Source organism: Bartonella sp. AU55XJBT (assembly GCF_028618525.1).
In genome coordinates, this window is sequence record NZ_JAQITC010000012.1 from 1 (window position 1) to 57,671 (window position 57,671).

At 38.8% G+C, this 57,671-nt stretch carries 39 protein-coding genes and 1 pseudogene (1 of these 40 running past the window's edge); 28 read left to right on the forward strand and 12 right to left on the reverse strand.

The window, feature by feature from the left end; genetic code table 11:
- From PVV70_RS07165 to PVV70_RS07185, 5 genes are all read left to right on the forward strand, one after another.
- The coding region (locus PVV70_RS07165) for an autotransporter outer membrane beta-barrel domain-containing protein (RefSeq protein ID WP_273758583.1) at nucleotides 1-2,481 on the forward strand (2,481 nt) is incomplete at its 5' end.
- Nucleotides 2,482-3,250: 769 nt separating this feature from the next.
- Entirely contained in the window at nucleotides 3,251-8,533 is a 5,283-nt protein-coding gene (locus PVV70_RS07170) for an autotransporter outer membrane beta-barrel domain-containing protein (RefSeq protein ID WP_273758584.1), read from the forward strand.
- Between the two features lie 2,133 nt (nucleotides 8,534-10,666).
- Entirely contained in the window at nucleotides 10,667-13,144 is a 2,478-nt protein-coding gene (locus tag PVV70_RS07175) for an autotransporter outer membrane beta-barrel domain-containing protein (protein ID WP_273758585.1), read from the forward strand.
- Between the two features lie 674 nt (nucleotides 13,145-13,818).
- The gene (locus tag PVV70_RS07180) at nucleotides 13,819-16,152 is read left to right on the forward strand and encodes an autotransporter outer membrane beta-barrel domain-containing protein (RefSeq protein WP_273758586.1); all 2,334 of its coding nucleotides are present in this window, start codon (nucleotides 13,819-13,821) and stop codon (nucleotides 16,150-16,152) included.
- 146 nt (nucleotides 16,153-16,298) lie between these two features.
- On the forward strand, nucleotides 16,299-18,161 hold the full coding sequence (locus PVV70_RS07185; protein WP_273758587.1) for an autotransporter outer membrane beta-barrel domain-containing protein: 1,863 nt from the start codon (nucleotides 16,299-16,301) through the stop codon (nucleotides 18,159-18,161).
- Nucleotides 18,162-18,387: 226 nt separating this feature from the next.
- Here PVV70_RS07185 and PVV70_RS09740 read toward each other — a convergent pair whose 3' ends face one another.
- Nucleotides 18,388-18,804, reverse strand: a complete 417-nt coding sequence (locus tag PVV70_RS09740; RefSeq protein WP_273758638.1) for a hypothetical protein — start codon at nucleotides 18,802-18,804, stop codon at nucleotides 18,388-18,390.
- Between the two features lie 184 nt (nucleotides 18,805-18,988).
- On the opposite strand from PVV70_RS09740, the gene PVV70_RS07195 reads away from it, so the two are divergent.
- A complete protein-coding gene (locus PVV70_RS07195) occupies nucleotides 18,989-21,736 on the forward strand; it encodes an autotransporter outer membrane beta-barrel domain-containing protein (RefSeq protein ID WP_404977263.1) in 2,748 nt (915 codons plus the stop codon).
- Nucleotides 21,737-22,783: 1,047 nt separating this feature from the next.
- Nucleotides 22,784-23,143, forward strand: coding sequence for a helix-turn-helix domain-containing protein (locus PVV70_RS07200; RefSeq protein WP_273758588.1), 360 nt, complete (start codon nucleotides 22,784-22,786; stop codon nucleotides 23,141-23,143).
- Between the two features lie 406 nt (nucleotides 23,144-23,549).
- Here PVV70_RS07200 and PVV70_RS07205 read toward each other — a convergent pair whose 3' ends face one another.
- The 8 genes from PVV70_RS07205 to PVV70_RS07240 form a co-directional block, all read right to left on the reverse strand.
- A complete protein-coding gene (locus PVV70_RS07205) occupies nucleotides 23,550-23,723 on the reverse strand; it encodes a hypothetical protein (RefSeq protein ID WP_273758589.1) in 174 nt (57 codons plus the stop codon).
- Nucleotides 23,724-24,619: 896 nt separating this feature from the next.
- Nucleotides 24,620-25,024 (reverse strand): flagellar protein FlgN, encoded by a 405-nt coding sequence (locus PVV70_RS07210; protein ID WP_273758590.1) that lies wholly within the window; start codon nucleotides 25,022-25,024, stop codon nucleotides 24,620-24,622.
- Nucleotides 25,025-27,892: 2,868 nt separating this feature from the next.
- Nucleotides 27,893-28,111, reverse strand: coding sequence for an EexN family lipoprotein (locus PVV70_RS07215; RefSeq protein ID WP_273758591.1), 219 nt, complete (start codon nucleotides 28,109-28,111; stop codon nucleotides 27,893-27,895).
- A gap of 32 nt (nucleotides 28,112-28,143) precedes the next feature.
- On the reverse strand, nucleotides 28,144-28,356 hold the full coding sequence (locus PVV70_RS07220; RefSeq protein ID WP_273758592.1) for an EexN family lipoprotein: 213 nt from the start codon (nucleotides 28,354-28,356) through the stop codon (nucleotides 28,144-28,146).
- Nucleotides 28,357-28,545: 189 nt separating this feature from the next.
- Complete coding sequence (locus PVV70_RS07225; RefSeq protein ID WP_273758593.1) at nucleotides 28,546-28,833, reverse strand: EexN family lipoprotein; 288 nt, start codon at nucleotides 28,831-28,833, stop codon at nucleotides 28,546-28,548.
- Nucleotides 28,834-29,912: 1,079 nt separating this feature from the next.
- Complete coding sequence (locus PVV70_RS07230; RefSeq protein ID WP_273758594.1) at nucleotides 29,913-30,140, reverse strand: plasmid partition protein ParG; 228 nt, start codon at nucleotides 30,138-30,140, stop codon at nucleotides 29,913-29,915.
- Nucleotides 30,137-30,766, reverse strand: coding sequence for a ParA family partition ATPase (gene parA / locus PVV70_RS07235; RefSeq protein ID WP_273758595.1), 630 nt, complete (start codon nucleotides 30,764-30,766; stop codon nucleotides 30,137-30,139). Before parA ends, PVV70_RS07230 begins: the two co-directional genes overlap by 4 nt.
- Nucleotides 30,767-30,988: 222 nt before the next feature.
- Entirely contained in the window at nucleotides 30,989-31,129 is a 141-nt protein-coding gene (locus PVV70_RS07240) for a hypothetical protein (protein ID WP_273758596.1), read from the reverse strand.
- Nucleotides 31,130-31,482: 353 nt separating this feature from the next.
- Between PVV70_RS07240 and PVV70_RS07245 the strand changes: the two genes are divergently transcribed.
- Nucleotides 31,483-31,818: a TIGR01244 family sulfur transferase gene (locus tag PVV70_RS07245; protein WP_273758597.1), complete on the forward strand. Its 336-nt coding sequence runs from the start codon at nucleotides 31,483-31,485 to the stop codon at nucleotides 31,816-31,818.
- A gap of 524 nt (nucleotides 31,819-32,342) precedes the next feature.
- On the opposite strand, the gene PVV70_RS07250 is transcribed toward PVV70_RS07245, so the two are convergent.
- A complete protein-coding gene (locus PVV70_RS07250; RefSeq protein WP_273758598.1) occupies nucleotides 32,343-33,344 on the reverse strand; it encodes a bifunctional riboflavin kinase/FAD synthetase in 1,002 nt (333 codons plus the stop codon).
- Nucleotides 33,344-34,189, reverse strand: coding sequence for a TIGR01459 family HAD-type hydrolase (locus PVV70_RS07255; protein WP_273758599.1), 846 nt, complete (start codon nucleotides 34,187-34,189; stop codon nucleotides 33,344-33,346). Before PVV70_RS07255 ends, PVV70_RS07250 begins: the two co-directional genes overlap by 1 nt.
- A gap of 1,020 nt (nucleotides 34,190-35,209) precedes the next feature.
- Between PVV70_RS07255 and PVV70_RS07260 the strand changes: the two are divergent.
- Nucleotides 35,210-35,576: pseudogene (locus tag PVV70_RS07260) on the forward strand (helix-turn-helix domain-containing protein).
- Between the two features lie 634 nt (nucleotides 35,577-36,210).
- Here the strand turns inward: PVV70_RS07260 and PVV70_RS07265 are convergent.
- Nucleotides 36,211-36,936: a hypothetical protein gene (locus PVV70_RS07265; RefSeq protein WP_273758601.1), complete on the reverse strand. Its 726-nt coding sequence runs from the start codon at nucleotides 36,934-36,936 to the stop codon at nucleotides 36,211-36,213.
- 392 nt (nucleotides 36,937-37,328) lie between these two features.
- Between PVV70_RS07265 and PVV70_RS07270 the strand changes: the two genes are divergently transcribed.
- The 19 genes from PVV70_RS07270 to PVV70_RS07360 form a co-directional block, all read left to right on the forward strand.
- Nucleotides 37,329-37,649, forward strand: coding sequence for a TrbC/VirB2 family protein (locus PVV70_RS07270; RefSeq protein WP_273758602.1), 321 nt, complete (start codon nucleotides 37,329-37,331; stop codon nucleotides 37,647-37,649).
- Nucleotides 37,650-37,958, forward strand: coding sequence for a type IV secretion system protein VirB3 (locus PVV70_RS07275; RefSeq protein WP_273758603.1), 309 nt, complete (start codon nucleotides 37,650-37,652; stop codon nucleotides 37,956-37,958).
- Between the two features lie 22 nt (nucleotides 37,959-37,980).
- Nucleotides 37,981-40,335, forward strand: coding sequence for a VirB4 family type IV secretion/conjugal transfer ATPase (locus PVV70_RS07280; protein ID WP_273758636.1), 2,355 nt, complete (start codon nucleotides 37,981-37,983; stop codon nucleotides 40,333-40,335).
- Nucleotides 40,332-40,865 (forward strand): type IV secretion system protein VirB5, encoded by a 534-nt coding sequence (locus tag PVV70_RS07285; protein ID WP_273758604.1) that lies wholly within the window; start codon nucleotides 40,332-40,334, stop codon nucleotides 40,863-40,865. Before PVV70_RS07280 ends, PVV70_RS07285 begins: the two co-directional genes overlap by 4 nt.
- Entirely contained in the window at nucleotides 40,852-41,856 is a 1,005-nt protein-coding gene (locus PVV70_RS07290; RefSeq protein ID WP_273758605.1) for a type IV secretion system protein, read from the forward strand. Before PVV70_RS07285 ends, PVV70_RS07290 begins: the two co-directional genes overlap by 14 nt.
- A gap of 199 nt (nucleotides 41,857-42,055) precedes the next feature.
- A complete protein-coding gene (locus PVV70_RS07295; protein WP_273758606.1) occupies nucleotides 42,056-42,370 on the forward strand; it encodes a type IV secretion system protein VirB7 in 315 nt (104 codons plus the stop codon).
- On the forward strand, nucleotides 42,360-43,028 hold the full coding sequence (locus PVV70_RS07300; protein ID WP_273758607.1) for a virB8 family protein: 669 nt from the start codon (nucleotides 42,360-42,362) through the stop codon (nucleotides 43,026-43,028). The genes PVV70_RS07295 and PVV70_RS07300 overlap by 11 nt, the downstream gene beginning before the upstream one ends.
- On the forward strand, nucleotides 43,025-43,891 hold the full coding sequence (gene virB9 / locus PVV70_RS07305) for a P-type conjugative transfer protein VirB9 (RefSeq protein ID WP_273758608.1): 867 nt from the start codon (nucleotides 43,025-43,027) through the stop codon (nucleotides 43,889-43,891). Before PVV70_RS07300 ends, virB9 begins: the two co-directional genes overlap by 4 nt.
- Nucleotides 43,884-45,062, forward strand: coding sequence for a type IV secretion system protein VirB10 (gene virB10 / locus PVV70_RS07310; RefSeq protein WP_273758609.1), 1,179 nt, complete (start codon nucleotides 43,884-43,886; stop codon nucleotides 45,060-45,062). Before virB9 ends, virB10 begins: the two co-directional genes overlap by 8 nt.
- A complete protein-coding gene (gene virB11, locus PVV70_RS07315; protein ID WP_273758610.1) occupies nucleotides 45,059-46,129 on the forward strand; it encodes a P-type DNA transfer ATPase VirB11 in 1,071 nt (356 codons plus the stop codon). Before virB10 ends, virB11 begins: the two co-directional genes overlap by 4 nt.
- 73 nt (nucleotides 46,130-46,202) lie before the next feature.
- Entirely contained in the window at nucleotides 46,203-46,418 is a 216-nt protein-coding gene (locus PVV70_RS07320; RefSeq protein ID WP_273758611.1) for an antitoxin VbhA family protein, read from the forward strand.
- 10 nt (nucleotides 46,419-46,428) lie between these two features.
- Nucleotides 46,429-48,063, forward strand: a complete 1,635-nt coding sequence (locus PVV70_RS07325) for a BID domain-containing T4SS effector (protein WP_273758612.1) — start codon at nucleotides 46,429-46,431, stop codon at nucleotides 48,061-48,063.
- A 151-nt stretch (nucleotides 48,064-48,214) separates the two neighbouring features.
- Complete coding sequence (gene traG / locus PVV70_RS07330; protein ID WP_273758613.1) at nucleotides 48,215-50,131, forward strand: Ti-type conjugative transfer system protein TraG; 1,917 nt, start codon at nucleotides 48,215-48,217, stop codon at nucleotides 50,129-50,131.
- 531 nt (nucleotides 50,132-50,662) lie between these two features.
- A complete protein-coding gene (locus tag PVV70_RS07335) occupies nucleotides 50,663-50,929 on the forward strand; it encodes a hypothetical protein (RefSeq protein WP_273758614.1) in 267 nt (88 codons plus the stop codon).
- Nucleotides 50,904-52,502, forward strand: coding sequence for a BID domain-containing T4SS effector (locus PVV70_RS07340; protein WP_273758615.1), 1,599 nt, complete (start codon nucleotides 50,904-50,906; stop codon nucleotides 52,500-52,502). Before PVV70_RS07335 ends, PVV70_RS07340 begins: the two co-directional genes overlap by 26 nt.
- A gap of 337 nt (nucleotides 52,503-52,839) precedes the next feature.
- Nucleotides 52,840-54,033, forward strand: coding sequence for a BID domain-containing T4SS effector (locus PVV70_RS07345; protein WP_273758616.1), 1,194 nt, complete (start codon nucleotides 52,840-52,842; stop codon nucleotides 54,031-54,033).
- A gap of 344 nt (nucleotides 54,034-54,377) precedes the next feature.
- Nucleotides 54,378-55,193, forward strand: coding sequence for a BID domain-containing T4SS effector (locus tag PVV70_RS07350; protein WP_273758617.1), 816 nt, complete (start codon nucleotides 54,378-54,380; stop codon nucleotides 55,191-55,193).
- Nucleotides 55,194-55,549: 356 nt separating this feature from the next.
- Nucleotides 55,550-56,863 carry a BID domain-containing T4SS effector gene (locus PVV70_RS07355; RefSeq protein WP_273758618.1) on the forward strand — a complete coding sequence of 438 codons (1,314 nt, stop codon included), beginning with the start codon at nucleotides 55,550-55,552 and terminating at the stop codon, nucleotides 56,861-56,863.
- Nucleotides 56,864-57,171: 308 nt separating this feature from the next.
- On the forward strand, nucleotides 57,172-57,671 hold the 5' end (the start) of the coding sequence (locus tag PVV70_RS07360) for a BID domain-containing T4SS effector (RefSeq protein WP_273758619.1). Its footprint extends 1,462 nt past the window's final position; the window shows 500 of its 1,962 coding nt (coding positions 1-500); it begins with the start codon at nucleotides 57,172-57,174; its stop codon lies beyond the right edge, outside the window.

Below are 57,671 nucleotides of genomic sequence, written 5' to 3' on the forward strand. Positions count from 1 at the left end.
ACGATAACAGTATCCGAAGGATCATTCGATGGAAAAACCAATGGAGTATATGCTAAACAAGGAAGTTCCATTACTTTAGACGAAAAAACAACCGTCACATCATCTGAAGGCAATGGACTTCATGCAGCAGGTTCAGAAGCCAAAATCATAAAGACGGGTGGAACTGTCAGTGGAAAACAAAATGCATTATTTGCAGAAAAAGGCGGACAGATCGATGTTACAGATGTTACTCTAACAACAGATGGTATAGGAACCGGCGCACTTGCATATGGCGAGAAGAGCAAAATTGAATTAAACGGGAACACAACCATTAAAAGTTTTGATCTTGGTCTTGGTGCTGCTGGTGGCGCCTCAATTATCATGAAGAATGGTACTAAAAATGAAATAGACGCAAAAAAAATTGCACTATTCGCAGTAGGCACGGGAAAGATTGACCTAGAAAACACTTTTGCAAAAGCAGGAAGCATAGGTCTGCAACTGATGGCTTTATCGAAAACCAATACAGATGAATTAGATGATCTACAAACATATGGAAATAATGAAATCAATCTAACCAATACAGAGATTCATGTTGACAATGGCACTGGAATTCTCGTTGGAGCTCTTGCTAAAAAGAGTATTGGAGATATTCCTACTCTATCAATCGGTACAGTTAATCTTCATAATTCAGAAATCCATGCCGATATTTTATTAAATGACGGTGTTTTTTGGGACAAAATTTCTTGGCCGGATAAAAATGTGTGGAATGATAAAAACGTAAAGGAGATAGCCAACGGCAGCTTCACCTTAAATGCAGATCACTCTATTTTAGAAGGCAGAACAAATATTGCACAAGAGAGAAACGTAAGCTTCAACCTAAGAAACGGGACACAATGGTTCTTAAAAAACAGCACACAAGAAAAAGATGCTGAGGGCAATTTGCTTGATATTACTCAAAGGTCACGTTCTGATATTTCTGTTCTCGACCTCAATGACAGCTCTCTCATTTTTCAAGAACCAACAGAAGATCATTACCACACATTGCATATAGGCTCTGGAAAACCAGATACCAAAGCCGTCTATAATGCAACGGGTGATGCACAGATTTCTTTCAATACTTGGTGGAGTGATGGTAAGCCAATTACAGAGCAAAAAACCGATCAGCTTTTGATTAATGGAAATGTTTCAGGAAATACAAATGTTCTTGTTAATTTAAAAGGAAACACCACTCACAAAAAAACTTCTGATGTTGAGAAAAATGTACGGGGACTTTCTCTTATCCAAGTTTCTGGAACAGCCGAAGAAGGCTCCTTCAAATTAGCCCATGGCTATACCACAATAAATGGTTCGCCTGATAAATATATGCTCCGTGCCTATGGACCAAACTCAAGCCAAGGCAAAGCTGATATAAAACAAAATCTGTTTGATGAAAAGGATGAAAATTTCTGGGATTTTCGTCTACAACCTGAGTTTCTCAATTCTAACACAGAGTCTGGCTCTAATCCAGGTTCCGGCTCTAACCCTGAAGCAAATGTGCATGCGCCTGTAGCACAAATGGCAAGCTATTTGGTCATGCCAAATGCTCTCTTCTATAGTGGATTGACGGATATGGCGCAACAAAATGCATTGTTAGCCAATCTCAGAACATCTGTCTTGGCAAAAGGACAAGAAAAACAGAGCAGCTTCTTTTTACACACCTATGGAAGCACTGGAACCTTATCCTCTGAAAGTGCGCCCCGTCAATATGGTTATAGCGGTGCTGATCTTCGCTATGCTGCTCTACAAGGGGGTGTTAACTTCGCAACGCTGGAAGGACACAATACCACAACACATTTGGGTCTTTTAGGCACCTATGGACAACTCTCTTTCACCGCAAAAGACATGCAAGATGCTGGAAAAAACACCATTGATAAATGGTCACTCACAGCCTACGGAACCATACAGCACGACAATGGCTTTTATCTTGATACGTTATTATCCTATGGCATCCTAAAGGGAAAAATCAGCAATGCCCTCATTGGAACAACCGCAAAATTGAAAAATGCCAAAATGTTGACGATCTCCACAACTGTTGGCAAACAATTTGCAACGGGGGTAGAAGGCTTAACCTTCGAGCCACAAGCACAAGTTGCTTATCAACACTTAATGTTTAACACCATTGAAGATGCTGATAACCTTACCATTGACATGAAAAATCCTTCTCAATGGTTGATCCGTGTTGGTGGACGTTTGACAAAAACTATTTCCACTGAGAATAATCATCCTATGTCTTTCTATGGAAAAGTAAACCTGATCAAAACCTTTGGGGATGATCAAGCGCTCCATATTGATAAGGATTATAAACTTGATCCTATGGGACCTGCAATTGAAGGCGGTGTTGGCATCAATGCACAATTGTCTCACAATTTCTCCCTTCATGGTGATGTGAGTTATCAACAAAAACTGCAAAAAACAGGTATAAGTGGAGCAAGTTTTTCAGGCGGAATACGCTATCAGTTTTGAGGCAAAACTTTAACAACAGATGTATTGTTATTCTGTATACTTCAGCAAACCAAAAAGGCAGCACAATATGCTGCCTTTTTGGTTTATCAATCCTGATTACTCTATACTATCCCCTACCCTTTTTATCGAGGAAAAGTGTAAGTCATTTTTATCTAGAATATATCAAAGTCCCAAAATAATAAAAGCAGGAACTGTTTAACAAAAGCACAATTTTATTGACTAAAATACCATTCATTTCAAAGCTTCAACATGAAACTCTTTATGAACAACGTTTTGAAACTTAAAATATGTCTGTTTTACCACCTTCAATAAGATAAGTTTTTATTGGAAACTTTCTTCTCTCAGAAAACTCAAAAAAAATTTCTATTCATACAATATTCAAAAAAATAAAAAGCACAAAAAAATGTAAACAATAGAGTATTAAAGAAACTTTTTGTATCAATTAAAAATATCTGCGAATAATTATCATAAAATGACTCAAGATTTATAAATAATTCTCCGTACTTCTCCGACATTATTTTTATTAATTTATCAAGATATAACAAATAATCCCACTACAAACAGCAAATGAACAAACTGATTTAATAAAAATAAACTATATATAATATTAATTTTTATGAAAATTATTTAAATTCTTTGACAAAAAAATAAAAATAATTTACGGGAGAAGGGGTAATGTAACATCACGAGGAACAACAACTCATTTTCTATTCTTCTTATGAAGTTTGGTGGGGAAATGAATTATTGGGGACTTCAAAGGAGAATACGGATGTATAAAAAATCCCTTTTATCATATACAGCAACAGTTGCGATCATACTCTCTAGCATGCATTTCAATGCACATGCTGAAATTCTTAAGGCTTCAGGAGCAGAGCAGGAAATCACTGGGAAACCCAGTGCAACCTATGAAATTATTCACGCAGAAAAAGGTGGAAAAATTACCGGTGAAAATTTAACAGTAACTGGAAATAAAGACACCAACAAAGATGCGAACAAAGGCACCAGCGAAGGGAAAAACACACCTCCTCTTGGATCATCTTCTTTAGAATCACCCGCAGCTGTAACAGCTGAAGGCAAGGGTAGTATAATCACATTAACGGGGGATAAAACAACCATCAAAGGAACTGATTCTGCCATTATCATAGGTGTTGAAGCAAAAGACGGTGGCACGATCTCCATGACTGGAGGCTCCATTAATGCTTCTGATTTTGGTGCGGTATTCTTGAACAGTAACAGCGACAAAAACAAGCTGAACGGTGTAACAATATCAAGCAGTGATGATAAAACACTACTGGGATTCGGAGTGGGAGCAGAAAACAGTACAATCACTTTAAAAGATGTAATCATAAAACAAACAGAGAATGCTTTAAGTGCAAAAGGTGGCTCTACAATAACAATCACTGGAGGCTCATTTGCTTCAAAAGAGGCAACAATAGCTGCCTTGCAAAACAGTGAAATCACTATAGAGGGAGCTCAAATTACATCATCTGATAACTCTGGGCTCATGGCACAAAATAGTGGTTCGATCTCTATGAATGGAGGCTCTATTAAAGCTTCACAAGCTGGCGCTTACTTCACGAACAGTAATAGCGACAAAAACAAACTAAAAGACGTAGAAATATCAAGTAATGAAGGCGGAACAGCAATACTTTTTGGAGTAAAAGCAGAAAATGAAAGTAAAGTTTATTTAGAAGGTGTAAGATTCTCTCATGCAGACAGTGGTATATCTGCAGATAATAATTCTGAAATAACAATCTCTAAAGGAGAGTTTGACGCTAAGAGGGTAACAATACACGCTGAAAATGGCAGCACAATCACTTTAAAAGACAATACTAAAGTTACATCATCTAATAACGTTGGGCTCGCAGCAGAACAAAAATCCACAATCAAAATGACCGGAGGGGAAGTAACTGGAAAAGTAGCGGCCATTGTGGCAAAGAACGGCGGGCACACTACGATCGAAAATGTTACTCTAACAATAGATGGCGCTGCCCCCGTTGGAAATAGTGATTTGATTACAAGTGGTTTTGGTGTATTTTCTGAAGGTAAAGACAGTCTAATTGAATTAACGGGTAATGATACAAAGATTAAAAATAGTATAATTGGACTTCAAGCAAAAGAAGATGGTGCAATCAGTATGAATGGAGGCTCTATTAATGCTTCACTCGTAGGTGCTCGATTCACAGAAAGTAAAAACGACAAAAACAAACTAAAGGATATAGAAATATCAAGCAATAAAGAGAATGAGCAACTCACCAATGGAATCAAAGCAGAAAAAGAAAGTACAGTTTCTCTAGAAAATGTAAATGTAAAACAAGCCGGAAACGCTATTGTTGCAGATAGTAATTCTAAAATAGAGATCACTGGAGGATCATTTGATGCAAAAGTGGCAGCTATAGTTTCTACAAACGGCAGTACAATCACTGTAAGTGATTCTACAATGACGTCATCTAAGGGTGATGGACTTTTTGCGAAAGATGGTGGCGCAATCAGCATGAAGGGGGGATCCATTAAAGCTTTCTATAATGGTGCAACCTTTAACGAAAGTAATAGGGCCGAAAACAAACTGGAAAATGTAACGATATCAAGTGGACAAGATGGACGCTTTATTGACAAAGGAATAAGTGCCGAAAAAAGCTCTGTGACTTTAAACAAAGTAACCATCACGAATTCAAACACAGCTATATTGGCAAATGATAACTCCACGATAACAGTATCCGAAGGATCATTCGATGGAAAAACCAATGGAGTATATGCTAAACAAGGCAGCTCCATAACTTTAGACGAAAAAACAACCGTCACATCATCTGAAGGCACTGGGCTTCATGCAGAAGGTTCAGAAGCCAAAATCACAAAGACGGGTGGAACTGTCAGTGGAAAACAAAATGCATTATTTGCAGAAAAAGGCGGACAGATCGATGTTACAGATGTTACTCTAACAACAACAGATGGCAAAGGAACTGGTGCTAAAGCCGATGGCGCTGACAGCGTGATTACATTAAAAGGCAAAACAACCATTGAAAAAGTTGCTAATGGGCTTGAAGTAGAAAATGGTGCTACAATCAAGATGACTGATAGTTCTATTACAGCCTCTCAAATTGGTGCTGTTCTCAATGATAGTAAGAATGATGAAAACAAACTGGAAAATGTAACGATATCAAGCGGAAAAGATAATCCCTTAATGGATAAGGGTATAGATGCCGAAAAAAGCTCTGTGACTTTAAACAAAGTAACCATCACGAATTCAAACACAGCTATATTGGCAAATGATAACTCCACGATAACAGTATCCGAAGGATCATTCGATGGAAAAACCAATGGAGTATATGCTAAACAAGGCAGTTCCATTACTTTAAACAACTCTACAGTCACATCATCTGAAGGCAATGGACTTCATGCAGAAGGTTCAGATTCAAAAATTATAATGGTAGGAGGAAGTGCAACAACGAAAAATGAACATTCTTCTGCATTGCTTGCAAAAAACAAAGGGACTATCGATGCCACGGATGTTACGCTCACAACAAATGGCATAGGAACCGGCGCACTTGCGCTTGGTGAGAGCACAATTCAATTGCATGGCAATACAACGATTAACAATACTTTTAACGGTCTTGGAGCTGCTGATGGTGGTAAAATTACCGGTGAAAATTTAAATATCACCGGTGGAAAAGCTATCAATTCGGGGACAGACACAGAACGCTCTGGTCTAACGACAAAAGACGCTGGCAGTGAAATTAACTTAACTGGCAAAACAATCATTCAAAATGTTGATGAAGGTCTTTATGCAGATGGTGGAAGCAAAATCACCAGTGGAGATCTAACAATAATCGGTGGTGAGAGCGAAAAAATAACCAGTGCTGTAGGCTCCTACGAGTCTGTGAGCAAAATTGAATTAAATGGTAACACAATCATTAAAAATTTTGATCTTGGTCTTGGTGCCGCTGGTGATGCCTCAATTATCATGAAGAATGGCACTAAAAATGAAATAGACGTCAAAAAAATGGCACTATCCGCAGTAGGCACGGGAAAGATTGACCTAGAAAACACTTTTGCAAAAGCAGGAAGCATAGGTCTGCAACTGATGGCTTTATCGAAAACCAATACAGATAAATTAGATGATCTACAAACATATGGAAATAATGAAATCAATCTAACCAATACAGAGATTCATGTTGACAATGGCACTGGAATTCTCGTTGGAGCTATTGCTAAAAAGAGTATTGGAGATATTCCTACTCTATCAATCGGTACAGTTAATCTTCATAATTCAGAAATCCATGCCGATATTTTATTAAATGACGGTGTTTTTTGGGACAAAATTTCTTGGCAAGAGGAAAATATCTGGAATGATAAAAACGTAAAGGAGATAGCCAACGGCAGCTTCACCTTAAATGCAGATCACTCTATTTTAGAAGGCAGAACAAATATTGCACAAGAGAGAAACGTAAGCTTCAACCTAAGAAACGGGACACAATGGTTCTTAAAAAACAGCACACAAGAAAAAGATGCTGAGGGCAATTTGCTTGATATTACTCAAAGGTCACGTTCTGATATTTCTGTTCTCGACCTCAATGACAGCTCTCTCATTTTTCAAGAACCAACAGAAGATCATTACCACACATTGCATATAGGCTCTGGTAAAGCAGACACGCAAGAAGTCTACAATGCCTCTGGAAATGCAGAAATTCACTTCAATACTGCATGGAGTGATGGTGTTGCAAGTGCGGACCAAAAAACTGATCGCCTTCTCATTCACGGTGATGTTTCAGGCTTCACAACAGTTTATATTGACAGCGATTCAGGGGACAAAAATAGTGTAGTCAATGCTTCTGATCCCTCAAACACTGGTGGAATTTCGCTTATTCAAGTCTCTGGAAAAGCAGATGAAAATTCCTTCAAATTAGCTCATGGCTATATCACAAGAGGTGGTTCGCCTTACAAATATACGCTGACTGCTTATGGACCAGAGTCAAGCCATGGACAAGCAGATATTGCTCAAAGCCTCTTTGATGAAAAGAATGAGAACTTCTGGGATTTCCGCTTACACAGGGAAATTCTTGAAACTGGCTCTGGTTCTAATCCAAGTGTGATTTCCGTTGTACCACAAACAGCAAGCTATATAGTTATGCCAAATGCTCTCTTTCACGCTGGATTAACCGATATAGCTAAACAAGACCAGTTTTTAGCCACTATGAGAATGTCCATTATAGGACAAGAACAAGGGATAAAGAATGCATTCTTCTTATATACCTATGGTAACACAGCCACCTTATCTTCCAAGCGTGGTCCTCTAGAATACGGTTATGGCGCGAATATCCGTTATGCGGCTCTACAAGCCGGTGTTGTATTGGCAGCAATCGAAGGGCAAAACACCATAACACATCTGGGACTAGGGGGAACCTATGGACGTCTCTCTTTCACTCCAAAAGATATGCAAGATGCTGGGAAGAACACGCTGGATAAATGGGCACTGACAGCCTATGGAAGTATACAGCATAGCAGTGGGTTCTACATCGATGCACTCTTGTCCTATGGTATCCTAAAAGGAGAGATCACCAATGCCCTCATTGGGAAAACCGCAAAATTGAATGATGCTAAAATGTTGAGTATCTCCACCACTGTTGGCAAAGAATTTGCAACGGGGGTAGAAGGCTTAACCTTCGAGCCACAAGCACAAGTTGCTTATCAACATTTAATGTTTAACACCATTGAAGATGCTGATAACCTTACCATTGACATGAAAAATCCTTCTCAATGGTTGATCCGTGTTGGTGGACGTTTGACAAAAACTATTTCCACTGAGAATAATCATCCTATGTCTTTCTATGGAAAAGTAAACTTGATCAAAACTTTTGGTGATGATGGGAGCATTCATATTGGAAGAGATTTTGACCTTGATCCTATGGGACCTGCAATTGAAGGCGGTGTTGGCATCAATGCACAATTGTCCACGAACCTCTCCCTTCATGGTGATGTGAGTTATCAACAAAAGCTGCAGAAAACGGGTATATCGGGAGCAAGTTTTTCAGGTGGTATACGCTATCAGTTTTGAGGCAAAACTTTAACAACAGATGTATTGTTATTCTGTATACTTCAGCAAACCAAAAAGGCAGCACAATATGCTGCCTTTTTTTATTCTTGACACTCTTTCATTAAAAGATCTCGCGAATAACGTTGTTCTTTATTTCCTTAAAGTCATGTCCATCAAGATTTATTAATTTACAAGGTTGAATATTTTCTTTGAAGCATACCAGATTGAATGCATTCATCTCTCTTAAACAAAATGTCGCAAAGCGCTTCATCACCAAGTGAAAGCAAAACAAAACTCTCAGAAAAAACACCCTATTGATTGATATAATCTCGCTTGCTTCATAAAATCCCCTTCCCTTTTTCTCAAGAAAAAGTGTCAGATATTTTTATCTAGAATATGTCAAAAGCCCAAAATAATGCAAACCGCGAACTTTTAATAAAAGCGCAATTTCTCACACAAGTACAATTTTATGAATCATAAGCATCCTTCATTTCAAGGCTTTCAACATGAAACTCTTTATGAATTGCGTTTTGCCACTTAAAATAGGCTTTTCTGCCTCTTCACACGAATCCCGCGGTATATTCCTATTAGCGGATTTATCCATAAAGCTAAGAAAAGTGCATTTTTAGACAATGGATAGATAATAATAAAAAGCTCTTTCTTCGCTTTCTTGCTCTGTTGATACCCCCTCTATTCTTTCAATTAACGAGCTTATTACACCATCTATAAGGCTTCATTGATACTTCCCTATACCATTTTAGATAAATAATTTTGAGAAAGACCATCTCACTGAAAGAAAATAAATTTTTAAGCGCAAAGATGCTACTATCAATCTTACGATAATCCTGTGAAAGCAGGACTTATTTATTTTATTTTCCTTATTTTTAATAAACAACGCTATTTTTATAGTATTTCATTAAGTCGCAAGACTATTCAAAAATATAAAAGAGTAATATATTTAAGTAAATTTTCATATATATTTAATATAAAATAGATATTGTTATTTTTAATTACAAATAGGAAATAAGAAATATTTTTATCTAAAAATATTCTATCGTGCACAGCAGCTGTAAAAATTTTACGATTTTGCACCTATCATGCAGAAACTAAATCTCTTGAAATTTTTGGTGCCCAAAAACATACCCAACGGAACTCATGGGATACTTCACGCAAAAGATGATAAAAATACAAATTGCTGCCCCTAAAAATGCTTCTACGGCTGTAAAAACTGAAGGAACAAACAGCGTCGAATAACTGAATAGCATAATAATTATAAATATTAAATTCAATAATTTATAAAGATTCCTGACTATTTTTCCTGTTAAATGAGCATCCCAAATATCGTAAGAGACTCTCTCATTTAACCTCTGCCCCATGTTGCCTCAATCACCCCCGTCTCTTGCACCTTACAAGCAGATAAACCATGTAAAAAAAACATAAAAACATACCTTTTTATGAACCATTTTTAGTCCTTTCTTATACAAATTTATCCACACTCCACACATTCATCCTGCTTGTTATGTACAAATGAGTGGTTTTGATTGATACAAGATAAGCAAGTTTGAAATAAAGGAATCTTACGTTTTTCGGGACTCTCATTCAATATGAATAACGGTATATTATCATTATAAATCAATGCCTTGAAACAAGCATAAAGAGGATGGAGCTCACAAGCTTTATCGCTATACCATTCACGAGTGCCGTCGCAAAATGAGCTATGATGCCTTAGAAAATGAGCGTTGGAGCTTTAAAAAAGATCTCTTTGAAGAATCCCAATATCCCCCCCCTCATTTCTTTTTATAGTATATCTTCTCCTAAAGCAGAGAAAATTGACTGAGATTTTCTGAGAGTGCCTCAAACAACCCATCTCAACGCTATCAGCTTTTATAACGCTTATCCTGAAATGCCAATTTATATATCTTGGTTTTAGCATAAGCTTATCAAGCTAGATTTTTGGGATCCATTGTTTCATTGCATTTTATGATCATAAAAAAAACTTTTCTGAAACAAAACTTCAAATTATAGAGAACCGCACAATATAATTTGTTTTGTTATTTACAATAAAAACATAATGATATAAAAGCTGATCGGGTACTTGCGCCATCAGGGGAATGAAGTAAGCATCAAAGCATACCAAATACTAAAGGCATATCTATGTGTAAGAAATATATTTATAAGAAAAATCTTTTGTTATGTACAATTGCTGGAACTTTGATTTTTTCTCATTTCGGTTCAACTTATGCAAATACACAACCTCCTCAAATTATTGATGAGTTCAAGCTGGAAAACGGAGAGGAAAAGACTCTTAATAATGTTTTTATCCGCAATGGATTAAGCGCAGTGCACGCCTCTAAAAAAGCAATTGCTACAATTACGAATTCAACAATACATTCAGCTTCGTTTGCCTTTGCTGTATCACAAGGGGGACGTATTAATGCTAAAGAAGTTAAAGCCAATGCCTTGTACACTGGTCTATCAATTTCAAACGGTATCATTAACATTGAAGATTCATTTATAGAAACCAAAAGAAAATCCGGTATTATTTTTCATAGCATTTTAGATGTTTTTGTAAAAGATGGTGAAGAAGTCATCAATAAGGCAATTCTTACCAATACAAAACTTCTTGTGAGAGATGGTGTTGGTATTTTAGGACCTTCATCTTCAAAATCTGTTGCCGAAGTTCAACTGAGAAACTCGGAAATTCGTGCTGATGTATTATTACAAAATAATGTAAAAAAGAAAACAGATTCAGATCCTCATCCTGTGACTTTTGTCTTAACTGCCGATAATTCCATTATGGAAGGAAGAGCAAGAACCTTAGCAGTCAATACGACTATTTTTAATTTAAATAACAAGAGCAAATGGTATTTAAATGTAAGTCAATACGACATAAATAATGATTTTAGTACATTTAATTATACACTCCATGACATTGAGCAGCGAGCACTGTCTACCGTTTCAGTTCTGAACTTTAATAATAGCTCGATTGTGTTTAATGCGCCCCATACGCTGGCAAAGGGTCAATATCAAACCTTGAGTGTAGGACGAACCATTGAAGTTCCTCATTCACAAGAAAATAGGGATTCTGCTACAAAAACCGTTTACAATGCAACAGGCAATGCAAGGATTTATTTCAATACAGAATGGAGTGATGGTCTGACAAAAGAACAGCAAAAAACGGACCGCCTTCTTGTCCACGGAGATGTATCAGGCATCACAAAAATTCATTTCAATAGTCTTTCAAAAGGTGAACCATCACAGGCAGAGTCTTCTATTCCGGCGAATATGCGTGGTCTGTCACTCATTCAAGTATCTGGAAAGGCAGAAGAAAACGCCTTCAAACTGGAAAATGGCTACGTCACAATGAATGGTTTGCCTTATAAATATGTCTTAAATGCCTATGGGCCGACATCAAGTCTTGGAAAAGCAGAAAGCACGCAAAGCCATTTAGGAAAAGTATCCCAACAATCAAAAGAAAAGGGCTCAAAAACCGACACGACTCCTGTTGTATTAGGGGGAGTTGTTTTAGGAATTGAGAATAATATAAAAAGTGAATCAACATCAAATTCTGAACAAGCAGGCAGCGAACAAAACCATTTGAGAAAAAATCAGAATTTCTGGGATTTCCGCTTACAAAGTGCAACGCTCGATGATGAAGGAAAGATCAAGGCTCTTGTTCCTCAAGTGGCAAGCTATTTGGTTATGCCTAACGCTCTATTCTCATCTGGATTGGCTGATGTAAACAATCAAAACACTTTACTGAACACGATGCAAGAAACAAGCTTTGAGACAAAAGATCATAAAAACAAAGGAATCTTCTTCTCGACTTATGGCAATAAAATGACATTGTCCTCTCACCGTACGCCATTACAATATGGCTATGGTGCCGATATTCACTATGCTGCTTTACAAGCAGGCTTTACATTGGTCGCTTTAGAAGATCAAAACATGGCCACCAACTTTGGTCTTTTAGGGACATATGGGAAATTGGCTTTCACCCCAAAAGATATGGAGGGTACTGACAAGAGTACACTCAATAAATGGTCACTGACTGCATATAGTGGCCTGCATCATCATAATGGGACATATGTCCATGCACTCTTCTCCTATGGAATGCTCAAGGGAAATATCACCACAGCTCTCATAGGAAAGACGGCAGAATTGACGAACGCTGATACATTCAGTGCATCGGCAACCATTGGACAAAAATTTGAAACCAGTACGAAAGGGTTAACCTTTGAACCACAAGCGCAAGTTGTTTATCAACGTCTTATGCTTGGGACACTCTCAGATGTTGATGGCTTTGATGTGGATATGGGCAATCCTCATCAATGGTTGGTGCGTATTGGTGGACGCTTAATGCAAACAACAGTTCCAACTGAAAACGGCGGCATTCTTTCTTTCTATGGTAAATTGAATATTGTTAAAGCTTTTTCTAACAATGGCACCATACGGATTGGTGAATCGTTCCGCCTTGATACTATGGGAGCAGCCATTGAAGGTGGATTTGGTGTGAGTGCACAATTATCACAAAATATTGCCCTTCATGCTGATGTTCATTATCAACAGAAAATTCAAAAAACGGGTATATCTGGAACAAGCTTTTCAGGCGGAATACGTTATCAGTTTTAAGAAAAAACAAAAAACAACTTATAGTCTATTTATTCGTTTTAATAAAAGGCAGTACGAATGTACTGCCTTTTTACAATTGATCGGAAAGAACCTCCAATAACTGTTCTTTCTAGACACCTTTTTTTGAAAAGATTCATTTTATTCAAACGAAATACAACACTATCCTTTATCCCTCAATGACGGTTGAATTCTCAAAAGAGCGGTCTTTTTGATTTATAAATATCGAATGGACTTAATAAACAGTGTTGTATATCGATGGAAAATACACAATATTTTAGCTTTTTTTATATCCAAAAATTCACCGTGAATAATTCTATATGTAAGCAAGTTGACTAGAAAGCTTTTTATAAGCGGACAACAAATTTTCTCCAAAACTTTATAACGTTTTTAAACAGCTTTAAGCAATAAGCATTCTCCCAAAATATTTTGATTCTTAGCACTTTAAAACAAAAATACTTATCAAGCTCAGTTTTCTAAAATCCATCGTCGCTATGGATTGCGCTTTCTATTTTAAAAACGCTTCTAAGATCAATTTTTAAACGATAAACAACAAAACTTAATATTCGTTTTGTTATTTACAATAAAAACATAATGATATAAAAGCTGATCGGGTACTTGCGCCATCAGGGGAATGAAGTAAGCATCAAAGCATACCAAATACTAAAGGCATATCTATGTGTAAGAAATCTATTTATAAGAAAAATTTTTTGTTATGTACAATTGCTGGAACTTTCATTTTTTCTCATTTCGCTCCAACGCATGCAAATATACAACCTTCTGAGATACCTACGGTCCAAGTAGCTAATGGAGAAGAGAAGAACTTTAATAACGTTTTTGTTCGTGGTAAGTATGATACCGCAGTTGCTAAGAAAGGCCACATTACCATTACAGACTCAATAATGCACTCAGATTTCACTTTGCTTTCTGCAACATCAGGTGGTCAAATTAATGCTAAAGGAATCGTGGGAAAAGCTAAAGAGCGTGGTTTGTCACTCACAAACGGCATAATCCGTGTTGAAGATTCAATCATAAATGTCATAGGCCACAGCAAAGTCTATGGTATCAATTTTGGTTATATTCTAAGCTCCACAATAAAAGAAGGAGAAGAAGTTGTAAACAAAGCCATTCTTAATAAGACAAAACTTTTTGTAAAGGATGGTGTTGGTATTTTCGGACCTTATTATTCCAAAGCTGTTGCTAATGCGGTATCCCTTAAAGACTCAGAAATTCGTTCTGATATGTTATTAAAAAACGAAGGCTCACCGTTCACCACAATTGAACCAACTACTTTTACATTAGACGCTGACAATTCAATTATGGAAGGAAGAGCCAAAACGCTTCCTCAAAATACAACGATCTTCACCCTAAACAATAACAGCAAGTGGCATTTAAAAATTAGTCTATTTGAATTGGAAAATAGTTTTAGTTTATTTGATTACAAGCTTCTTGATCTTAAGCAACGAGCACAATCCGTTGTTTCAGTCCTAAACCTTAACAATAGCTCTATCATATTTGATGCACCGCATGATTTAGTAGAAAACCATTATCAAACCTTAAATGTGGGAAGACATCCCCAAAAAACAGAGCAAAACAGAGACTCTGATGCCGCAACAGTTTACAATGCAACAGGCAACGCAAGGATTTACTTTAATACCGAATGGAGCAATGGTCTTACAAAAGAACAACAAAAGACTGACCGTGTTCTCGTTCGCGGTGATGTCTCAGGCACCACAACGATCTATTTCAACAATCTTTCAAAGCATCCCGAACCCTTTGATAATGAAGAAGCAGAAGGTTCAATTCCTTTGAATATACGTGGTCTCTCACTCATTCAAGTTTCTGGGCAAGCCAATGAAGATTCCTTCAAACTTGCCCATGGCTATACCACAATAGGGGGCTTACCTTATAAATATATACTCAATGGCTATGGACCAACATCCCGCCTTGGGAAAGCGGATGATCAGCAAAGCCTTTTTCCAGAAGGTGAAGAATTTTGGGATTTCCGTCTCCAAAATACTACTCTTGATTTAGTGGAAGAAATCAAAGCTCTTGTTCCCCAAGTTGCAAGCTATTTGGTAATGCCTAACGCGATATTCTCCTCTGGATTGACTGACATAAGTAATCAAAATACGCTGTTAGATAATATGCACTCAACAGTTTTTGGATTAGAAGGTCATAAAAAGAAAGGCATCTTCTTATCAACGTATGGCAACAAGGTGACGTTATCTTCCAGCCGTAGTCCATTGGAGTATGGTTATGGTGCGGATGTTTGCTATGCTGCTTTACAAGCAGGCATGGCATTAGCAACGCTAGAAAATCAAAGCTTAACTGCAAATTTTGGTCTTTTAGGCACCTATGGAAAGCTCGCTTTTACGCCAAAGGATATGGAAGGTTCTGACAAAAGCATACTGGATAAATGGTCCTTTACGGTCTATGGGAACCTCCACCATGACAATGGTCTTTATGTTAATGCATCACTCTCTTATGGCATTTTAAATGGACATATCACAACAGCTCTTATTGGCAACACCGCAGAGTTAAATAATACGGATATATTGAATATATCGGCAACCGTTGGACAAAAACTAGCAACCGGTGTTGAAGGATTGTCCTTTGAACCACAAGCGCAACTGATTTATCAACATATTGCATTTGGTACGCTTTCAGATATCGATGACTTCCAGGTTAATATCAAGACTCCTCACCAATGGTTGGTGCATATTGGAGGACGTTTAACAAAAACCATACTTCCTATTGAAAACGATCGTGTTCTTTCCTTTTATGGTAAATTGAACGTCATCAAAGCTTTTGGTGAAAAAAGCACAATCGATATTATTGAGCCTTTCCGTCTTGATTCTATGGGCTCTTCTCTTGAAGGTGGGCTTGGCATTAACGCGCAACTTTCCAAAAATATTGCCCTTCATGCTGACGTTAATTACCAACATAGACTTCAAAAAGCTGGGTTTTCTGGAATTAATTTTTCCGGTGGAATGCGCTATCGCTTTTAGAAATCTTAGCTTTCACTTTTGACACATAAGCAGCGCTGGAATGTAAGCAGTGCTGCTTATATTTTACACATTACAAAAAATCGTAATGTGTGGAAGAGTAGTTCATTTTTTATCAAAACAAAGAAAATATCTTAAGGAACGTCTCTATGCATAAGAATCTTTTGTTATGTACAGCCGCTTGTGCTTTGTTTTTTTCTTCTTTTACCTTCATATCGATCAGTACCGCCTCTGGCTTAAGTCCTGAAACACGCCATGCTCTTGAAGGAATGATCGAATTACCGGAACAATATCGCCATACCATTGATTTAATAAACACACCTACACAGACAGAAAAAAATCTTGAAAAAATAGCCTCTGGCGCCATGACGCGAGGTCATTCACCTTTCAACCAAGCACATCAAAATTCTATGGATCGTGTAAGAGAGAAGATTAAAAGCTCTTTTTCAGGCGATGGTCGTGCTAGCTCTGGTGCACATCATGTAGTATTAAAGCATGAAATGGATAATACACATACCAAAGTCATAGCAAACCAATATCCTCAAGATACACAGTCTATGGTAGATACCAACGCAAAACTTAACCAATTGAGAATAAAACGGAGTGCCTCACAAAAACAAAACAATACAGCTACCAATGTTTTACAAAATGCATTGTATCTTAACACGCACCCCCAAAATACCTCAACCACCGATGGAATAGCAAACGTGGAGGGGAAAGAAGCCTCTCTTGCACATAAAGAGAATAAATACTCTGTTATTGATCCCAAGACAAACACGGATTCCTCAGCACCGAAAAAGGCTCTTAACACATCCACGGAATCTCATGTGAAATTGCCCACAAAGATTGAGAACAGCCCCATCGCTCATACTGAGAGCACGTCTCAATTTACAGCTGATAAAGCAACTGCAACTTCTTATTCTCTTGATGGAGCAGTAAATGGCAAACTCCTTACACCACAAATAGAAAACTCTTTCGTCATGCCTATCGCGATGTTTACTGTTGGGGTTGCTGATGCCAACAATCAAAATATCTTGTTAGACAATATGCAAATAACAATGTTTGAACCCAAAGAGTATCAAGAGAGAAGCATTTTCTTATCCACTTATGGCAATAAGAACACATTTTTCTCCCGCATTCATTCAAAACAAGAAGGGGCTCAAACAGAACAAAATGATGTTCAAAAAGAACAAGGAGGCGCTCCAGCAGAACAAGAGGGCGCTCCAGCAGAACAAGAGAGCACTCACGCAGAACAAGGGAGCCTTCATGCGGATATTCGCTATGCCGCATTGCAGGCAGGGGCTACATTAATCGCGCGAGAAGATCAAAATATCAGCACTAATTTTGGTTTTTTTGGAACATATGGAAAATTGTCTTTTGCTCCTAAAAATGCAGAAAGCTCTCATAAGAAGATGTTTGATAAATGGTCCCTCACTGCCTATGGAAACATTCAGCACGACGGTGGCATCTATGCAAGTGCTTTTCTCTCTTATGGAATTTTTAAAGAAAATATGAGCAACGATTTTATCAAAGATGCCCCTAAAATAAAGAATAGTAAAATATTAGGAGCTGCTGCAACGGTTGGTCAAAAACTATCAACTGGTTTCGAGGGTGTCATTCTAGAACCGCAAGCACAACTCGTTTATCAGCGTCTCATACTTAGTGCATCCTCAGATAACAACACGTCCTCAAATGACAACAGTTCTTCAGATGACGATAACCCTAAAATAAACATAGGCAAACCTGATCAATGGTTGCTGCGTATTGGTGGGCGTTTGACGCAAAACAAAGGCCATGCCCTTTCCTTCTATGGTAAACTGAACATGATCAAAACTTTTAGTAAAAGTTTTCAGCTTGCTGCGATGGGATCTTTAGTCGAAGGTGGTTTTGGTATTCACGCACACTTATCGCCAAATACCGAGCTTCATAGTGATCTGAGCTATCAACATAAATTCAAAAAAGTTGGCATCTCTGGAATAAATATTTCTGCTGGAATGCGCTATCACTTTTAAAAATACTTGTATTCTATCTTGAAATACAAAGTACTCTCATTATGTTTCGTTTTGTCTCTTACAAAAGAGACATAATGAGGTCAAAATTTTATATTTTATGAGAGGGGATAAATATTTAGGCATACATCCATATGAAAAAAAATGTTTTACTATACACCGTTTCTGGACTTCTGTTTTATTCTTCCACCAGCTTGTCTTATGCTGTTCAGTACAATCATAGTACACATCACCACGGCAGTGTAATAGATTCAGTTCCTCTTAAGACTCCATTAAATACATCCAGAGTTTTTAATCCATATGATAATTCACCTGATGGAGTTGGGCAACGTCCTCCCTCCCCTCCACCTTCAACGCCTAGCGCCCCTAGACTCTCTACCACATCTGACTCAACAACAATAACCACTCCTCCTACAAACAATGGGTCTGCGACACCTCCTTCTACAGGGGCTGTAACTTCTACAAATACTGTAACGCCCCAAGTGCAAAGTGAAGGAAATTTAAGAAGCGGTACAGGCTCTACTGGGGAAACGACACACTCTTCAACGCAACCCACACCACCTGTAAAATCTACAAAGCTTAAAACCTCTACAGGCTCTTCTGAAGCTAAAACAATTACAAAACCTGAAACACCTTCTAAAAGCACAGAGACGTCTAAGGATTCTACTCAAAACTCTAAAGAAAAAGCGCCATCCCCAAATGGAGCCACTGGAAACGCAGATTCTTCCTCAAAGCAAAATTCTGAACACGCCCAAGAAAATACACAACCATCAACGACTAAAGCAACAGAAGGTGTACAATCTAGCCCTGAAGCCACACAAGGCACGCCTATCACACAATCTCCAACGAGGGAAGAAACTCCAACAACAGAAGCTACAACGACAGGGCCAGCTTCAACAACAGACGTAGTCAAATCGAGAAGGCGTTCAGGTGTTCCTTCTTCTCCTACAGACTCTTCCAGTGAAGAAACACCACCCAATTCTACTGTATCTTCGCAGCCAGAAGTAACACGACCTTCATCTAATTCACTGCCAACACCTAAAACATCTGAATCTTCAAAATCAGAAACAAAGGTGTCAGCAACATCTAGAGAACCAGAATCTAGGCAACGGATACTTTTAAGACCAGAAGCGGGTGTACAAAAAGTATCTGCAAACTCTGAACCTATAAAACCAACAGCAGAGCAATCATCGGCACCTAAAGTGCCAGAACTCACGCAGTCAATATCTTTAAGACCAGCAGTTGGAAAATCAGAGCTTACACACCCGATATCTCCCATACAGCCTGAAAAGCCTGTACAAAGCGAAAATATAAGTGCTAGCGTTGAAGCTAAGAACGGTGAAACTATCGCTCTGCATAACAAAAAGATTCAAGACAGATGGAGTGCGGTCCATGCAGACGGGAAGAATTCAAAAATCCAAATGAACGGGGGGACCGTTGATGTCGGTTTTATTGCTCTGAGTGTATCAGATGGTGGAGAAATTGAAGCCAAAGATATTACGGTGACAGCAGAAACAGCGGGGTTGGTCAACATAGAAGGGACAATCAATCTTAAAGATTCAAGCATCCATGTCACAGGGAAATCTGAATCGAGTGGTATTATTTTCCGCAATAATCTATATCGTGCCCCTCAAAGGCGACATCCACGCAATGCAGAAAGAAATGCCAACACCATTCAAGAACAAGATATTGCTGGTAAAGTAAATCTAGAGAATACAAAGCTTTTCGTTGAAAATGGTGCAGGTATCAACCTTTATGGAACAAACACAAGTGGTGTTATCAGCCTTAAAAATTCAGAACTTCATGCCGATATTTTATTAAAAAATATAAAAAACGAAAGTGGCTCCACAAATACCCTTAAACTGGTTGCGGATCACTCTTCTTTAGAAGGTCGAGTAAGAACCTCTAAAGATAATAGAACAATTTTTGATCTAAAAGAAGAGACGAAATGGCTCTTAAAGCCAAATAAAAACGCTGTAAATAGTGATAACATCTCAAGTGACGATGCTGTTTTAGATGACTATGGACAGTTTGCTCTTGATGAAAAATCATTCTCTAATCTTTCTGTATTGCGCCTTACCAACAGCGCCATTATGTTTGAGAAGCCCGTTGAGAGACATTACCAAACTTTGTTTATAGGGCCTAATCTTTCGCAAGAAGACGAAACTGCTCACACAGCAACAGTTTATAGTGCAGCAGGTCTTTCAGAAATTTATGTAAACACTCAATGGAACGAACATTCTCCTGTCACGGAACAACAAACCGATCGTATTATGATTAATGGAGATGTCTTAGGGAGTACTGTTGTTCACATCAATCTCCAAGAAACAGATAAAAAAACCGATAGCTCTGCTGTTTGGGAAGAACACATGGCGTCACTCCCTTTAGGGACACATGGCATTTCAATCATTCAAGTTTCCGGACAAGCAAATGAAAATTCCTTCAGGTTAGCAGGAAACTATATGACAATAGGTGGACAACCTTATAAATATGTACTCACAAGCTATAAACCAGGAACATCTCATGAGAGCCAAAATCTTTTTGGCAAAAATAATCGTGATTTCTGGGATTTCCGCTTACAGAATGCCTACATTGATAAGGATAAAAAAGTTCGAGCACTTTTACCACAGGTGGCAAACTATTTAACCCTGCCTAATGCTTTATTTTCTTCTGGATTTGCTGATGTAAATAACCAAAACACGTTGTTAGATGCAATGCAAACAACAGTATTTGGTGCAAAAGATAATAAAAAGAATAACTTCTTTTTCTCTTCATACGGCGAGAAAGTCGCCTTATCTTCCAACCGCGGCCCATTGCGTTATGGTTATGATGCTGATGTAAACTATAGCGCTTTACAATTGGGAGCCGTATTAGCCGCCTTTGAAGGCAAAGACATAAGCACACATTTTGGTCTGTTAGGAACCTACGGAAAACTTGCCTTTACGCCAAAAGAGATGCAAGATTCTGAAAAGACGACCCTTGATAAATGGTCACTCACCGCTTATAGCGGCATCCAGCATAGCAATGGTCTATATGTCAATGCTCTTCTTTCTTACGGAACCTTAAAAGGAAATATTACCACAGCTCTGGTTGGGAATGCCGCAAATTTGGATGGGACTGAAATCCTTAATCTATCCGCAACCCTTGGTCAGAAATTAGCAACCGATACAAAAGGATTGGTCTTTGAACCACAAGTGCAATTCATTTATCAAAATCTCATGTTTGATATTTTCTCAGATACCAATGGCTTAAAAGTAGACATGGGCAATCCGCATCAATGGTTGGTTCGTTTTGGTGGACGTTTAACAAAAACGATAACGGCTGTTGAAAAAAACAAGGCTGTTTCCTTCTATGGCAAAATGAATGTTATCAGAACTTTTGGTGATGGTAAAATAATAAAAATTGCTGATACCTTTGATCTTGATCCTACCGGCTCTTCAATTGAGGGAGGCATGGGTGTGAATGCTTATTTTTCTGAAAATGTCGTGCTAAGTGGTGATATTAGCTACCGGCAAAAATTGCAAAAAGCTGGTGTATCGGGGACCAATGTATCTGGCGGAATACGGTATCGTTTTTAAAGCAAAAACACTTTTAACTTCAATAAAATAAAAGGGCAGCATGTTGTGCTGCTTTTTTATTTAAACGTATATTTTTAAAATTCTCAAAAGTCATTACATCATCAAATAACATATTTATTTATAATGATTTTTTATCTATTGAATAAAAACTGAATACCATCGCATTCTCTCATTTCCAAGAGATTCATCTTGAAGAATTCGCTTGCACATCACAAGCAGAAACGTTGGTGTATGGATAAAAACAATTTAAGAAAGATATAAAAATGCTTCTTATGAACCATAACGCAAGGAGGCTCTCAACATTGAAAATTGGCACAGTGTATCATAATACCAGCCTGATCCCTTGATATGCAAAAAATAGCAACGTTTATACCATTCTTTTGTACCACTTAGAGGCTTTTACACTCTACACTTCACGGAGCATCGTCCTATACCATTCACGAAACACCATTGTGAAATGATCCGGAGCATTGAGAAAGATTTCTTTAAAGCAAGCATATAAATTGGCAACAACAAATCTATTCTGTTTTAAATATTTTGTTTTGCATGGGGCGTGTTCCCTCAATAAAAACTCTCCCCGATCATTATGATATCTCCGCTGCATCAAAAGGACCAAACAAGTTATTTTGGTTATTGGCTAAAACAGCACCGTAAAGATGCCTTGAGCTTAACAACCAAGTCTTTTCCTTTGTGAAAAACAGAGCTGAAAACTTGAGTTTAGTGAGCGAATATTGAAAATTTGAAAGGCAAACAGTCTCTCATTAAAAAAATCTATCCGTTTCAAGAAAAACTATTTTTATTGCCAATCTCCTAAAATTACTTTACACATTAGAAAATGTTTTTGGTCGCATACGCAACGACCAATAGGGCCTTGAAAACCTGAAACCCTAGCGTAAAAATGAACCCACTCTGTGGGTGTCCCGGAATTCCGGGAGATTTTGCTATGTCCAGGTGCTTTTCAGCACTAAAAGCAAAATGCTGACTAGGGTTCAGTGTTTTCAAGCTCCCGGAATACTCATGCGAGGGCGCTCGCAACCGGAGGGGAAAATGAAAACTCAAAATCTTAATATTGATCTTTTTGTTGGCAAAAAAATTCGTTTGAGACGAAAAGTATTGGGAATGTCTCAAAAAACATTAGGACAACACTTAAGAGTTACTTTTCAACAAATCCAGAAATATGAAAAAGGCTTAAATCGTGTAAGCGCAGGACGTTTAAAGGAAATTTCCGATATTTTGAATGTTCCTCTTGCCTTTTTTTACACTGATATTATCACAAAAGAAAATGCCCCGTACCATCATGAAGAAATCGCATCAAATAAAGAGGAGTTTTTGCTTTTAAAAAGTTTTAGAATCCTTCCGTCTATCAAACAGAAAGCCATTTTAAAATTAATTTCTGATCAGAATTAAAATGTTTTACATGATCTTTATCCTTTAATCTGCTTGCTATTCTAAGAACAAAGCACTGCAATTTATAAACAATTGGGCTTCTTAATTTAGCAAGTTCCCCTTAGTTGACTTCCTACGATATGAAACACGATATTTTCTTTTCATAAGCACTCATACCGCTTCATAAATATTTCTGAAAATATCTTAAAACGCATCACGGTGATAGCACTCTTGTTTGTCCTTCACTTCCTCCTCAGATCTGTAAACAATCCAATTTCTCATCAAGAGGGGTCTCACTGTTGAGCCCTCCTATCAATACATCTCCTAAATATCTCTGCATCGATTATTTTTGTAAAATAACATATTGATTTATCATGATAAATCATCTTTTCCAACTTTAAGACCAAATCGTCTAAGGATTTCCTCATCACCGCCCTTCTCCTATGGATAAATCAATCAAAATCGCTTGTTTTCCCATCACAAGCAAAGGTGGTGTATAAGTCAAAAAAGAATAAAATATCCCAAGAATCTCAAGTACCAAAAGCTGTCGCAACATTGGAAAATGGTAAAGTGACGTTGCTGAGAAATATGACAATGCCAACTTGCTCCTTCATTAAGCATAAAGATGGTTGTGCTCTATAGATTTTATATTATTTCCATGAAAGCTTTATACCTTCACAGGCAGCATCACATCACAAACCGACATCACGAAACGGGCACTGTTACAAAATGGGGGTGACAAGCCTTGAGAAATATTTCTTTACAATAAGCGCATACATTGGAAACAATAAATCTATTCTTTTTGAATCGTTCTGTTTTGCATGAGGGGCGTGATCCCATTAAAAAACGCAATAAACACAAACATAAAAAATGTCTGATCTTCACGCTTTAAAAGACAGTGCTTTAAATTCCTTTAAAAGCTATAAAGCAGAAAAGATAATGGTAAAAACACCACCTTTACAGCTTTATAATTCTCCCCCAATGAAGCTGCCTCCCTTTTTCAAATATGAATCCCAACAGAAATATACGCGCTCCAATCTGGCATACAAAAACGAAAACAGAAGAGAAAATACTAAACCGCCTCTTTATCTCAAACATAGAGCTTGCAGTGACTAACTGCTTCATATCACCATACTTTAAAGGAAACGGCTTCATAAGGCATCACGGGGCGGTCTTAATATTCTCTTGCCCCCTTCCCCAAACGAAAAAATGAAGTGCCCTACCAACCCAATCTTTAACACAATGCGTAAAACAATGTTGTATAAACAATCCGTCTTCTCCTAAAGCCTCTTTCACTCGGCTTCCCACAGATATGCGTGCACTTCCTATCACCTTAAAAGAGACTGTAGACTCTATTTGACAGAACAGCAAAATGATAATTTAAATACCCAAACGCGCTTAAAACATAGAGACTCGACAAACACATTCTTCATTCAAATCACTGCTCTACCTCATCATTATAATCACGTAGAACAGCCAATATGAATGAAGTTTAGATTATTCTTCTAATTCCTTTGTAAGTCCAGAGAGTTGCATAGCTTTCGAAAGATCATTGACTGCATTTAAATGTGTTTGAAGTAGTTCACTATTACGCTGTAATTTTTTTTGTAAATCAGACAGCAAACTTTCAACTTCATGCTCAATATCTTGATTCATGTAACGTCTCACATCGCTCATCGATTTATTAAGATCACGCAAACCACGTATTTTACATAAATTTATTTCTTCGTAATCTGGAATACCACTGCTTTCTAGCATATTGCTTTCATAATCAACCACTTGGGTTAATCCTTTAACAGCAGCGACAAATTTCGTCATCGCCCAATCACGATCAATAAGATTATTATCAAGAACTTTTGCTTTTGCTGCAAAACTATCATCACCATATTGCACTACAGACATTTTTATTTCCCCTTCAACCAATTGTTCAATCTTGCTTTCAAATGAGGGAGATTAAACAGTTTTCCTTCCATGCTGATACACTCAACCACGCTCGTGATGCGAACATTGCTCAGACAACAGCACAACAATCCTTAAAAGCGTCTACCACTTCAACTCTTAACGTATTCTCTGAAATATTTTCTTGCTTTGCTCCAAAATCATTCTTGCTACTATACGCATTCACCAAAACGCTATAAACTTAAAACCTCTGCGTAGACACTATCGAAACTTCCAAATTTTCCCAAATGTTCTCTGTCTATTTTGCCTTGTCTATCTCATTTTTTTGTCTATCTCATCTTTGCCTATTTTATCACCACCAAGCCTTCAACAGAAAACGACAATGCTCTGACGATAACCTTGGCAATAAAAAACGCTTGCAAAAAAACGCCTGCCAGCAAAAATTCGCAGCACATAGAGACTTAAGCCTATTAAAAACTTCAGCATTTCACCGATAGCAGCATTTTACCCTCCATAACTTTACGGCTTTTCTGCACCTAACCCTGCATACTCTCTGGTGCCCATTAGCACCCTACAAGATTAGTTTGCTTCCATTCAAAAGACACACTCCCACCCCCCTGCTCTTTCTGCATCCATGCAGTATTCTGCACAACACACAAAGAGAATGCTCTTTTGAACAGATCAGCCATATAGCACTCTTAAAAAAGACATCTTAAAATAGCTAAATAGCCATCCATCTCCCTTTTTCAATTATCATTTCGCTTTTCTTTGCAGTGAGCAACTATATAAAATTTTTTGAACCTTTTCAAGCATTTCTTCACCCATCCGTTCGATACGCTTTCAATCATATCTTCACGCGCTTGTTTGAAAAAAACCAATCTCTTAAAAGACGCCCAAACGCATTACACCCAAACTCATTTTACACAAGTCCATTGCGCACCGGCTCCCATGAAAGGTATCATGACAAATCCTCTATGAAATGGATAAAATCCATTGAGCGGCCACCTCTTTACGCTTCATAAAAGAGAAAACCGACACCCTCACACACTCAATCCCCCAAAGTGACCTCCCTTAGCACTTGAAAATACTTCATAAGAAGTATGCCTTTCTTGTACAGTTTCACACCATACGGCTCTCTCTGCTTGTAATATTCAAGAAACATGGCTTTGGTTGATTGAATATAAAAAGATTTAAAATGAGAGAATCTTTCGGTATTCAAGGCTCTCATTCAAGCTGAAGAACACTTAGCTCCCCCCATAACTCTTTGCAAAATTTTCCCCTCATCTTCCTGTCGATTATTTCACGCGCAGCAGTACAATCCACTCTTAATATCACAGCTTTACAGGCACCCTAGCCTAAACACAGAGTTTATAATAAAGGCCCAATTTCTACGACATCCCCTTCTCACTATCACCCCTTTAAATAAAGAAAAAATTTTAAGCTTGCCGAATATGGTGTATCAGCATATATCGCTGACTGTGACATATTGTTATTCATAACATCACCTCCAAAATAACCGAAAGAGATTCTTATGGCTGATCTCGTAAAGGCCGCGATGCTTTATTCAACCTTGATCATTACCCTCAACGCTTTTGTTGTGTTTTTAGCACTCATCATAGATGATATACTAAGCATAATCTCTCAAGCTTTTGTATAATCTGTGTAGATAAGCATCTTAATTTCCCATAAGGTCAAAGTAAAATTTCGGCTTTCTAGATAAATCACCTCCCAATTTCAAACATCTCTTGCAACTCTTTTGGTGTTAACCTCCACTTTTATTTGCATTTTTAACCATCAATTTTTGTCTTTTCACGCTCCTTCACACTTCCCTTCAATACCAACATCATCCTCGCCTTAAAGGACAGAGTTTTCGACCAGATCCAATCTGCCAACAATTTATCTTCTTACCGAGCAGGTTATCGAGCCAGTTTCACTTAATTTCCTCCCTCAAGGCATATCACGCCCCTAAAGGATAATATTGAAGTGAAGCTTACGTTAAAAAGCACGACCATCTTGATATTTATAAGAAAGAAAGCCGCACCATCATACAACTCAAGCCCCTCATGTCGCCACAGCCCTTGGCTCTTGAGACAAATTTATAAGAGGCATTTGTCTGCCTTTCTCAATCGTTTTTATTCACGAGGAAACACTTTCATTTTTAACGTGCAAAAAATATGGGTTTTGCGTGACTCAATCTAGAACAGATTTGAAATGAGAAAGTTTTACGCGTGTCGGGGCTCTCATTCAACATGAAAACAATAAACACTCTTTAGACAATCAAAACATTGTGCGAATAATATTCACCAAACCCTCGAGAACAAAAAACGCATGCGTAAAGTTTACGTATGGGCACCACCACCACTCAAAACGATAATACCACGGCACAATTACAATAAAACCATCTTGGCATAACTGGGCATAAATGGCTCACGCCCTCACCTGAAATGATAATATTCTCAAATAAAAAGCGCTTTTTTAAAAATAGTGTGAGAAAAATATTTGACTATAAAACGATAATAACTCCATTCAAAATGCTTTTTTCTTTCTCTTAAAAAAAGAAAAAAGTAAATTCCAAACAGATATTTTCCTTCCATTTTTTTCAGAATTAGCCGTAAAACTTAAAGCCATGTTTGAAAAAATGAACAGCAACATGGGCTACTCATTTCAGTGTAACATTACCACAATTGAAAGCACTTCTTAGCGGAACAGATGACCGTAGGACATCTGCTTCCACAAAGAGTGCAAATCGTAAAAGGCTAACTCTTGAAATCAAAAGAACCCTAAAAATGAGAAACAAAAATCCAAAAAACGTAATAGTATCAATAACGATCCAATCCCTTATTGAGATAATAACTTACTGAATTTTATTTTTTAATGAAAGCCAAAAAGAAATTCCATATATGCTTGTTTAACATGTCGACAATTTTTAGATTTCTCTCTGGAAGATTCCTCCATCTTTTCACATTTCATTCCCCATTCTTGCATCAATTTTTCATCTTTCTTAAAATCTTCTACGCTATAAGTCTTTTCGCAACCAGCAACAACAACTCCAGTACAAAGCAGCAATGCTGTAATAACGACTTTATTCATCAATAAATTCCCCTTCTTTTTAACGGATAAATTTAGGGCCTCAAAAAAAGTTCTACATATGCTTGTCGAAGGTTTTTACAGTTTTGAGAAGATTTGAACGGTGAATCATCCTTCTCACATTTCTTTGCCCATTCCTCGTATAATTTTTCATTGGTTTTAAATTCTTCTACGCTATAAGTCTTTTCGCAACCAGCAACAGCAAGTCCAGTACAAAGCAGCAATGCTGTGATAACAACTTTATTCATGATTTAATTCCCTTCCTTTTTTCGGATTTCCAAAGTTTAGGACACACTTTAGTGTCCCGTGAAAATTGCACATTTGGTTCACTGTGCATTTTCAAAAATTTTAAAATGCACTTCTGTAGGTGATTTTTTTACAACCCCTAAATCAATAGAATGCAAAGAAAGCATCCTTCTATCGATAGTGTTGATAATTTAATTATTGTCTTGCTGTTTTTCAGTTTCATTCCCCTTTTTGCTATTTTCACGAAGTTCCTTTGCAAGATTTCTATAATGCTCTTGAAAAAGTTCCATATCGGCTTGCATGACATTTTGACAATTCTTAGTTGCAAAAGCAGAGGGTCCCATTTTATCGCATTTTTTTACCCATTCTTGCATCAATTTTTTATCTTTCTTAAATTCCTCAACACTGTAGTTTTTTTCACAACCACCAACAACAAGCCCTGTGCAAAGCAACAGTGCTGTTAGAATAATCTTGTTCATGAATTTACCCCTCTTTTTATTTTATACTTTGAGAACGACATCGTTGGGTTCACAAAATCCCTGTATTGTGCTCTTGCGTATCACTTTCCTTTGACAAATACGGACACCTTCACGCCAATATATTGAATCATGAGAGCTGCTTTATTGGACTTGCATCTGTAATGTTATCTACGCAGTGGCTCTTTATATTTGAACGGTTTAGACTTCAGCAGCAATTTTGATATCTTGATATTTTCAAAAAGCTTTTTAGTTACTTTTTCTTCAAGAACCACTTTATCATGAGAAGCAGTACGCGTATCGTATCAAAAATTCATCATGCTGAGATCCATTGCAAATTTTCTGCAAATGAAACAACAACTCTTTTAATGATTTGATTGCGCTCTTGCTTATTTTTTAATCCGCCGTGAAAGAAAAAAACTTAAACGCCCCCAACACTTTTTAAATGCCAATAGAAATTCTAAAAAAGCGATCCTATACATTCCTAATAGCCATAAAAAAGATTATTCCTTGACCATCATCAAGTAGCCCTCAATAATCAGCCCCCAAAATCACACAAATGAAAGAAATAATCTCCATATCATACTCAATGATTTCTTTTTGTTATGAGGAAAGTTTATAGCGCACCCCTATCAATCAATTTTATTGATTTTTATTTCCCCCTTATAAACATGAATATAATTTAATAAAACGAAATATTCCGTAGCAGAAAAAAATAATCAACGCTACTGTTAATTTACATTATTTACCCATCTATTTCATTAAAATAAACAAAAAATAACTCCACATTTAAAATCATGATCAAGACAATTTTTATGGAAGAATAAACCGAACTCTCCAGTGATGATACAAATAACAAAGGGGATGATGACGATCACATCTATAAGAAAAAAGTTGCAACGAAGAATTTTTTATAGGTTCAAAACTCTTTCATGAAATGAATCTTATGAAAAAACCCCTCGTAAAAAAAAGAGGAGCGCTTTTATCACCGTTAACTTCATGAAAAACGACCGATACATCTTTTAAAAAACACTCAAACCAACGCACATTTATTAACATATATCTGTTATCGTACGTCATTTTTATTTTCCGTATTTTTTTGTAAGCAATTCGCGCACCTCATCGGCCATTTTAGTTCCACGACTTGCACAACTTACCTTCATTAACCGATGCAAAGTTTCTGGAATATCGATTGTGAGGCGCTTCATCTCTCCACTCGTGTTTCCTTTGTGGCTTCCTACCCATGCATCAGCCGTTAAAGGAATGGATTTATTGGTTGGTTTCATACCAATTTTAATTTTTTTATTCATGACGCTAACTCCTTGATTTCCGCTGCAACAGCTTCAATCTCTGCGGCTGCTGGTCCTTGCTTATCAACTTCGTAAACAGCCTTTCCCTGAGCTGCTGCCTCTGCAAAAATCACACGTTGTGCAACGCTAGAAGAAAGAACACGCACGGGATATATGCCAAGAGCTTCGTTCACATCACGCCCTATCGCTGTATTAACAATTTTACGATTAACAACAAAAGCAGACTTGAGATTTTCTTTATAAACGCGTGCTTCGTCAATCAGCTTTACAATTCCATCAGCAGCCCAAATATCATAGGGACTAGGCAAAACAGGGATAAGCACAAAATCCGAAGCCATAAGAGCACTACGCGCAAGATCCGTCACACGCGGTGGACCATCAATAATAATATGATCATAACTATGACCAATCTGTGCAATCTCTTTGTGAACCGTTGCACGCGGTAAACCAATAACGGAAAATAAAGGAGCATCTTCACGCGCAGCTGCCCAATCCAATGCGCTCCCCTGCGGATCAACATCAATCAGCAATACCCGTGCACCGGCACGGGAAAAACTAGCCGCCAGATTCACGCTCAACGTGGTTTTTCCGACACCCCCTTTTTGATTCAAAAGTCCAATGATCATTCGTTACGTCTTTCAGTATTATCGTTTTTACGATAATACTGAAAACAACAAAAGAAGCAAGTATCCAACACGCGCAAAACAACCATTTCTCTTAATTTTTACGATAAAAACGACAGCCCGCAATTTTATCTCGAGAATATTCTTTTAGCATGAACGCCCCCAATATTATGAAGGTGGTGGTTCTTGAAGAATTGAATGAAAGAACCGAAATCATAAAGAGAGTTACCTTTTATAACGACTAATCCATTGAGTGCCACCATTTTTGCGCTTATGAAGAAGCAAACCGCTCCCATCACACAACTTTTCCATCTCGTGGCTATTACACAAAGCCCTTGTCCCTTGAAACGGTTCATAAAAAGGCATTTTTCTCCCCTCTTTCTTGTACAGTTTCACTCCACATGATGGCTCCCACTTATAAGCAAGAGATCTTGTCTGATGCAACATGGAACAGACTTAAAATAAGGGAATTTTACGGTATTCAGGCTTCTAATTTAAGTTAAATAAAGTTATATTACCATTATAAATCAATGCATTATCCAATATCGAATAACGAACATATTAGTGATATTTTGCACCTTACAACGCATTTTTCCAAGCAAGTCTTCTCGACAAAAAGAATATTTTTGTTAAAATGCCCTTGGAAAATCTCACCTTCTTCATGTCCTTTTATAGACCTGAGAGTATCGTAAAAATCATGCAATTGGGAATAAACAAAAATGAATTTACAACAAATTGAACCTGATATTTTTATCAGCGCCCAAATTAGCATAGAAAATATTAAAACATTAGCAGAAGCTGGTTTTAAAACAATTATCTGTAACCGCCCCGATCATGAGGAACCTCATCAACCTGCTTTTTCGAGCATTAAAACGGTCGCAAATAACTATGGCATAAAAGCCTATTACCTTCCCATTTCGCCTCCGACCATAGAAAAATCAGATGTTGAAACCATGCAAACAATTTTAAAAACAACCTCTCTGCCTCTCCTTGCCTATTGCCATTACGGAACGCGTTCGCTGCATCTTTATCGTTTAGCATGTCTTGAATCATAGGTTTCATAGGCTTCCCATCCACTCTAAAAGATGAAGATTCTTAAATTCATACAGATCTGTACATGATAATCTGTCAGCAATCTTTGTCTTGTACTCCCCACTCAGGCTTCCTACTTCATAAAGCTCTTTGATAAAGTGATCAACTTTTAAAATAAAAAAGTCATCGATTTTAAATTTTATGAAACTCTAAGGTTAAAAGCGCAAGAAATTAAAAAAACAGTTCTTCTTTTTCTTCTCATCTCTTCTTGCAAAAGATTCTGTATCCTTATTCATTTACGATTCATCATGAATTTTAACGGATCAGAAAGAAACAAGCAGTAAAGTTTTAATTGACAACAAAAGCCATACAATTAACTTTGCAATAACTTTGAAAAAGACAATGCCTCAATCAGATCTTCAGATATTCGATTCTCCCTCTCAACAACGCAAAAAACATATATTCCGTGATGTTTTGGAATATATATTTGTGATGATCATTACTTTAAGTGCTATTTTAACAGCTCTTCTCTCTTTTTCAGATAAACTTAGAGCATATTTTTAAAAGTAAGCAACCGATCCAACTTGGATAAGGGTTGAACTGTCTTTAAAATTTCTTTTGCTTTTTTTTCATCACGGTGCATTTGTGCAATCAAAGGTTCAAGTCCATCAAATTTTTCTTGTCCGCGCAAAAACTTGAAAAAAGAAACGGTACAGCTCTCCCCATAAAGGTCATCATTAAAGTCAAATAAATAGGTTTCCAAAAGGGGGGCCCCATCTTTAACAACCGTTGGACGACAGCCAAAACTTGCAACCCCATCATATAAAATACCGTTGGCACGACGCAAACGCACCGCATAAACACCATGAGCCAAACAAACTTGAGGAGGTAACATCTGATTAGCGGTAGGGAATCCCAAAAGACGACCAAGTTTGTCGCCTTGAATAATATTGGAGCATACCCGATAGTGATAGCCTAACAAATGAGCGGCTTTGTCCACTTCTCCTTGTGAAAGAAGTTGCCGAATAAAACTAGAAGAAATGATCAACGATTGTGAATCTTGAGAATGAGAAACGCTAGGAACTTGCACGACCTGAAATCCAATTTCTTCTCCTCTTTGGCAAAGAAGGTGGACATTTCCACTTTTCTGATGACCGAATTGAAAATTTTCGCCTGTCACCACAACAGAAACATCAAAAGCTTCCTTTAAAATCGCCTTGATAAATTCATCCGCTGAAAGAGCAGCAAACTGAGCATCAAAGGGCTGTTCAATCACGCCATCAAAGCCCAGAATTTTAAAAATTTCAGCTTTTTCAGCCGCCTCTGTCAAACGATAGACAGGTACTGAACGTTGAAAAAAACTTCTTGGATGCGGTTCAAAAGTTAAAACAACAGCGGGTTTCTTTTTTATCCGTGCAAAATCAAGTGCTTTTTGCAACACCCCCTGATGCCCACAATGAACACCATCAAAATTTCCAAGTGCCAACACGGCTCCCCGCCAAACTGAGGGAAAGGTATGAATTCCCTGAAGACGCAAAAAATTAGCCATTACTGAAGTGCCCACATGATTGCTTGTGGCCTATAACCATAACGTTCGAGAGAAGAATGCAAAGCTTGCTTATCGACCACACCATTTTGCATATAATCATAACGATGAATCCCCCCCATAATATAAAGAGCATCAAGACCAAACTGAGCCGCCCCTTTAATATCCGTCAAAAGACCATCACCAATCGCTAAAACTTTAGTTTTTTCTACTATTCCACGCATTTTTTGGAGTTTTTCAAAGGCACACTCATAAATAGGTGCATGAGGTTTTCCAGCAATACGGACTTCCCCTCCTAATTGTTGATAAAGACGTGCCAATGCGCCGGCACACCAAAATTCCTTATTCCCATAATGGACAATCACATCTGGATTAGCACAAATAAACGGTAAATTCCGCGCCCTTATGCGACGAAACATCGCCTCATAAGCAGAGGGTTCTTCCTCCAAATCTTCGAGAAAACCGCTACAAACGACAACAGAAGCCTCTCTCTCTTCAACAAATTCACACGTCAATCCTTCAAACAACACCAAATCACGTTGAGGACCAATGAAAAAAATTTTACGCGGTGCAGCACAAATGAGATCCCGCGTGACATCCCCTGACGTGATAATGGCATCATAATAGTCACGATGAACATTCATGCTTTGTAATTGGGCAGCAACATCTTCCCAGAGTCGAGGAGAATTGGTCAATAAAATGACCGTTTTTCCCATTTGTCGAATTTTATCCAACGCTTTCAACGCTGGTTCAAATGCCTGTACACCATTATGCACAACACCCCATACATCACAAAAAACAGCATCATAACGTTCTATAACAGTCTCAATATGGGTAAGTTCATTCATGGTGCACCTATCTCTATTTGTCATTGATCAAGCTGTTTTTTACTTCAAAACTACTTAGCGAAAGATAAGACTTCTGTCATCTGCTTTCTCAAACCATACCCCAACTTTACATCATTTATTAAAAGTCATAAGCAATGATAAAATAAATAAGGGATCAAAAGCCCGTGAAAAACATTCAAGTTTTTATTTGGACAATAAACGGATAAGAACCCCAAATATCTCTTCTTATTTGATTAATAAGTAGAATGAGCAATAAAAACACTTAAAGATAAAGAATAAAATATTTCTTCCTCTCAAACGCAAAAATTATCGGAATATTTTGAACTGACAGAGGATTAGAACTATGCGCCATTGTACATCTTTTTTTCAGGAAAGATAAAAACATAGCGTTTATCCTATCCATAGAAGCTTTCCCTTGCTACACATCACGCAGCACCATTCATGAAATGAAAACGAGCCTTGAGAAAGATTTTTTTAAAACAAGCAGCTGAAGTGACAAAAATCCAATCTATTTTGTTTTTGTGTGTTGCATGAGGGGTATTCATTCGTGAAAGCTTTTCCCTCTCATCATAATATCTCAACCACATAAGAAAAACCATTTTGGTTATTAAAAACCTCTTTAGCTCTCCCCTAGGGAGCTTAATTTTAAACTCCACGGGATTTGTTGCTCCCTTCACCAAATGCAGGGCTGATGGCATAATTGTGATGAGCGATAAAAAATTGAAAAGAAAACAGCCTTTTATTAAAAAAGCTATCCGTCTCAAGAAAAACGATTTTTATTGCCAAGCTCTTAAAATTACTTTATGAATGGAGGTGTTTTAGTCGCATACGCAGCGACCAATAGGGCTCTAAAACCCGAAAGCTAAAATAAAAATTTACTCCGCTTTGCGGATATCCCGGAATTCCGGGAGATTTTGTTATGTCCAAGTGCTGTAAGCACTAAAAGCAAAATGCTGATTTAGCTTCAGTTTTAGACTCCCGGAATACCAATGCGAGGGCGCTCGCAACCGGAGGGGGCAAATGCAAGCTCAGAACCTTAATATTGATCTTTTTGTTGGTTGTTGGCAAAAAAATTCGCTTGAAGCGAAAAGTGTTGGGAATGTCTCAAAAAACATTAGGGGACGCTTTAGGAGTAAGTTTTCAACAAATTCAAAAGTATGAAAAAGGCTTAAATCGTGTAAGCGCAGGACGTTTAAAGGAAATCTCCGATATCCTAAAAGTTCCGGTTTCCTTTTTTTATGCGGATATCATCACAAAAGAAAACACCTCATACCATCATGAAGAAGTTGCATCAAGCAAAGAGGAATTTTTGCTTTTAAAAAGTTTTAGAATTCTTACCTCTGCCAAACAGAAAGCTATTTTAAAATTAATTTCTGATCAAAATTAAAACGTTTTAAATGATACATTAATCTGCTTTCTATTGCTAAAAACAAAGCCCTGCAATTTATATCACAACGCGTTTTTTACAAGTTCTCCTTGATTGACTTCCTATGATATGAAACACAATATTTTCTTTTCATAAGCCTTCAAGCCGCTTCATCAATATTTCTCTGAAAATATCTCGCAACACATCATGGAAAGAATGCTCTCATTGAGCCATCATGAAAACAATTTATGATACAAGCCTTAAATATTAAGTGACACTTCTTTTAACTGTTCCAAATTTGAAAAAGTTCTATCCTCTCCACCTCCCCTGTGTTTAAAAGGACCAGCTTATCTAATGTCTTGTCTAACAGTTCTACTTGGGCTAATATTCCCATCCCACAAAGAACAATGTTCCATAAGACTCTACGAGCAAAAACGTCCTAAAAAGTTAACTTCCTGCGCACCTTTAAGCACAAAAAACCTTCACTCCAGTCCAGCCTGTAAATAATGCAAGAATCCAGCTTTTTAAGTGAGCACATCAACTTGGGTTTATTTTATATCACCACCCTCAAAGAACAGCATTTTATGAGACTGTAAGGTTTGTCCTAATCTCACACATTTTTGCAATAAACATCACGTGAATATAACAAGACCAATTATTGGCTTGCAAAGGGGTTATCAGATCCATGATCTCGTCGCCATTTTGAAGGTTCGGTGAAGTCGCTTGACCAAAGACCAATCTTGTTGTTACGTGCTTTTTCCTCTGCATGATGGTACTGTATTGGAATGGGATTTTTACCCTCCTTTGAGAGTACCAACATCCCTTCTGTAAGACCGGACTCGGCTAAATCAACCCCTTGAACAAAACATTGCGCATAATAAACACCATTGTGCATAAAAGCCCGCTTACAAGATAAATCCTGATCAAGTGTTTTGGTGACAAGCCAAGCCATTGTAACCACACCACAGGGCCATTCTTGATCCTTTAATTTTGCTTTTTGGCGAAGTGCGCATGTGTCCACACCATAAAGACGAATATCACGGGTCATATGGGATCGCCAAGATTGTGCAGAAGGCGTCAATAGTTTAAATGTAACCCCACTGGTAACCGATGCCCTCCCATGAAAAACAACGGTATTATTTGCACCATCCCTTGATGCAATACTCTTCTGCCGATCAAGCGCTGGTTCATTTTTTTCTAATGACTGGTTTGTGATCAATTGACTTAAATTTTTTTCTTCTCGATAAAGATCAACAATATCTTGGATATCTTGCGTTTTTAATGTTTCAAGAAAACTGAAATCTATTTTATCTTTATATTGGCTTAATCCCCACACTATGGAACCCATAATGTAAATAATAACAATCAATTTAAATAGCATCTCTTAACACGCTCGCTCAAAAAATTCATTGTTTTTTATCCTTTCACATTATTTACTAGCAATCCCCTTGTTTTTAAAGAAAAAATCGAAATACCTGTGTTACACATTAACTACATTTTGTAAAGAATAATATTTTTTCTTGCCGTGTTTTAATATTGTTGTCCTAACCATAAACACAACTTAAAATTGCCATTTTCATATAACACAATCTCAGTTTGAAAAGACTTCTGTCTCTTTAAGAAAAGCGTTTGAGAGTGAAAAAATCCACGATCAAGACTTTAAAAACAAAAAAACGAGGAGTTTAAACTGTCAAAAATAACAGAATTCTCCAGTTGTTAGAGGCAATGAAATGTCGACAGGTGAACAAATATTGTTTGTTAAAGAGAGGTAAAATGACAGATAATAGATTTCAAAACATCATTTTTATCGTGACCATGCTGCTTTTTACAGCAGTATTTTTGTCCGATCTTTCTTATGCTGCTTCTGCTCATAATGGAGGTGGTCTAGGGAATCTTGATGGTGTTTTAGGCAACATTGTCACAATGATGACGGGTCCAACAGCAAGACTCATTGCCATTATATGTGTTGCTGCTGTGGGTATTGGCTGGATGTACGGCTTTATTGACTTACGCAAAGCAGCTTACTGTGTTCTGGGTATTGCGATTGTTTTTGGGGCTCCTGCCCTCGTCACAAAACTAGCAGGTACAGCATAAATGAACGAAGATACCCTTTTCTTGGCCTGTACACGGCCGGCCATGTTTGCTGGTGTTACAATGGAAGCCATGGCGCTCAATGTCATGGCAACGTCCATTCTCTTTATTTTGACCAGTGATTTTACCATGTTTGGTTTAGGCATTGGGATGCACTTTATTTTACGTGAAGTGACAAAATATGATCACAACCAATTTCGCGTATTATTTGCGTGGCTCAATACAAGAGGAAAACAAAAAAATCTCAGCCGATGGGGAGGAGGTTCTACCTCCCCCTTACGCCTTGTGCGCACTTATAAGGAACTACGCTGAAGGAATAAAACCGGTGAAACAGATGTCAATGATGAAACGGGAAACTTTGCCTGAAGAATATATTCCCTATATACGCTACATCAATCAGCATGTCATTGCTTTAAGTTCACGCTGTTTAATGGTTGTGATGGCTGTTGAAGGTGTCAATTTCGACACGGCAGATGTTGATCAACTCAATTCTTTACACAACCAATTAAACACTCTTTTAAAAAATATCGCAGATGAACGGGTTGCTTTATATTCTCACATCATTCGCCGTCGTGAAACAATTTACCCAGAGGGCCATTTTCTTTCATCTTTTGCAACAACATTAGATGAAAAATACAAAAAGAAAATGGTTTCGCAAGAGCTGTATCGAAATGATCTGTTTATTTCACTGCTTTGGAATCCCGCAGCGGACAAAACACAGCAATTAGCTTCATTTTTTCAACGCTTGAACAAAGCAAAAAAAACACAATCTGAACCTGACGCAGAAGCTATTCGTAAACTCGAAGAGTTAAGCCAAGATCTCATGCAAGGTTTAGAAGAATATGGAGCCCGTCTCCTATCAATCTATGAGCATGAAGGACTTTTATTTTCCGAACAAAGTGAATTTCTCCATCAATTGGTGGGAGGAAGACGGGAACGTATTCCTCTTACATTTGGCACCATTGCTTCAACGATTTACTCAGATCGCGTTATTTTTGGGAAAGAAATCATCGAAATTCGCCATGAAAGCAATGAGCGCTTTGTCGGCATGTTTGGCTGGAAAGAATATCCTTCTAAAACACGTCCAGGAATGACCGATGGTTTGCTTACGGTCCCCTTTGAATTCATCTTAACACAATCGTTTGTTTTTAAGAGTAAAGCGGCCGCCAGTGCCATTATGAACCGCAAGCAAAATCAAATGATTAATGCAGCCGACCGTGCGAGCTCACAAATTGACGCACTGGATGAAGCCTTGGATGATTTAGAGTCAAACCGTTTTGTTTTGGGTGAACATCATATTTCTTTAGCCGTTTTTGCGGATCACCCCAAAATATTGACGGAGAACTTATCAAAAGCACGTTCTCATTTAACCAATGGGGGTGCCGTTATTGCCAGAGAAGATTTAGGGTTAGAAGCCGCATGGTGGGCACAATTACCTGGAAACTTTAGCTATCGTGCGCGTTCAGGCGCCATTACCAGCAGAAACTTTGCAGCTTTATCGCCCTTCCATTCTTTTCCCGTTGGCAAATTGAACGATAATGTTTGGGGAGCTGCTGTCGCATTGCTCAAAACACAGGCTGGTTCACCTTACTATTTTAATTTTCATTATGGTGATCTTGGAAACACGTTTGTTTGTGGTCCATCGGGATCTGGTAAAACAGTGATTGTTAATTTTCTTCTTGCACAATTACAAAAACACAATCCAACCATGGTTTTTTTTGACAAAGATCAAGGAGCGGAGATTTTTGTCCGTGCTGGAGGTGGAAAATATAAACCTCTCAAAAATGGACAGCCCACCGGTATCGCCCCCTTAAAGGGCATGGAATATAATGAAAAAAATAAAATCTTTCTTCGTCATTGGATTTTAAAGCTGGTGACCAGTGAAGGGCAAATCGTGACCGAAGAAGAGCGACAAGATATCGCCAAAGCCATTGACTCTTTAGAAAACTTACCCCCAACACAACGCTCTCTTGGTGCCCTTCAACTATTTTTTGACAACACATCCAAAGAAGGGATTGCCATACGGCTACAACGCTGGATTAGAGGCAATGATTTAGGATGGGTTTTTGACAATGATCAAGATGATCTTAATTTAAATGCACAGTTTATTGGCTATGACATGACCGATTTCTTAGACAACGAAGAAATTCGGCGCCCCTTGATGATGTATCTCTTTCACCGCATTCTTGATCTGATTGATGGACGGCGCATCATCATTGTCGTTGATGAATTTTGGAAAGCTTTAGAAGATGATTCATTCAAGGCCTTTGCGCAAGATCGGCTCAAAACAATCCGTAAACAAAATGGTATGATGCTCTTTGCAACCCAAAGCCCTAAAGACGCTTTAAACTCCACAATCGCACATACCATTATTGAGCAATGCCCCACCCAAATATTTTTTCCCAATCAAAAAGCAAATTACAATGATTATGTTGAAGCTTTCAAACTTACTGAGCGTGAATTTGAACTGATACAGTCAGAATTAAGCAGAGAATCCCGCCGTTTCCTCGTCAAGCAAGGACAAAGTTCCGTCGTTGCAGAACTCAACTTACGCGGAATGAACGATGAGATTGCCGTTTTAAGCGGCACAACAAAAAATATTGAACTCATGAATGAAATTATAAACGAACATGGCGCAGCCCCTGAAAAATGGCTGCCCATCTTTTATCAAAGGAGAAAAAAACAATGAAAAAATATGGCTTAGTGACACTGTTATCTTTTTCTTTTATTTCTCATGCGCTCTCACAAATGTCTCCCGATGCAGATGAATATTATAAGCAAGCGCTCGAGAATACACAAAAACTCGAGGCTGCAAAATCAGAAACAGCTGAGACCATTTATAAGACGGCAACTGAAACTGCAAAAAAAATTAAAGAACTAAGAGATCAACTTGAACAACTTAAATCAAAAATAGAGGGAACAACAACTGAAACGACAACTGAAACTGCAAAAGAATCCAAACTTGAGGAATTGCAGAAACTTCAAGCTCTTCGACAAGAGCTTCAAGTAAAAGTTTCTCTTCTTCAAGCCGATCTTCAGACGAGTTCTTTAAAACTTCAGTCTTTAGCTATGATTCAAGCCAGAGATACGAAGACAAAAGAAGAGCTACGTGAAGAAAAGGAGCAACAAAAACATAAAATACTTCAAGCACAATTAAAAGAAAAAGAAGAAAAGCTAAGAGAAAAACTTGAAAGTACTGGTACAGATGTCAGACTATAATTTTCCTACATTTGATAAGTTTTCTCCATTTGCAAGCATTTCTGGGTATATTTTAAAGCCCCTCGACAATGTGATGGACACAACGGTGAGTGGGTTATCTTCTGCTATTTCAGCGCCTTTAAATCTTGCCGCAATCATTTTTATTTTTCTTTATGGCTATAATGTTATGACAGGTCGCGTTGCGCTTTCCATGCATAGTCTTCTCAATAATGTTGTTAAAATTGTTGTTGTAACAACAATGGCAACGAATGCAGAGACATTTAATAGTTATGTCAAAGATATTTTCTTCAATGACTTGTCCAACGCTATTGGGAATGCGTTAAACAGCAATCCTGCAAACTCCAATGTTTTTGATTATATCTTGTTAAAGACAAGTGACCGCTATCAAGAAGTTTTATACAATGCTTGGTTTTTTGAAAAGATTGTTGTAGGGCTTCTTGGTTCTATCATGCTTCTGGCTGTCATTCTCTTTTGTATAGGTGGCTTTATTGTCCAAATATTTGCCCAAGTTGCACTGGTCATGATTATAGGTCTTGGACCTCTGTTCATTAGTTTATATTTGTTCAATGCAACGCGAAAATACACCGATGCGTGGATTACAACTTTGGTTAATTTTACCATTTTACAAGTTCTCGTCATCATGCTTGGAACAATTATATGTCAAGTGATCATACAGGTTCTCACAGTTCCCTATGAATCAATCTACGTTCTTTTCCCCCCTGTCATCGTCATTTCGATCATAGGTGTTATTATCTTCCGAGCGCTTCCTGGTATTGCCACAGCGCTGGCCTCTGGCGGACCGTACTTTAGTGCTGGTGTCTCTTCAGGAGGACAGATCTTCACAATGCTTGCCAATAGTGCAAGAGCGAGTGGGAATGCGGTCAAAAGTGCTGCTTCACAAATTTCAGGAGCTGCCGGTAATGCTGCGAAAGGTGCAGCAGGCGCGGCAGCAAAAGCAGGAAGATCTGGAGGTGGTCGTGGTCGGTTTTAAGATAAAGCACTTACTTAAAAGAAGAAGCATTTTGGTTTTTGCTTTGCGTGCGCCCTTTGGCGCACGCACCATGATCTTATTCCATGAAAGACTTAACATCTTAGGCCTTACAACAATCTTGCCTCCCATAAACTTGTAAAAGTGTTCAAAATAAAAGGCTCTCATGCGTTGTATTCCAAGATATCTGTGAGTTCAAAAAATGAAACGAAAACTAACTTTTGTTATGATCCTAACAATCGCGCTTTCCGGCTGTGCTTCTTTGAGTGGCCCCAAAAAACCACCACGCTGTAATGGCAAACAGACACGTGCTTTAAATAAGGACAAGTGGAATTGGGACAACAAAAACGTTGCCCACCTAGAAAAGGCCGTACATCCTGTTAGCACCCCCATCATTCTGAATACTTTGGAAAGTGAAAAAGCAACAGCCAACTTAGCAATTCACCCAGCTTTATTAAAGCCGGCTATTCATAAAGCACGATCTGACAAAACTGTAGAGGTTCCGCATGAAAAGTGATGCCCTTGAAGAATATATAAAAGAAGCCCGCTCATTTGATATTGATCGCATGCATGGCATGCGTGTACGGATGAAAATTTCCATGGCTTTAACAGTGCTTTTTGGATTAATGACGATTGCACTGGCTTTGGCTGTCGCAGCTTTAACGCCTTTGAAAACGGTAGAGCCTTTTGTTATCCGCGTTGATAACTCAACAGGCATCATTGATACTGTAAGCGCCCTAAAAGACTCTCCTGATGACTATGATGAAGCGATAACGCGTTATTTTGCCAGCCAATATGTTCGTGCGCGTGAAGGTTTTCAAGCTTCAGAAGCAGAAAACAATTTTCGCTTAGTCTCTCTTTTATCTTCTCCAAAAGAACAAAACCGTTTTGCAAGCTGGTACGCGGGTAACAATCCAGAAAGTCCGCAAAATATTTATCATAACATGATTGCAACGGTCACAATTAAATCAATCTCTTTTATAAGCAAAGATCTTATCCAAGTTCGTTACTATAAAACGGTCAGAGACTTTAATGAAAAAGAAAATATTTCCCATTGGGTTTCAATCTTAAATTTTTCTTACGTAAACGCACATATTTCAACGTCTGATCGTCTCATCAACCCACTTGGTTTTCAAGTATCGGAATATAGATCTGATCCAGAGGTGATAAAATGATCAGACTTTTACAAATAATCTTTTTAATTTTTACGATCACTCAAGGTTTTCACACAGTTTTCTCATTTGCGGAAACAGCGCCTGTCAGTGCCCGTAAAGATAACCGCATCAGATTTGTCAATTATGACCCCTACAATGTCGTACAAATCATTGGCTCCATTCGCTCTTCCGTTCAGCTAGAATTTGCCGATGATGAAGAAGTAACCTATGTAGGAATTGGAAATTCGATTGCTTGGCAAGTTGCGCCAGCTGGTCACTTTGTTTTTCTCAAACCACGTGAAATCCAACCTGTGACCAATTTACAAATCGTCACAAGCCGCCAAGATGGAACACAACGCTCTTATCAATTCGAGCTGCAAATCCGTGAAGGCGATGTTTCAGCCGGTAATGAGACCTATTTCTTGGTCAAGTTTCGTTACCCAGAAGATGAAGCCTTGCGTAAGAAATTAGCCGAAGCAGCAAAAGCCCAACAACGTGAAGAAAACTATGTCAATGACATTTTAAATATCCATGAAGATTTTGGCCCCCGCAATTGGGCTTATGAAGCCCAAGGCTCCTCTCTCATTGAACCTGCTTCTGTCTATGACAATGGAAAAACAACCACCTTTACCTTTTTAGGCAATGTTGAAATCCCCACCATTTACCTTGTAACGCCTGATGGGCAAGAAGCTCTTATTCCTAAATCAATAAAAGGCAACAAGGTTATTGTTCATGCGACAGCGGCACAATTCACGCTACGGCGTGGAAGTGAAGTATTGTGCATCTTTAATAGAAGGTTCGTCCCAAAAGGCATTAACCCTGAAACAGGAACGACATCACCATCTGTACAACGTAAAGTGAACATAGGAAACAGCCATGAATAACGCCGTGGATGAAAAAAACGTTAATGATCGCGATACCATAAAAAATGCTCAAGGGAAAAGTCAACAGAGCAATGTAGGCAAAGCAATTGCTCTTATTATTCTTTTCAGTGTCTGTCTTTATTTAGCCTATTCAACGCTTGTCACAGACAAAACACAACCTACAGAGAAAAAACAATCGATTGAATCTTTAAAAGAAGGAAAAGTTATCAAACAAACAGAACTTTTCCGCCCTGCAAAGCCTACCCCTCCCTCCCTTGAACAGACGCCCCGAAAGAACGCTTTGTTACCCAAAGTCGAGCTCCCAACACCCAACATCAATCAATTAAATTCTGATGATCCACTGCTTGAAGCTGCACAACGTGCTCCTGTATTAGCTTATGCGAATACACAACAAGGCAAAACAGATTCACAAACCAATAACAGCACTTTGCCTCACCAACTGGAAAGCAAGCCTGATGAAACAACACAACGCTTTAATCATCTTCTCAAACCCACGCTGCTTGAAGGGATTCGTGCTTCAAGTCTTGGCAATCGAAATTATATCATCACGATGGGAACTTCTATCCCTTGTATCTTAGAAACAGCCATCAATAGCGATCAACAAGGTTTTGCCAGTTGTATCATCTCCAGAGATATTTTATCCGACAATGGTCGTGTTGTGCTTCTTGATAAAGGGACTCAAATTGTTGGTGAATATCGCGCTGGATTGAAAAAAGGCCAAAAACGTCTCTTTGTGTTATGGAATAGAGCAAAAACCCCCAATGGTATCATTATATCCTTAGCTTCACCAGCAACAGACAGTTTAGGACGCTCTGGAATTGACGGTGATATTGATAATCATTGGTTAGAGAGGATTGGATCTGCACTTCTTGTCTCTCTGATAAAAGATGTAACGAGCTATACCAATAAACGTTTATCAAAAAAACAAGAAAAAGAAGAGACTGAAACAATTTCTTCAGGACAAAACATCGCCAATATCATTGTCGAAAATTACGCCAATATTCCTCCAACCTTATCCAAAAACCAAGGGGAAATGGTGAACGTTTTTGTTGCCCGCGATTTAGATTTTTCCGGTGTTTATAAACTGAAAGTCATCGAAAATAAAAAACAGATTATCAATCGAGCTGTTTCAAAAAACTTTTACAAAAATTCTGCGATACCTTTAGAATGAACCAAACCTTACACACCATAAGCGATGAAACCGTCGCGATTGTTCTGACAAAACTTGAACCCATCAGCGTTTTTTTGAAAGATGAGAATCTTTTCGAAATTGTGATCAATCGTCCCTATCAAGTAATGACAGAAGGGATTGATGGCTGGAAAACAATGGAAGCACCGGCTCTTTCTTTTAATGAGCTTATGGGGATTGCGAAAGTTGTCGCGTCCTATTCCAAGCAAAATATATCAGACAAGAACCCAATACTATCCGCGACTCTGCCAGGTAATGAGCGCATTCAAATTGTCATTCCACCAGCTGTCGAAAAAGACACGATTAGTATGACAATTCGTAAACCATCATCACAGAGTTTTTCTCTCGAAGAGCTCGCTCATAAAGGTCTTTTTTCGCACTGTGAGCAGGTCTCTTTCACACCATTGAATGATTATCATTCTCGTTTTAATGAACTCAAAGTCATTGAGCATAACTTAGCCAATGCCTACTGCGATAAAGACTTTGTTTCCTTTTTAAATCAAGCTGTAAAATGCCAAAAAAATATTTTGATTGCGGGAAAAACCGGTTCGGGGAAAACAACATTATCAAAAGCATTAATTGCCAAAATTCCCCAAGACGAGCGTATTATCACCATTGAAGACACCCAAGAATTAGTGATCCCGCACCCCAACCATGTCTCGATGATCTATTCAAAAGATGGACAAGGCTTAGCTTCTGTTGGCCCCAAAGAATTGCTTGAATCATCTTTACGGATGCGTCCTGATCGTATTCTTTTGCAAGAACTTCGAGATGGTACAGCCTTTTATTATATCCGCAATGTCAATTCAGGCCATCCAGGATCCATTACAACAGTCCATGCCTCAACAGCCCTTGCTGCCTTTGAGCAAATGACCCTTCTAGTCAAGGAAAGTGAAGGAGGGGGTGATTTAGAGCGCGATGATATTCGAGGTTTATTGATCTCAATGATTGATATCATCATCCAATGCAAACGGGTTGAAGGAAAATTTAAGGTCACAGAAATTTATTATGATCCCTTCAAACAACGAAACATCTTTGGAGGTGACTAAAACAAGATCATATCGGTTGAAGGCTCTTTTAAAGCAACGATTGGACATACATTGCACACAAAAGGAAAAATGCATGAAAACCAAAGCAACAGAAAACAGAGAAAACCTTTTATCGATGACAGCGAAAGACTTAAAACAACGCCGCCAAGCCGTTGATTTCGCGATCAGCACCCATACGATAGAAGGAATAACGCTTCATTACAAAACACTGAAAATTTTAGAAGAATACGCAAAGGGGACTATTTCGCTCGAGGAATTTAATACTCTCATGGACAACACAACATTATAAGGAAGCAGCGATGCCCAAAGCAAAAGAAAAAACCAAAAATATATCTCAACCCTCCCCCCATAATTATCTCTATCTAGGGACCCAAATACTCAAAAACAAATATGGAGAAACAAATTTAGAACGCTTTCGGGAAAAATGTTCGGATGATATAGGAAAAGGATTAGAAAGGCTGCGGAGAGAATCTCTGCCAGAGCATTTTGATTGCTCTTATCTATCCTATATCCATCGCATATTTTTTAAAGAAACATTTGAGTGGGCTGGGAAATTCCGCTCTACGCCCTTCACATTTTCAGACGAAAGCGTTGCCGCCATGCCAGAAATGAAAAGAACAGAATGGCATAATACTTTTGCAAGCGATAATGAGATTGAAGAAGGCTTAAAAAAATTAGAGGAAACGCTTGCCGAAAAAGATAATTTGAAAGGCTTAACGCGCAAGGATTTCATTTCTGAAGCCGTTCCACTCTTTGTCTCTCTCAAGAATATACACCCATTCGTAGATGGCAATGAACACGCAATACAGTTCTTTTTTGAAAATCTTGCCAAAGGAGCAGGCCATCGACTTGATTTTTCACTCGCAACACAAGAACGCATGATGACGGCCTATACCCAAGCCGCACACTATGGCAATGCAGAACCGATGAGAGATCTTTTTGAAGATATCTCTCATCCAGAAAAAATATGTCTTTTACAAGAATTTATGAACAACATGAAAAAGAGCGGACGCGATGTAAATGGTCGTCTTGTTATGGCTGCAAAGGAAGATGAAACCTACACCGGCCTCTATAGAGGGGCTCTTTTTGACAGCTTTATGCTTGATGTAGAAGGGACTTACATTATCGGCAGCAAAACAGATCTGACACGAGAACAACGAAAAACATTAAACCCCGGTGATAAATTGACCTTTACAGCCCCTAAAATCGAAAAGCTTGAAAAAGTTCTCATTCCAGAAGCAAAATTAGCCCCTTTGACAAAAAATGAAAGGGCTGAAAAGGTTGCAGAAGATGCCTGTGTCCAAACAGCACGAAAGCAAATTCAAAAATTGGCAAAAATTGTTTATGGCAACGAAAAAACATTAGACAAACAAATGGTCGCGATTATTAAAAATCCAAGCTTAGGTCAACAGCTTGCCAACCAGATTGAAAAGACACCAGACTCTGTTGCTCATCTTGCAGGTTTTGATTTATGTGGATTCCAAAATCAGGCACGTGCAAACGCTAAAAATCATCTTGAGATGCTTTGTACTGCCGTTGCAAATTTCATGCATGCTGTAAAACATGCCGAGAAGGAAATTTCTCAAGAACATGCAACAGAACAAGCACGCCGTGCAAAAACAGTAGAAATGCCAAGTCAAAGCTTGCAAAATCTTTTTGCCTTGCCAAAAGAATTACAGCAAGAAGCTTTAGCAAAAAATCCTGAACTTCAAAAAGAGCTGACCAATCTTGTAAAAAACATCAATAGTCGTCTCTCAGCAAATGAACATAAAGCTGTCAAAAATAATGATTATGAAACACTTGCTCAAAGCATTGGTGTTTCAGAACAGAAAGCCAAGCAAATTACACAAACCATTAAGCAAGTCAAAGAAGTACACCAACAAGCTTGCACACGTACGGTCAACCGTTCAAATGTGCTCGCTATGGCCAGCTAAGAATGGATCAAACCTTCCTCTTTCATGAGAGAAGAGCGCATAAACGAAAACGGGTCAGCGTTCTCTTGCGCCTTTGCAAAAAAAGAGTCTTGCACCCCTGAAAAAAGAGCATTTCACAGCATATTCTAAAGCGGATTGAAAGTAAAATACAATGAAATATACCAAGACACAAATGGTCCTTATTTTAACCCCGATTGCTTTGGGTGCTTTAACGATATTCTTTGTCCCTCATTTTTTGTTGCTAATAACAAATGGCCTTAAGAGCGATCAAATGTATTGGACCCTTCGTTCAGAGCCTTTATTAGTCTTAGCACTAACAGCTGCTGTTTCATTGTTGTATAGTCTCTCGCAAAAACTGCACTTGCGTAAAATCATTACTTTTGTTTCCTTTGCCTTTTTTGGCACCATTGCCCTTTACTATATTGGAGGAGAAATAAAACGTTTAAGTCCCTATGTTGGCCAACAAGGAATAACGTGGAGCTATGCACTTCAATTCATGGATCCCATGGTTATCTTTGGCATCATCATTGGAGTTTTTTTTTCCATCATTCAATTCATCACAACCTCTCCCCCTAAAAATAGGGTCAAGCGTGCCAAAAAAGGTGTTTTTGGTGAGGCCGCATGGATGAATTTAAGAGAGGCAGCAAAAATCTTTCCTGCCAATGGGCAAATTGTTGTGGGGGAAAGATACCGAGTTGATCAAGATAACGTGTGCAAAATTCCCTTTGCACCTGGCAATAAAACAACATGGGGAAAGGGTGGAACAGCCCCTTTACTAACCTTTAATCTTGATTTTGGTTCAACCCATATGATCTTTTTTGCTGGTTCTGGTGGTTATAAAACCACAAGCACAGTGGTCCCTACATGTTTAACCTATCCAGGCTCTGTTATTTGTCTTGATCCTTCAACAGAAGTTGCCCCAATGGTCAAATTTGCGCGTCAAAAAATGGGCAATAGAAATGTTATTGTTCTCGACCCGAATTCACTTTTAACAAAAAATTTTAATGTTATCGATTGGCTTTTAGATGACAGCGTCCCACGCACACAACGTGAAGCGAATATTGTAAGCTTTTCCAAATTGCTTCTTACAGATAAAAAATCTGACAATTCTTCAGCGGAATATTTCTCGACACAAGCCCATAATCTTTTAACGGCTCTTCTTGCTCATGTTATATTTTCTGATGAATATGAAGACTATGAGCGCAATTTAAAAACATTGCGTAGCATTCTCTCTCAATCAGAAACAGCCGTTGTCAATCAATTACGCATGATTCAAGAAACAACCCCTTCTCCTTTTATTCGCGAAATGGTGGGTATTTTTACAGAAATGGCAGAACAAACCTTTTCAGGCGTCTATACAACCGCCTCAAAAGACACCCAATGGCTTTCTTTATCCAATTACGCAAATCTTGTCTGCGGTGATGATTTTTCCTCCTCAGATATCACAGATGGCAATACAGATGTTTTTCTCAATCTCCCCGCCAGCATTTTGAACAGTTATCCAGCGATAGGGCGTGTGATTATTGGTGCCTTTCTCAATGCCATGGTTACAGCAGATGGTAAGTATAAAAAGCGTGTTTTATTTGTCTTAGATGAAGTTGATCTTCTAGGCTATATGAATATTTTAGAAGAAGCGCGTGATCGTGGACGTAAATACGGAACATCCTTAATGCTTTTTTATCAATCTTCTGGTCAGTTGGTCAATCACTTTGGAGAAGCAGGAGCACGTTCATGGTTTGAAAGCTGCTCCTTTGTCAGCTATGCTGCCATTAAAGACCTTCAAACAGCGAAAGACATTTCAGAACGTTGTGGTCAAATGACCGTTGAAGTCACCGGAACAAACAAATCAAGAGGTTTATCTTTAGGCAAGAGCTCTTACAACATCAATTACCAACAAAGAGCTCTTATTTTACCTCACGAAGTGATTCAAGAAATGCGTCAAGATGAGCAAATTATTCTCATGCAAGGACAACCCCCTCTGCGATGTGGTCGCGCCATTTATTTCAGAAGAAAAGAAATGTTAGCCGCAGCGGCAAAAAACCGCTTTGCCCCGCAAAAGAAAAACTAACTCCCATGATAAGATACTGACAAAAAATAACAACAAAAAGCATATATTCTTGTTTTTTTAAAAAGCCTACAAACGAAAAATCTCTCTGCCGCCATACAAGAAAACAGAGTCAAAAAGCCCGTGATTTTTTCTTTTTACATTTTATGCTTCGTTTTATCAGTGCCCATAGTTTTTAAAAAGTCTTTGATAAAAAACGTCCATACACCAAACCAATATCAAAACCAATAAATGCACTTGGAACAAGCATTGATTTTTCCCAAAAACATTCAAGGGATACACCAAAATGAATAAATCATTCTTATAAAAGCTTTTCCCCCTTTACGATATCATAACGTGTTCTATTTTAACGACTAAGCGCTGAAAAAGCGCCTTTCTTTCTCACCACAGAAAGATTTCCCCCTCTTATGGATCTTAAAGAAGCGCAATACAATAAGAGTAAAAACACCAAGTAAAAAACATTTTGTTTTAAATACAGACCAACAAGATGTCCACAGAGACCAAGAAGAAAAATATTATGGAGTAAAATTCTTGATGACAGCTTTTATTCATAAACTTCCCGATCTAAGTGCTGTGTATGAAAAGTCCCAAAGCCATCCGATAATCAAGAGAAATTCTCTCCACCCTATCCGCATCCTTCATCAAAGCGCTCTTGCAAACAATATTAAAGGCAAAATAGCAAAAATCTCAAAAGAATACGCGATGGGGGACTTTCAACATGACCCGCGTTTAAGGCGCGTATCAATCACCACCCTACTTTCTCAGGAGAGACGATATGTTAGAGCAAAATTATCTCTATAAAGGAACTTCAACCCTAAAAAATAAATATGGCATCAAAAACCCCCAAAAACTGTATGAACGCTGCGCCCATGACACCGCAAAAGAAGCTGTTAATTTTCGTCATGAACCACCACCCCTAAAATTTGACACCGCTTATCTCAAATTAATTCACTGGAGCCTCTTCCACAAAACTTTTGAATGGGCAGGTCAGACCCGCGATACAACCTTTACCTTTGAAGATGGCACCTCTGCCCATATGCCGGCGATGCGTCCCAAAGGCTATGAAGTTCCTTTTGCTGTCGGTCCGCAGTTAAAAAAAGAGCTCAAACAACTCGAAAAAACACTAAGCGAAAAGAACAATTTAAAAGGTTTATCACACCAAGAGTTTGCTGAAAGTGCCGCAGAAATTTTTATGACGCTCGAACACGCACACCCTTTTCGAAAAGGCAATGGGCGCGTCAATCGAATGTTTATGGAAAAACTTGGACAAGCAGCAGGACATACCATTGACTTCTCTTTCATCACAAAAGGACGCATGACAGCTGCTTGTATTGAAGCGATACAACATGGCAATCCCCAACCGATGAAAGATCTTTTTGAAGATATCACACATCCGCAAAAATCCCTTGTTTTAAAAGAATTCATCACCCAGATGAGAAATGCTGGACTGGATGAAATTAACAATCGTGTTGTTGTTGCAGCAAAAGAAGGTGTAACCTATGAAGGCATCTTTAGAGGCACTTCAGCAGAAGGTTTTGTTATGGAAGTAGAGGGGGCTTTCGTCGTCGGGCACAAAGATGATCTTCCCCCAGAACAAATCAAAACATTACAGAACGGCGCCCGCCTCTGCTTTCAAAAAACCAACATTCAAAATGTAAAAGAAACCTTGATTCCACGAGAAACATTAGCCCCTCTCACCCAAGAAGAGTTATTTGCAAGAGTTTCAAATGACGCTTATGTTGAAGCATGCCGAAAAGAAATCGAACATTTATCAAAGACTGTATATGGTAAAGCCCAAGCCTTAAAGACAAAATTGGATATCGTAACGGCAGCTCCAAACTTAGGAAATCAATTTGCGGATGAAATTTTAGAAAACCCTCAGTCAATTTCTAAACTTGCAGGGAGTAAAGCTCTAGGCATGAAAAGTCCAAATCGCAGACAAGCCGAACAGACTGCTCCACAACTCAGCCAAGCTCTTAAAAGTTATGCCACAATAACACAGCAAAAAAAAGATGAAGTTCTAGAGCAACACCAGAGAGAACAAAATCGCCTGAGCCACGTGGTTGAGAAACCTGGAAAAAATTTACAAAACCTTTTTTCCTTATCAGAAGAACAACAAAGGGAAGCTTTATTGCATTCTCCAGCACTCCGACAAGAACTCCATACCTTTTCACGCCAATTACACAATCGTCTCTCCTCAGAAGATCGTAAAGCCATACAAGAAAGAGATCATACAAGATTGGCTTGTCTTCTTGGGACATCGGAAAGCAAAGCCAAAGAAATTGCACAGACTGTCAAGAACACCCAAGAAGCACACTGTCAAGTTCGCAGCTTGAAAGTTAGTCGCTCCTCATCGCTGGCACTTACGGGCTGAAAACGCGCACCTTTTTGCCTTCCAACAAAACGCTTGGTCCCAATCACTTCATCTCCCCCTCACTTCATCTCCCCCTCACTTCATCTCCATTGCACGCACCAATTGTTTTAGAATATTACAAAAAAATAGTCCTAAAAATTGATCCTATAATTTATTATAACTTATTGATAAGATTTCACAAAAAAACTGTATAAAAGACATAAATCTCCACTACAAGTCAATATGAATAGCGCGAAATCTTTGGAGGTCATTCAATTTGATATCTTCTTTTGTCAAGATATCAAAAAAGTGGGGAATGCACCAAAGAGGTTTTCTAAAATATTGAAAGGAAACAGCCATGAAAAAAAGCCACCCACAACCACCCCTTCAGAACCCAGACCCCCTCTACGCCCAAGTAAATAAACCAAACAGAAGAAGAGGCGGTCCACGCATCCCAAGCCCAGAAGAGGTACAAGCAGCAAATAGAAGTCAACCACCCCTTCAAGAAGATCCCTACGACATACCGAGGGGGAGAGCAGGTATGCAAGAGTCTTCCCCCTACGACACACCAAGAGGAAGAACAGGTCCCTATAATACGCCCTCTTCTCGACAACCATCAGAAACGGTCTATGCCCCCCAATACCCACTAGGAGGAACGATCTATGCTCCCCAATACCCATTAGGAGCTACCCGTGCAGCCGTTAATAGTGGTGCGAGGGGTTCGCGTGAGCCTTCTCCGGAAAACCCCTCAAATCCCTATGCCGTCGTTAATCTGGCGACAGGTGAAACAGAGTTTCAAGAGCTAAAAAACCCTCTCTATGACTCACCAAGCGGAAGCAATCAAGATCTGCGAGCATCCCCAAAAACCGAGGAATCTCCCTATGCAGAGATTGATCCAAGAACACAGAGCAGACACTCTCCCCAGAAACCAATAGAAACCGTCTATGCAACACTGGGCATGGGGGCTGAAGGCGGACAAGAGTCCCTACAACGTGAAAATCCAATCTACGAAGGCGTTGGCAGAGCAACAACGCCTCCTCCCAGAACCACTAAAGATATGGTTACGTCAAAGCTTTTACAACACGTAAACTTTCAATATGGTGTAAGGGAAACTCAAGAGTGGTGTAGAGTTGTTTACGGTAACGAACATGCCTTGAATGAACAACTTGCGAAGATTCTTGAAGATCCTAAAGGTGCAGAAAAAGTCTTACGCGATCTTGCAGAAAATCCTGAAAGCCCTGCGAAACTTGCTGGTCGGCAACTTCTTGGCGTAAAGAGCCCCGATCGTAAAGAGGCCGAAGACGGTTTTCCTCCCCTTTGCGCAGCTCTCGAGAGACATATCCATACGACACAAAAGCTTCACAAACAATTTACGCGTGAGCTCGAAAAAGGCCAAAAACGCGAAAGTCCGGAAGGAAGCCCTGAACACAGACATCACCATCACCATCACCATCATCATCGTCACGCAAGAGGACAAGAAGAGAATAGTCCAGAGCGCAGCCCACAACGGCAAAGACACGGGCAAGAAAAAGGGATGGCTTATGCCATGTAAGGGGAGCATCAATATAAAAACAGATCAATTTTTGTTTTTCATATAATCTCTTTTGCAGTAAGTTCCTTGGCGCAAATCGTTTCCTTACGGTTGCGCCAAGAATTGTTTTAAAATGGTGCAAAAAATAGTCCTAAAAGTGGATCCTATTATTTATTGTAACTCATTGATAAGATTTCATAAAAAAACTGTATAAAAGACACAAACGTTCGTTACACTGACTCCGAATAGCGCGAAATCTTTGGAGGCCATTCAGTGCGATATCTTTCTTTGTCTCAAAGCAAACAAAGCATAAAAGGCGAGAATGCCCCAAAGAGGTTTTCTAAAAATATTGAAAGGAAACAGGCATGAAAAAACATCAACCACACCCTTCTGCAACTCCAGAAGCCCTCTATGCACAAGTTAATAAACCAAACAGAGGAAACCAGCGCCGACCAAACCCAGAAGACGAAGTTCTATACGCATCCGTGAGCACCGTTGATCCTCTTTCAAGAGGTAGACACCACAATCAAAGGCAACAAGAATCTGAAACCGACTACACAGAAGTTGCTCCCCCAAAACGCGAAGAGGAAGTTCTATACGCATCCGTGAGCAGCATTGATCCTCTTTCAAGAGGCGGACGCCATAATCAAAGGCAACAAGAATCTGAAACCGATTACACAGAGGTTTCCCCACAACAAAGAGGAAGATCCTCCCTCACAGCTGATCAATTAACTGTCATACTTTTAAAAGATCCGAAGGTCCAAGCCTATGCAGAAGAGGTCGTGCATTGGAGTTCGGTTGTTTATGGACAAAACAACCTTTTCCAGAGCCACTTGCAAGGCATCCTTACAGATCCTGGTAAGGGAAGAGAGCTTTCAGATCAACTTGCTGAAAATCCTGAAAGCATGGGAAAACTTGCTGGTCGCCAAGCACTTGGTATGAAAAGTCAAGCACGCAAACAAGCTGAAGACGGCTTTAAACCGCTTGTTGATGCCATTGATGGTTATACAAAGGCTGTAGAACAGACAACGGAGAGGCTTTTGCAAACCCCTCAGGCAGAACAAAGACGCCATCACCATCACCATCACCATCATCATCATCATCACGCAAGGGGACAAGAACAGGATAGTCCAGAGCACAGCCCTCACAGGCAAAGGCATGGAATGGCTTATGCCATGTAAAGGGACATAAACATTAAAACAGATCAATTTTTGTTTTTTATTTAATCTCTTTTGCAGTGAGTTTCTTGGCGCAAATCGTCTTCTTACGATTGCGCCAAGAATTGTTTTAGAATGGTACAAAAATAGTCCTAAAACGGTCCTAAAAATGAACCCTGTCATTTATTGTAACTTATTGATAAGATTTCACAAAAAAACTGTATAAAAGACATAAATATCCGTTACTCTGACCTCGAATAGCGCAGATCTTTGGAGCGCATATCAGTTCGATATCTTCTTTTGTCTCAAAGTGATCCAAGCATAAAGAATGAGTATGCACCAAAGAGGTTTTCTAAAACAATTTTTGAAAGGAAACGTGCATGAAAAAAGATCACCCTCACCCTTTTCCATCCTCTTCAATCAAAGAACTCATAGAACTCTATGACAGAGCAGCGGCAGAGGTCTCAGGTGCCTCCCCTCTCCCTAAAGAAACGCCTTCAAAAAGCAAAAGACTATCAACGATACCGGAACAAGATGAGGGAAGACTCTCTGTTTTAGAAGAAGAAACGATTATGGAGACAAGTTCACAGACATCTGTTAGGATAACGAATCCAACAACGCCTCTTTCAAGCACGCGCGCGACCCAAAGACCGCAAGAAGCTGAAACAATACGCACAACAGTGTCTCCACAAGCCACCCAAAGAGCAACAACACGACTCTCAGAAGAAGAAATCTCTCGATTCCTTCCCCACCATTCATTGGTTAAAACCTATCAAGAGGAAATCCAACAATTATCGGCAAAAGCCTATGGCAACCCCAACATTTTACAAGAAAAAATGCTGGAAATTCAAAGAAACCCTCAAGCAGGAGAAGAGCTCTCATGGCGCATGGCTGCCCATCCTGAAAGTATTGCTAAACTTTCCGGTAAAAGCGTGTTGGGCTTAAAAAATCAAGCACGCAGAGACGCAGAAGAGAGTTTTTCCGCCCTCAGTCTCACCATTGAGTGTTATACAGAAGCCGTAAAAGAGGCAAGAGAGAGCCTCTCACAATCTCCAGAGCAAGAACTCAAAAACTATGAACGTCTAATGGGAAAGGCAGCCGTTGCTGAACTTCTAAAAAAACCAGATCATTCTCAAAGGGAAAAAGAAAGTCTTTCAGAAGCAGACATGTCCACTCAAATTCATCAAAATTCAAAAGTCAAAAGACACCATGCGCAAATCCAATATTGGTGCAAAGTTGTTTTTGGCCAATCAGACATTTTGCAATCACAAGTGGAAGAGCTTTTCCAAAACCCCGAAACAATAGAGCAGCTTGCTCAGCAACTGGCTGGAAATCCCAAGTCTATTCACAAGTACGCCGGTCGCAACTTTGCGGGCTTAAAAAATAAAGCGCGCATCCATGCTGAAGCGGGTCTTTCTCACCTCATTGATGCTACTGACAATTATGCAATGGCTGTCGCACAGGTAAGAGAGAGCCTTTTACAAACTCAGCAGACGCAACAAGAACGCCATGAAGCATCTGAGCAAACACAAAGCTTGCAGCAGCAACAAAACGTTTCACAGTCTGCTCAAAATCCTGAACTTTCAGCAGCCACACATGAAAGAGCAACGACCTCTACTCAGCAAAGAGAAAGAGAAACGGATTTGCGTCCTCGCAAAACTACCGCCCCAAAAGCGATGGCTTTTGCCAGCTAAACAGACATAAGTTTTCGCGTTGAATCCAACATCTTGGCGCAACACAAGAGAAAGGTGATTTGCGCCAAGAAAGAGAGAGCGTTGAAACAAAGTTCATTACCCCCACCATTTAATCTAAGCTATTGATAAAAAAGTCTTTAAAGGGTGGTCATAATCTGCATCAAGAGAGTAAAATCGTGTGAGACCGCTCAAGTTTCATACCCTCTCTCATAAAGCCCAAGTGAAAAAGCATAAAACAGAATAAACACCAACACAGTTTGTAAAATAGTCCTTAAAAACAATATTGGAAGAGCTTGAAAGGAGCATGCATGAAAAAAAAACACCCCTCCCCTTTTATCCGCGAAATGATGGAAAAATTTCAACAACAGGCTGAACAATCCCCCACCAGAACATCTTCTCCCCAAGTTTCTCAAAGCGCACAAAACCCATCTGGTCAAAAACGCCCAGAGAACTTACCTCCCTCCCCCAAGATTGCGCCACCGCCTCCCCCACGCGTAAGAGAAAAAACACTAAGCGACGTAAAAATCCAAAAGCCTGAAACCCAAGAGACGCCTCCTCTACAGGCAAAAGTGGCGCCACCAAAACCCCCACGTGCAAAAGAGAGGCAACAACACAGCCCACAAGTTGAATCTTCGCCCTCCCAGCAAAAAAAAGTGGCCCCACCCCCTCCTCCACGCAGGAGAGAAAAAACGCCAACCGACATAAAAATCCAAAAGCCTGAAACCCTCGAGCGCCCCTCCTCGCCCACAAAAACCGCGCCACAAAGACCACCGCGTGCAAAAGATAGACAAGACAGCCCACAAGTTCA

Excerpts from the sequence above, each read along its gene's own strand:
- PVV70_RS07170 (WP_273758584.1), top strand. The coding sequence starts at position 3,251 with ATGTATAAAAAATCCCTTTTATCATATACAGCAACAGTTGCGATCATA.
- PVV70_RS07175 (WP_273758585.1), top strand. The coding sequence starts at position 10,667 with ATGTGTAAGAAATATATTTATAAGAAAAATCTTTTGTTATGTACAATT.
- PVV70_RS07180 (WP_273758586.1), top strand. The coding sequence starts at position 13,819 with ATGTGTAAGAAATCTATTTATAAGAAAAATTTTTTGTTATGTACAATT.
- PVV70_RS07185 (WP_273758587.1), top strand. The coding sequence starts at position 16,299 with ATGCATAAGAATCTTTTGTTATGTACAGCCGCTTGTGCTTTGTTTTTT.
- PVV70_RS07200 (WP_273758588.1), top strand. The coding sequence starts at position 22,784 with ATGAAAACTCAAAATCTTAATATTGATCTTTTTGTTGGCAAAAAAATT.
- PVV70_RS07210 (WP_273758590.1), bottom strand. The coding sequence starts at position 25,024 with ATGTCTGTAGTGCAATATGGTGATGATAGTTTTGCAGCAAAAGCAAAA.
- PVV70_RS07215 (WP_273758591.1), bottom strand. The coding sequence starts at position 28,111 with ATGAATAAAGTCGTTATTACAGCATTGCTGCTTTGTACTGGAGTTGTT.
- PVV70_RS07220 (WP_273758592.1), bottom strand. The coding sequence starts at position 28,356 with ATGAATAAAGTTGTTATCACAGCATTGCTGCTTTGTACTGGACTTGCT.
- PVV70_RS07225 (WP_273758593.1), bottom strand. The coding sequence starts at position 28,833 with ATGAACAAGATTATTCTAACAGCACTGTTGCTTTGCACAGGGCTTGTT.
- PVV70_RS07230 (WP_273758594.1), bottom strand. The coding sequence starts at position 30,140 with ATGAATAAAAAAATTAAAATTGGTATGAAACCAACCAATAAATCCATT.
- parA (WP_273758595.1), bottom strand. The coding sequence starts at position 30,766 with ATGATCATTGGACTTTTGAATCAAAAAGGGGGTGTCGGAAAAACCACG.
- PVV70_RS07240 (WP_273758596.1), bottom strand. The coding sequence starts at position 31,129 with ATGCCTTTTTATGAACCGTTTCAAGGGACAAGGGCTTTGTGTAATAGC.
- PVV70_RS07245 (WP_273758597.1), top strand. The coding sequence starts at position 31,483 with ATGAATTTACAACAAATTGAACCTGATATTTTTATCAGCGCCCAAATT.
- PVV70_RS07250 (WP_273758598.1), bottom strand. The coding sequence starts at position 33,344 with ATGGCTAATTTTTTGCGTCTTCAGGGAATTCATACCTTTCCCTCAGTT.
- PVV70_RS07255 (WP_273758599.1), bottom strand. The coding sequence starts at position 34,189 with ATGAATGAACTTACCCATATTGAGACTGTTATAGAACGTTATGATGCT.
- PVV70_RS07265 (WP_273758601.1), bottom strand. The coding sequence starts at position 36,936 with ATGCTATTTAAATTGATTGTTATTATTTACATTATGGGTTCCATAGTG.
- PVV70_RS07270 (WP_273758602.1), top strand. The coding sequence starts at position 37,329 with ATGACAGATAATAGATTTCAAAACATCATTTTTATCGTGACCATGCTG.
- PVV70_RS07275 (WP_273758603.1), top strand. The coding sequence starts at position 37,650 with ATGAACGAAGATACCCTTTTCTTGGCCTGTACACGGCCGGCCATGTTT.
- PVV70_RS07280 (WP_273758636.1), top strand. The coding sequence starts at position 37,981 with ATGTCAATGATGAAACGGGAAACTTTGCCTGAAGAATATATTCCCTAT.
- PVV70_RS07285 (WP_273758604.1), top strand. The coding sequence starts at position 40,332 with ATGAAAAAATATGGCTTAGTGACACTGTTATCTTTTTCTTTTATTTCT.
- PVV70_RS07290 (WP_273758605.1), top strand. The coding sequence starts at position 40,852 with ATGTCAGACTATAATTTTCCTACATTTGATAAGTTTTCTCCATTTGCA.
- PVV70_RS07295 (WP_273758606.1), top strand. The coding sequence starts at position 42,056 with ATGAAACGAAAACTAACTTTTGTTATGATCCTAACAATCGCGCTTTCC.
- PVV70_RS07300 (WP_273758607.1), top strand. The coding sequence starts at position 42,360 with ATGAAAAGTGATGCCCTTGAAGAATATATAAAAGAAGCCCGCTCATTT.
- virB9 (WP_273758608.1), top strand. The coding sequence starts at position 43,025 with ATGATCAGACTTTTACAAATAATCTTTTTAATTTTTACGATCACTCAA.
- virB10 (WP_273758609.1), top strand. The coding sequence starts at position 43,884 with ATGAATAACGCCGTGGATGAAAAAAACGTTAATGATCGCGATACCATA.
- virB11 (WP_273758610.1), top strand. The coding sequence starts at position 45,059 with ATGAACCAAACCTTACACACCATAAGCGATGAAACCGTCGCGATTGTT.
- PVV70_RS07320 (WP_273758611.1), top strand. The coding sequence starts at position 46,203 with ATGAAAACCAAAGCAACAGAAAACAGAGAAAACCTTTTATCGATGACA.
- PVV70_RS07325 (WP_273758612.1), top strand. The coding sequence starts at position 46,429 with ATGCCCAAAGCAAAAGAAAAAACCAAAAATATATCTCAACCCTCCCCC.
- traG (WP_273758613.1), top strand. The coding sequence starts at position 48,215 with ATGAAATATACCAAGACACAAATGGTCCTTATTTTAACCCCGATTGCT.
- PVV70_RS07335 (WP_273758614.1), top strand. The coding sequence starts at position 50,663 with ATGACAGCTTTTATTCATAAACTTCCCGATCTAAGTGCTGTGTATGAA.
- PVV70_RS07340 (WP_273758615.1), top strand. The coding sequence starts at position 50,904 with ATGTTAGAGCAAAATTATCTCTATAAAGGAACTTCAACCCTAAAAAAT.
- PVV70_RS07345 (WP_273758616.1), top strand. The coding sequence starts at position 52,840 with ATGAAAAAAAGCCACCCACAACCACCCCTTCAGAACCCAGACCCCCTC.
- PVV70_RS07350 (WP_273758617.1), top strand. The coding sequence starts at position 54,378 with ATGAAAAAACATCAACCACACCCTTCTGCAACTCCAGAAGCCCTCTAT.
- PVV70_RS07355 (WP_273758618.1), top strand. The coding sequence starts at position 55,550 with ATGAAAAAAGATCACCCTCACCCTTTTCCATCCTCTTCAATCAAAGAA.